At 57.3% G+C, this 57,551-nt stretch carries 55 protein-coding genes (2 of these 55 only partly in view); 42 read left to right on the forward strand and 13 right to left on the reverse strand.

Translation table 11 applies throughout. The features are described 5' to 3' along the window. The 13 genes from ASF29_RS06720 to ASF29_RS06780 all read left to right on the forward strand — a co-directional run. Nucleotides 1-383 carry the 3' end of a phosphatidate cytidylyltransferase gene (locus ASF29_RS06720; protein WP_062449808.1) on the forward strand. Its footprint begins 451 nt before the window's first position, so only the last 383 of its 834 coding nucleotides appear in the window; the start codon falls outside the window, past its left edge; its stop codon occupies nt 381-383. A gap of 38 nt (nt 384-421) precedes the next feature. Further along, a complete protein-coding gene (gene rseP / locus ASF29_RS06725; RefSeq protein ID WP_062449810.1) occupies nt 422-1,555 on the forward strand; it encodes an RIP metalloprotease RseP in 1,134 nt (377 codons plus the stop codon). A gap of 200 nt (nt 1,556-1,755) precedes the next feature. Continuing rightward, a complete protein-coding gene (gene bamA, locus ASF29_RS06730) occupies nt 1,756-4,086 on the forward strand; it encodes an outer membrane protein assembly factor BamA (protein WP_062449812.1) in 2,331 nt (776 codons plus the stop codon). Nucleotides 4,087-4,135: 49 nt separating this feature from the next. Next, a complete protein-coding gene (gene lpxD, locus ASF29_RS06735; protein WP_062449814.1) occupies nt 4,136-5,200 on the forward strand; it encodes a UDP-3-O-(3-hydroxymyristoyl)glucosamine N-acyltransferase in 1,065 nt (354 codons plus the stop codon). Next, nucleotides 5,193-5,660: a 3-hydroxyacyl-ACP dehydratase FabZ gene (fabZ, locus tag ASF29_RS06740; RefSeq protein WP_045230517.1), complete on the forward strand. Its 468-nt coding sequence runs from the start codon at nt 5,193-5,195 to the stop codon at nt 5,658-5,660. The genes lpxD and fabZ overlap by 8 nt, the downstream gene beginning before the upstream one ends. After that, nucleotides 5,657-6,469: an acyl-ACP--UDP-N-acetylglucosamine O-acyltransferase gene (lpxA, locus tag ASF29_RS06745; protein WP_062449816.1), complete on the forward strand. Its 813-nt coding sequence runs from the start codon at nt 5,657-5,659 to the stop codon at nt 6,467-6,469. The genes fabZ and lpxA overlap by 4 nt, the downstream gene beginning before the upstream one ends. Before the next feature lie 3 nt (nt 6,470-6,472). Beyond that, complete coding sequence (locus ASF29_RS06750; RefSeq protein WP_062449819.1) at nt 6,473-7,339, forward strand: LpxI family protein; 867 nt, start codon at nt 6,473-6,475, stop codon at nt 7,337-7,339. Beyond that, nucleotides 7,336-8,532, forward strand: coding sequence for a lipid-A-disaccharide synthase (gene lpxB, locus ASF29_RS06755; protein ID WP_062449821.1), 1,197 nt, complete (start codon nt 7,336-7,338; stop codon nt 8,530-8,532). Before ASF29_RS06750 ends, lpxB begins: the two co-directional genes overlap by 4 nt. 147 nt (nt 8,533-8,679) lie before the next feature. After that, the gene (locus ASF29_RS06760) at nt 8,680-9,384 is read left to right on the forward strand and encodes a GntR family transcriptional regulator (RefSeq protein ID WP_062449823.1); all 705 of its coding nucleotides are present in this window, start codon (nt 8,680-8,682) and stop codon (nt 9,382-9,384) included. A 10-nt stretch (nt 9,385-9,394) separates the two neighbouring features. After that, the gene (locus ASF29_RS06765) at nt 9,395-10,180 is read left to right on the forward strand and encodes a transporter substrate-binding domain-containing protein (RefSeq protein WP_062449831.1); all 786 of its coding nucleotides are present in this window, start codon (nt 9,395-9,397) and stop codon (nt 10,178-10,180) included. Nucleotides 10,181-10,250: 70 nt separating this feature from the next. Next, complete coding sequence (locus tag ASF29_RS06770) at nt 10,251-10,922, forward strand: amino acid ABC transporter permease (RefSeq protein WP_062449948.1); 672 nt, start codon at nt 10,251-10,253, stop codon at nt 10,920-10,922. Further along, on the forward strand, nt 10,919-11,578 hold the full coding sequence (locus ASF29_RS06775; RefSeq protein ID WP_062449833.1) for an amino acid ABC transporter permease: 660 nt from the start codon (nt 10,919-10,921) through the stop codon (nt 11,576-11,578). The genes ASF29_RS06770 and ASF29_RS06775 overlap by 4 nt, the downstream gene beginning before the upstream one ends. Continuing rightward, nucleotides 11,556-12,287, forward strand: coding sequence for an amino acid ABC transporter ATP-binding protein (locus ASF29_RS06780; protein WP_062449835.1), 732 nt, complete (start codon nt 11,556-11,558; stop codon nt 12,285-12,287). Before ASF29_RS06775 ends, ASF29_RS06780 begins: the two co-directional genes overlap by 23 nt. Nucleotides 12,288-12,296: 9 nt before the next feature. Here the strand turns inward: ASF29_RS06780 and ASF29_RS06785 are convergent, their stop codons facing one another. Next, the gene (locus tag ASF29_RS06785; RefSeq protein WP_062449837.1) at nt 12,297-12,650 is read right to left on the reverse strand and encodes a cupin domain-containing protein; all 354 of its coding nucleotides are present in this window, start codon (nt 12,648-12,650) and stop codon (nt 12,297-12,299) included. Nucleotides 12,651-12,759: 109 nt separating this feature from the next. Continuing rightward, a complete protein-coding gene (gltA, locus tag ASF29_RS06790; RefSeq protein ID WP_062449840.1) occupies nt 12,760-14,049 on the reverse strand; it encodes a citrate synthase in 1,290 nt (429 codons plus the stop codon). Nucleotides 14,050-14,310: 261 nt separating this feature from the next. Between gltA and ASF29_RS06795 the strand changes: the two genes are divergently transcribed. After that, entirely contained in the window at nt 14,311-16,779 is a 2,469-nt protein-coding gene (locus tag ASF29_RS06795) for a ComEC/Rec2 family competence protein (RefSeq protein ID WP_244473502.1), read from the forward strand. 22 nt (nt 16,780-16,801) lie between these two features. On the opposite strand, the gene ASF29_RS06800 is transcribed toward ASF29_RS06795, so the two are convergent. Continuing rightward, complete coding sequence (locus ASF29_RS06800; protein ID WP_062449842.1) at nt 16,802-17,479, reverse strand: glutathione S-transferase family protein; 678 nt, start codon at nt 17,477-17,479, stop codon at nt 16,802-16,804. A gap of 357 nt (nt 17,480-17,836) precedes the next feature. After that, a complete protein-coding gene (gene lexA, locus ASF29_RS06805; protein ID WP_062449950.1) occupies nt 17,837-18,559 on the reverse strand; it encodes a transcriptional repressor LexA in 723 nt (240 codons plus the stop codon). Between the two features lie 261 nt (nt 18,560-18,820). On the opposite strand from lexA, the gene kdsA reads away from it, so the two are divergent. The 11 genes from kdsA (at nt 18,821) to lipA (ending at nt 29,456) form a co-directional block, all read left to right on the forward strand. Next, on the forward strand, nt 18,821-19,669 hold the full coding sequence (gene kdsA, locus ASF29_RS06810) for a 3-deoxy-8-phosphooctulonate synthase (RefSeq protein ID WP_062449844.1): 849 nt from the start codon (nt 18,821-18,823) through the stop codon (nt 19,667-19,669). A gap of 225 nt (nt 19,670-19,894) precedes the next feature. Then, entirely contained in the window at nt 19,895-21,169 is a 1,275-nt protein-coding gene (gene eno / locus ASF29_RS06815) for a phosphopyruvate hydratase (protein WP_062449846.1), read from the forward strand. Between the two features lie 145 nt (nt 21,170-21,314). Continuing rightward, complete coding sequence (locus ASF29_RS06820; protein ID WP_062449849.1) at nt 21,315-21,632, forward strand: septum formation initiator family protein; 318 nt, start codon at nt 21,315-21,317, stop codon at nt 21,630-21,632. A gap of 152 nt (nt 21,633-21,784) precedes the next feature. Next, nucleotides 21,785-22,831: a pyruvate dehydrogenase (acetyl-transferring) E1 component subunit alpha gene (gene pdhA / locus ASF29_RS06825; protein ID WP_062449851.1), complete on the forward strand. Its 1,047-nt coding sequence runs from the start codon at nt 21,785-21,787 to the stop codon at nt 22,829-22,831. A gap of 18 nt (nt 22,832-22,849) precedes the next feature. Further along, the gene (locus ASF29_RS06830; RefSeq protein WP_062449853.1) at nt 22,850-24,274 is read left to right on the forward strand and encodes a pyruvate dehydrogenase complex E1 component subunit beta; all 1,425 of its coding nucleotides are present in this window, start codon (nt 22,850-22,852) and stop codon (nt 24,272-24,274) included. Between the two features lie 15 nt (nt 24,275-24,289). After that, nucleotides 24,290-25,669, forward strand: coding sequence for a pyruvate dehydrogenase complex dihydrolipoamide acetyltransferase (locus tag ASF29_RS06835; protein WP_062449855.1), 1,380 nt, complete (start codon nt 24,290-24,292; stop codon nt 25,667-25,669). A gap of 59 nt (nt 25,670-25,728) precedes the next feature. After that, nucleotides 25,729-26,373 (forward strand): SGNH/GDSL hydrolase family protein, encoded by a 645-nt coding sequence (locus ASF29_RS06840; protein ID WP_062449951.1) that lies wholly within the window; start codon nt 25,729-25,731, stop codon nt 26,371-26,373. 62 nt (nt 26,374-26,435) lie between these two features. Then, nucleotides 26,436-27,881 (forward strand): dihydrolipoyl dehydrogenase, encoded by a 1,446-nt coding sequence (lpdA, locus tag ASF29_RS06845; RefSeq protein WP_062449857.1) that lies wholly within the window; start codon nt 26,436-26,438, stop codon nt 27,879-27,881. Between the two features lie 55 nt (nt 27,882-27,936). Next, on the forward strand, nt 27,937-28,191 hold the full coding sequence (locus ASF29_RS06850; RefSeq protein ID WP_062449859.1) for a GlsB/YeaQ/YmgE family stress response membrane protein: 255 nt from the start codon (nt 27,937-27,939) through the stop codon (nt 28,189-28,191). 15 nt (nt 28,192-28,206) lie between these two features. Beyond that, nucleotides 28,207-28,455, forward strand: coding sequence for a GlsB/YeaQ/YmgE family stress response membrane protein (locus tag ASF29_RS06855; protein WP_042619429.1), 249 nt, complete (start codon nt 28,207-28,209; stop codon nt 28,453-28,455). A gap of 29 nt (nt 28,456-28,484) precedes the next feature. After that, nucleotides 28,485-29,456 carry a lipoyl synthase gene (gene lipA, locus ASF29_RS06860; RefSeq protein ID WP_062449861.1) on the forward strand — a complete coding sequence of 324 codons (972 nt, stop codon included), beginning with the start codon at nt 28,485-28,487 and terminating at the stop codon, nt 29,454-29,456. Between the two features lie 257 nt (nt 29,457-29,713). Here lipA and ASF29_RS06865 read toward each other — a convergent pair whose 3' ends face one another. The 3 genes from ASF29_RS06865 to ASF29_RS06875 form a co-directional block, all read right to left on the reverse strand. After that, nucleotides 29,714-30,646: a DMT family transporter gene (locus ASF29_RS06865; RefSeq protein WP_062449863.1), complete on the reverse strand. Its 933-nt coding sequence runs from the start codon at nt 30,644-30,646 to the stop codon at nt 29,714-29,716. 62 nt (nt 30,647-30,708) lie between these two features. Further along, nucleotides 30,709-31,449: an AraC family transcriptional regulator gene (locus tag ASF29_RS06870; protein WP_062449865.1), complete on the reverse strand. Its 741-nt coding sequence runs from the start codon at nt 31,447-31,449 to the stop codon at nt 30,709-30,711. Between the two features lie 99 nt (nt 31,450-31,548). Then, a complete protein-coding gene (locus ASF29_RS06875) occupies nt 31,549-31,731 on the reverse strand; it encodes a hypothetical protein (protein WP_062449868.1) in 183 nt (60 codons plus the stop codon). Between the two features lie 121 nt (nt 31,732-31,852). Here ASF29_RS06875 and ASF29_RS06880 point away from each other — a divergent pair, with 121 nt between their 5' ends. Continuing rightward, entirely contained in the window at nt 31,853-32,422 is a 570-nt protein-coding gene (locus ASF29_RS06880) for an AAA family ATPase (protein WP_062449870.1), read from the forward strand. 9 nt (nt 32,423-32,431) lie between these two features. Then, on the forward strand, nt 32,432-32,881 hold the full coding sequence (locus ASF29_RS06885; protein ID WP_062449872.1) for a type II toxin-antitoxin system RatA family toxin: 450 nt from the start codon (nt 32,432-32,434) through the stop codon (nt 32,879-32,881). Here ASF29_RS06885 and ASF29_RS06890 read toward each other — a convergent pair. Together ASF29_RS06890 and ASF29_RS06895 are read right to left on the reverse strand one after the other, a co-directional pair. Next, nucleotides 32,869-33,372, reverse strand: coding sequence for a CinA family protein (locus ASF29_RS06890; protein ID WP_062449874.1), 504 nt, complete (start codon nt 33,370-33,372; stop codon nt 32,869-32,871). The two genes, ASF29_RS06885 and ASF29_RS06890, sit on opposite strands and share 13 nt — an antisense overlap. Next, the gene (locus ASF29_RS06895; RefSeq protein WP_062449876.1) at nt 33,369-34,556 is read right to left on the reverse strand and encodes a bifunctional 2-C-methyl-D-erythritol 4-phosphate cytidylyltransferase/2-C-methyl-D-erythritol 2,4-cyclodiphosphate synthase; all 1,188 of its coding nucleotides are present in this window, start codon (nt 34,554-34,556) and stop codon (nt 33,369-33,371) included. The genes ASF29_RS06890 and ASF29_RS06895 overlap by 4 nt, the downstream gene beginning before the upstream one ends. A gap of 242 nt (nt 34,557-34,798) precedes the next feature. Between ASF29_RS06895 and dusB the strand changes: the two genes are divergently transcribed. The 9 genes from dusB (at nt 34,799) to ASF29_RS06940 (ending at nt 46,899) form a co-directional block, all read left to right on the forward strand. Further along, complete coding sequence (gene dusB / locus ASF29_RS06900; RefSeq protein WP_062449877.1) at nt 34,799-35,815, forward strand: tRNA dihydrouridine synthase DusB; 1,017 nt, start codon at nt 34,799-34,801, stop codon at nt 35,813-35,815. Next, nucleotides 35,812-36,960 carry a nitrogen regulation protein NR(II) gene (locus ASF29_RS06905; RefSeq protein ID WP_062449880.1) on the forward strand — a complete coding sequence of 383 codons (1,149 nt, stop codon included), beginning with the start codon at nt 35,812-35,814 and terminating at the stop codon, nt 36,958-36,960. Before dusB ends, ASF29_RS06905 begins: the two co-directional genes overlap by 4 nt. Then, nucleotides 36,957-38,408 carry a nitrogen regulation protein NR(I) gene (gene ntrC / locus ASF29_RS06910; RefSeq protein ID WP_062449882.1) on the forward strand — a complete coding sequence of 484 codons (1,452 nt, stop codon included), beginning with the start codon at nt 36,957-36,959 and terminating at the stop codon, nt 38,406-38,408. The genes ASF29_RS06905 and ntrC overlap by 4 nt, the downstream gene beginning before the upstream one ends. A gap of 147 nt (nt 38,409-38,555) precedes the next feature. After that, nucleotides 38,556-40,826, forward strand: coding sequence for a PAS domain-containing sensor histidine kinase (locus ASF29_RS06915; protein WP_062449884.1), 2,271 nt, complete (start codon nt 38,556-38,558; stop codon nt 40,824-40,826). Then, nucleotides 40,816-42,180: a sigma-54 dependent transcriptional regulator gene (locus tag ASF29_RS06920; protein ID WP_062449886.1), complete on the forward strand. Its 1,365-nt coding sequence runs from the start codon at nt 40,816-40,818 to the stop codon at nt 42,178-42,180. The genes ASF29_RS06915 and ASF29_RS06920 overlap by 11 nt, the downstream gene beginning before the upstream one ends. A gap of 37 nt (nt 42,181-42,217) precedes the next feature. Continuing rightward, complete coding sequence (gene trkA, locus ASF29_RS06925) at nt 42,218-43,594, forward strand: Trk system potassium transporter TrkA (protein WP_062449888.1); 1,377 nt, start codon at nt 42,218-42,220, stop codon at nt 43,592-43,594. A gap of 188 nt (nt 43,595-43,782) precedes the next feature. Next, a complete protein-coding gene (gene hfq / locus ASF29_RS06930; protein WP_003496145.1) occupies nt 43,783-44,025 on the forward strand; it encodes an RNA chaperone Hfq in 243 nt (80 codons plus the stop codon). Nucleotides 44,026-44,215: 190 nt separating this feature from the next. Then, nucleotides 44,216-45,544: a GTPase HflX gene (gene hflX / locus ASF29_RS06935; RefSeq protein WP_062449890.1), complete on the forward strand. Its 1,329-nt coding sequence runs from the start codon at nt 44,216-44,218 to the stop codon at nt 45,542-45,544. Between the two features lie 167 nt (nt 45,545-45,711). Continuing rightward, complete coding sequence (locus ASF29_RS06940) at nt 45,712-46,899, forward strand: GGDEF domain-containing protein (protein ID WP_162237883.1); 1,188 nt, start codon at nt 45,712-45,714, stop codon at nt 46,897-46,899. An 11-nt stretch (nt 46,900-46,910) separates the two neighbouring features. Here ASF29_RS06940 and mazG read toward each other — a convergent pair whose 3' ends face one another. After that, on the reverse strand, nt 46,911-47,744 hold the full coding sequence (gene mazG, locus ASF29_RS06945) for a nucleoside triphosphate pyrophosphohydrolase (protein ID WP_062449894.1): 834 nt from the start codon (nt 47,742-47,744) through the stop codon (nt 46,911-46,913). 24 nt (nt 47,745-47,768) lie between these two features. Beyond that, on the reverse strand, nt 47,769-48,356 hold the full coding sequence (locus ASF29_RS06950; RefSeq protein WP_062449896.1) for a nucleoside deaminase: 588 nt from the start codon (nt 48,354-48,356) through the stop codon (nt 47,769-47,771). 232 nt (nt 48,357-48,588) lie between these two features. Here ASF29_RS06950 and cysG point away from each other — a divergent pair, with 232 nt between their 5' ends. From cysG to ASF29_RS06975, 5 genes are all read left to right on the forward strand, one after another. After that, entirely contained in the window at nt 48,589-50,049 is a 1,461-nt protein-coding gene (cysG, locus tag ASF29_RS06955) for a siroheme synthase CysG (protein WP_062449952.1), read from the forward strand. Beyond that, on the forward strand, nt 50,042-50,356 hold the full coding sequence (locus tag ASF29_RS06960) for a DUF2849 domain-containing protein (protein ID WP_062449898.1): 315 nt from the start codon (nt 50,042-50,044) through the stop codon (nt 50,354-50,356). Before cysG ends, ASF29_RS06960 begins: the two co-directional genes overlap by 8 nt. Before the next feature lie 8 nt (nt 50,357-50,364). Then, nucleotides 50,365-52,035, forward strand: a complete 1,671-nt coding sequence (locus ASF29_RS06965; protein WP_062449899.1) for a nitrite/sulfite reductase — start codon at nt 50,365-50,367, stop codon at nt 52,033-52,035. A gap of 13 nt (nt 52,036-52,048) precedes the next feature. Then, a complete protein-coding gene (locus tag ASF29_RS06970; protein ID WP_062449901.1) occupies nt 52,049-52,555 on the forward strand; it encodes a DUF934 domain-containing protein in 507 nt (168 codons plus the stop codon). 144 nt (nt 52,556-52,699) lie between these two features. Further along, nucleotides 52,700-53,512, forward strand: a complete 813-nt coding sequence (locus ASF29_RS06975; protein ID WP_062449904.1) for a ferredoxin--NADP reductase — start codon at nt 52,700-52,702, stop codon at nt 53,510-53,512. A gap of 52 nt (nt 53,513-53,564) precedes the next feature. Here ASF29_RS06975 and ASF29_RS06980 read toward each other — a convergent pair whose 3' ends face one another. Next, the gene (locus ASF29_RS06980; RefSeq protein ID WP_156462554.1) at nt 53,565-54,833 is read right to left on the reverse strand and encodes an MFS transporter; all 1,269 of its coding nucleotides are present in this window, start codon (nt 54,831-54,833) and stop codon (nt 53,565-53,567) included. Nucleotides 54,834-54,975: 142 nt separating this feature from the next. Here ASF29_RS06980 and ASF29_RS06985 point away from each other — a divergent pair, with 142 nt between their 5' ends. Continuing rightward, on the forward strand, nt 54,976-55,479 hold the full coding sequence (locus tag ASF29_RS06985) for a hypothetical protein (protein ID WP_062449905.1): 504 nt from the start codon (nt 54,976-54,978) through the stop codon (nt 55,477-55,479). Between the two features lie 62 nt (nt 55,480-55,541). On the opposite strand, the gene gcvP is transcribed toward ASF29_RS06985, so the two are convergent. Beyond that, nucleotides 55,542-57,551 carry the 3' portion of an aminomethyl-transferring glycine dehydrogenase gene (gene gcvP, locus ASF29_RS06990; RefSeq protein ID WP_062449906.1) on the reverse strand. 855 nt of this gene lie beyond the right edge of the window, so the window shows 2,010 of its 2,865 coding nt (coding positions 856-2,865); its start codon lies off the right edge, out of view — the gene reads right to left on this strand; it ends in the stop codon at nt 55,542-55,544.

A 57,551-nucleotide genomic window follows, 5' to 3' on the forward strand; every position in this document is an offset into this window, starting at 1 on the left:
GTCGCGCCATCGGTGGACCAAAGCTTGCTCCCGCCATTTCTCCAGGAAAGACATGGTCCGGCGCGGTTGGCGGCACGGTATCTGGCGTTGTGGCCGGTGCGGGTGTGGCGGCGGCCTATCATGGCCGCATCAGCCTTGTGATTCTCGGGCTGGCGCTCGTTCTTTCGATTTTCAGCCAGATCGGCGACCTTTTCGAATCCTTCATCAAGCGCCGTTTCAAGGTCAAGGATTCCAGCAATCTCATCCCCGGCCACGGCGGTTTCATGGACCGGGTTGACGGTCTTGTTTTTGCCTGCTTTACCGTATTCCTCATTGCTGTCGTTCACGCGGCGATAACGGGTGATGTGCCAGGATCGGGCGGCGGAATTCTGCCGGGGTTCTGACCGTTACGGCGGCACGCAATTTCGAAAGGCTGGGTTAGATGGATATGGTGACGGCAACGGTTGGTTTCTTGACCGGGTACATGGTGCCGTTCATTCTCGTTCTTTCCCTGCTCGTCTTTGTTCACGAGATGGGACATTATCTGGTCGGACGCTGGTGTGGGATTCGATCCACAGCTTTTTCGGTCGGTTTCGGACCTGAACTCATCGGTTTTACCGACAAGCACGGTACGCGTTGGAAGATTTCCGCGATCCCGCTTGGCGGCTACGTCAAATTCTTCGGCGACGAGGATGTTTCAAGCAAGCCTGACAGCGATGGCCTTTCCGGTTTGACGCTGGAGGAAAGGGCGCAGACGCTTGCAGGCGCAAAGTTGTGGAAAAGAGCCGCAACGGTTGCTGCCGGCCCGATTGCCAATTTCCTGCTCGCGATTCTCATCTTCGCAGCGCTTTTCACCATTTATGGCCGCATGATTTCCGATCCTATCGTTTCGGAGGTGCGTGAAAACAGTGCCGCCCAGACCGCCGGTGTTCTCCCCGGTGACAGGCTGGTTGCGATCGACGGGGAAAACGTCAAGACGTTCGAGGACGTGCGCCGTTACGTGGCGGTTCGCCCTGCCACGCCGATTACCGTCACGGTCGAGCGCGACGGGCAGCAGCTCAACTTGCCCATGGTGCCGACTCGGACCGAAACGACGGACCAGTTCGGCAACAAGATGGAACTGGGAATCATCGGCATCGTGACCGATCAAACCCGCGGAAACTTCAGGCATGTGACCTATTCGCCGGGCGAGGCGCTGATAGAAGGCGTTCGGGAAACCGGTCACGTGGTGACGGGTACATTTGCCTACATCGGCAATCTTATCACGGGTCGCATGAATGCCGACCAGTTGGGTGGACCCGTTCGCGTGGCCCAGGCTTCTGGGCAGATGGCGTCGCTTGGTTTTGCTGCGGTCATCCAGCTTGCGGCCCTGCTTTCGGTCTCCATCGGCCTGCTGAATTTGATGCCTGTGCCCGTTCTGGACGGGGGGCATCTGGTGTTTTACGCTATCGAGGCGATCCGTGGCAGGCCGTTGGGATCAGGGGCGCAGGAAGTCGCTTTCCGTATTGGTCTTGCCATGATTTTCAGTTTGATGGTATTTGCCACATGGAATGATATCAGCAGCTTGATCGGCTGAAGATGGCTTTTGAGTCTGTTTTTTAAGGGGTTGTTTACCTTGTTTTGAAGCCAAAGTGGCGATTGAGCCACGGTGGCTTGCGAAGTAAACAGAAATTAACGGTCGGGCTTGCTTGTAGAGGAAAAGCAGGTAAAACGACGCAGATGGCCGGAGTCGGGTTCCGCCCGCTGAGGGACAACGGGAAAAGGTAAGAATTGAAAATGAAGGCTGGTTCAAGATTTTTGAACGCGGTGTCGGCGGTTGCGCTGTCTGCTGGTGTTTCTTCGGTCGCAGCTCTGGGAGTGCTTGCTTCCTCCGGCGTTGCAAATGCAGCAGTGATCCAGCGCGTTGATGTGCGTGGTGCCGAACGTGCCGGTGCTGATGCCGTGCGTTCCAATATCACGATCGCCCCGGGCCGGAACTTTTCCAATTCGGATATCGATGAATCGGTGAAGCGTCTCTATGCAACGGGATATTTCTCCAACGTCAGCATGAGCGTATCCGGCAGCACACTGGTCGTGACGGTTCGTGAGAACAATCTCGTCAACCAGGTCGTGTTCAACGGCAACCGCAAGATCAAGGACGACAAGCTTCAGGGCATCGTTCAGACGCAGTCGCTCGGCCCATACGATCCGACGCTGGTAACAGCCGATATCGGTCGCATCAAGGAAGCCTATGCCGCAATCGGCCGTAGTGACGTTCAGGTCACCACGCAGGTCGTCAATGTCGGTCAGGGACGCGTCAACCTTGCTTTCGTCATCAACGAAGGTGAGCGCACCAAGATCGCCCGTATCGATTTCGTCGGCAACAATGCCTATAGCGACGGTCGTCTTGCTGCCGTCCTCAACACCAAGAAATCCAACATGCTGTCGTTCCTGACGCGTAAGGATGTCTATAATGAGGACAAGCTGCGCGCTGACGAAGAAGCGCTGCGCCAGTTCTATTATAACCGTGGTTATGCCGACTTCCGCGTCACCTCTTCAAACGCGGTGCTGGATGAAGCGACGAACGAGTACACGATCACCATCACGGTCGACGAAGGTCAGCGTTATGCCTTCGGCAACGTCGGTGTTGAGTCCACCGTTCCCGGTATCGATGGCTCCGAGCTTCAGGGTCTCGTTGAAACCCGTTCGGGCTCCAACTACAGCGCCAAGGAAGTCCAGCAGAGCATGGAAGCTATTTCCAAGCGTGTCTCTGCAGAAGGCTACCCATTTGCACGTGTGACGCCTCGTGGCGACCGTGACCTGTCTGGCAACACTATCGGTGTGACGTACATCGTCGATCAGGGCGAGCGCGCCTATGTCGAGCGTATCGAAATCCGCGGTAACACACGTACGCGTGACTATGTTATCCGCCGCGAATTCGATATCAGCGAAGGCGATGCTTTCAACCAGACGATTGTCTCCGCTGCAAAGCGCCGTCTCGAAGCGCTTGGCTACTTCTCCAAGGTCAACATCAGCACGTCGCAGGGCAGCGCTCCTGACCGCGTCGTGATCGTTGTGGACGTCGAAGATCAGGCAACCGGCTCCTTCGGTATCGGTGCGGGTTACTCGCAGAACGACGGCGCGCTTCTCGAAGCGTCGATCGAAGAAAAGAACTTCCTCGGTCGCGGCCAGTACATCCGTATTGCTGCTGGTGCCGGTCAGGATGATGCGCGTAGCTACAACCTGTCCTTCACCGAGCCTTATTTCCTCGGCTATCGCCTTGCAGCAGGTTTCGACCTGTTCAAGAGCCAGAGCTCGAGCGAAGATTATTACGATTACGATGAACAGGGCTTCGCGCTTCGCGTAACAGCTCCGATCACCGAAAATCTGGCGACGACGTTCAAGTACACGTACAAGCAGATCAACTATGACGGTAAGGGTGATTGGACCAATCCAGCTAACTTGGCGTCTCCTTATCGTGACTTGATTGCTGGTGGAGATTGGACGCAGTCGATCATCTCGAACACGCTGGCCTATAACAGCCTTGATGACCGCGCCATGCCACGCGAAGGCTGGCAGGGTGCATTGACCAACGAGTTTGCTGGTCTCGGTGGCGACTCGGAATACTACAAAATCTACGCCAAGGCTCGTTACTACCACACGCTGTCTGATGAATATGACATCATCGGATCGCTGACGGGTCAGGCCGGTTATGTTGCTCCGACTGGTGACAACCTGCTCGTGTTTGACCAGTTCAAGATCGGTGGCCGCGTGATCCGTGGTTTCGAGAATGACGGTATCGGTCCACGTATCGATGGCGATGCGATCGGCGGAACAACTTATTTCGCAGCCTCTGCTGAAGTAACGGCACCTATGCCAGGCGTGCCGGAAGACTTCGGTCTGCGCCTTGCCGGCTTCGTGGATGCCGGAACGCTTTACGGAAACAAGGTCAAAGTTTCCGGTGGCGAGCGCGTGGATGATGATAGCTCGATCCGCGCTTCTGCCGGTATCGGTATCATGTGGGCGTCGCCCTTCGGTCCTCTGCGTGTCGACTATGCCGTTCCTTTCATGAAGGAAGACTACGACGAAGTGCAGAATTTCCGGTTTGGCATGTCCAACACTTTCTGATATCGGCAGTCCAGAACTGCGAGTTTGAACGTTCTGGAGTATCCGGTTGATGGACTATAATGCTTTTTTTCCGCCCCATGCTGGCATGCGATTGAAAGATATCGCTGACCGTCTTGGGGCGGAACTGTCTGATGAGACGGCTTCCGATCGTGTGGTGCGATCCATTGCGCCGGTGTACCGCGCAAAATCGGATCAGCTTTGCTACATTCTGTCCCGCAAGAACCGCGACGAATTGCTGACCTGCGAGGCGGCTGCCGTCATCTGTGATGAAGCGCTGAGAAGCCTCGTGCCTGCGCATATTCCGGCATTGATCTCAAAAAATCCGCATACGGTCTTTGCGCAGGCGGGTGCCTTGCTGCATGACTCCGCTATGCGACCTTCTGCGATACTGGATCAAACGTCAGATATTTCTCCTGCAGCGCATATCCATCCCTCCGCCAAGCTGGAGGCAGGCGTCTTGGTGGAGCCTTTGGCCGTCATCGGTGCTAACGTGCATATCGGCAGCGGCACCCGAATCGGACCAGGCGCAATCATCGGCGCAGACGTGCAGATCGGGCGTGATTGTACGATTGCGGGTGGAGCCAGCATTCTTGCCGCTTTGCTGGGTAACGGCGTCATCATCCATAATGGTGCGCGCATCGGGCAGGATGGCTTTGGTTATGCGCCGGGCCCGCGCGGCATGATCAAGATCGTGCAGATCGGCCGGGTCATCATTCAGGACAATGTCGAGATTGGTGCCAACACCACCGTCGATCGGGGCACCATGGATGACACTGTCATCGGTGAGGGTACCAAGATCGATAATCAGGTGCAGATCGGGCACAATGTGCGCATCGGGCGGCACTGTGGCATCGTCAGCAAGGTGGGGATTGCCGGAAGTACACGCATTGGTGACGGCGTCATGATCGGTGGTGCTTGTGGTATCAACGGCCATATCACGATCGGTGACGGCGCGCAGATCGCGGCCATGAGCGGCGTTGTGGCCGACGTGCCCGCGGGCGCGAAATATGGTGGAGTACCGGCGCGGCCTCTCAAGCATTTCCTGCGGGACATGGCAGAGTTGCTGGCACGCGCCGAAGAGCGGGATAAGAAGACAGGAGAGAAGAATGTCTGAAGAGACGAAAACGACGCTTGGCGCAGCCGACATCCTGGAAGTGATGAAGCTGCTGCCGCATCGTTATCCATTTTTGCTGATCGACAAGATCATCGATATCGACGCTGACAATTCGGCAACCGGCATCAAGAACGTCACCGTCAACGAACCGCATTTCACCGGGCACTTCCCGGATCGCCCGATCATGCCGGGCGTTCTGATCGTAGAGGCCATGGCGCAGACGGCGGGCGCGATCTGTGCGCGCAAGCAGGGTGACGGCGGCCATCTCGTCTATTTCATGACCATCGACAATGCGCGCTTCCGCAAGCCGGTCGTGCCGGGCGATCGTCTGGAAATCTACGTCGTCAAGCAGCGCCAGCGCGGCAATGTCTGGAAATTCCATTGCGATGCGAAGGTGGATGGCGTTCTGGTGGCCGAGGCTGATATCGGCGCGATGATGATCCCCGAGGATCAGCAATGAGCAGGATTGCGGCCTCGGCCCAGATTCATCCCATGTCCTTCATCGAAGATGGCGCGGTCATCGGCGAGAATGTCGTCGTCGGCCCTTTCTGCCATGTCGGGCCGAAGGTCACGCTGCATGATGATGTTCAGCTGATCAGTCATGTCGTCGTGCTGGGCAGCACCACCGTTGGCAAGGGCACCAAAATCTGGCCTTCCGCCGTCATTGGTGGCGACTCGCAAAGTGCGCATCACAGTGCCGTCGATACGACCCTGGTCATCGGTGAAAATTGCACCATCCGTGAAGGCGTGACGATGAACACCGGCACCGTCGAACATGGCGGCACCACCATCGTCGGCAACAACAATCTCTTCCTGGCCTATGCCCATGTGGCGCATGATTGCCGTCTGGGTAACAACATCATCCTGTCCAACAATGTCATGCTGGCTGGCCATGTGACCATCGAGGACCGGGCTATTCTGGGCGGCGGTTCTGCCGTGCACCAGTTTACCCGCGTGGGCCGTCAGGCCTTTGTCGGGGGTCTGTCTGCCGTGAGCTACGACGTCATTCCCTATGGCATGCTTAACGGTAATCCGGGAATTCTGAGCGGGCTCAACATCGTCGGCATGACGCGTGCCGGCATAGAGCGCGCTGAAATCCACAAGGTTCGCCGTGCCTACAAGCAAATCTTCGAGAGCGAAGGCAATGTTCGCGCCAATGCGGCCGCTGTGCGCGATGATTATCTGGATTGCCCGCAGGCTTTGGAAATCATCGACTTCATCGCCGCAGCGAACGACCGGGCCATTTCGTCGCCCAACCGCGGAAAGTAGTCCGTGTCGCAGGTCGAGGGGCGACTGGCCATCATCGCTGGCAGCGGTTTTCTCCCTTACTATGTCGCGCAGGCCGCGCAGCAGGCGGGAGAAAAGCCCTTCATCATTCGTCTGCTGAATGAAGCTGATCTGGATTGGTCCGGGTTCGACAACGTCTCCATCAGTGTTGGTGACGTGTCGAGCCTGGGGCGAGCGCTTTCACAACACGCAATAGACCGTGTCGTGCTGTCCGGTGGCGTATCGCGCCGACCGGAGTGGCGGGAAATTCGCCCCAATCTCAAGATGATCGCAAAAATGCCGTCCATCATTCGCACGCTGCTTTCGGGCGGCGACGATACGGTGCTGCAAATGGTGATCGGACTTATCGAAGCGCAAGGCGCGCGGGTCATTGGAGCCCATGAGATCGCTCCGGCTTTGCTGGCAACGACCGGCCCACTCGGAAAACTGACGCCCGGTGAAGAGGACCGCAGGGACATCGCCAAGGGCGCGCAGGCCGCTTTGGCTCTGGGTGCGCTGGATGTCGGGCAGGGCGCGGTTTCCGTGGGTGGCCGGTTGGTAGCGCTGGAGGGCGTGGAGGGCACAGATGGAATGCTTGCAAGGGTTGCCTCTTTGCGCGCGCAGGGCCGTATTTCCAGTCGCCGCAAGGGCGTTCTGGTCAAGCTGTGCAAGCCACAGCAGGATATCCGTGCAGACTTGCCGACCATCGGCCCCTCGACTGTCCACAACGCTGCTGAGGCTGGGCTTGCCGGTATCGCGGTTGAAGCGGGCAGGGCGTTCATTCTGGATCGTGACGCCATGCTGGAAGCCGCGGATGCTGCCGGATTGTTTGTGTGCGGTATAGATACGGGTCTTGCGGGAGAGATGATGTGACAGAAAGCGTGCTGAAGCTGGCGGTGATTGCAGGTGAAGTCTCCGGCGACCTTCTGGGCGCGGACCTCGTTCATGCGTTGAAATCGCACTATGGCGGACGCATCGAACTGGTCGGCGTGGGCGGTGAGGGGCTTGAGGCGCAGGGGCTGACATCGCTGTTCGATTATTCCGAATTGTCGATCATGGGCTTTACGCAGGTTCTGAAAAAACTGCCGCAGTTGGTGGCGCGCATCAAGGAAACGGCAAACGCGATCATCGCTGCGCGGCCGGACGTGCTGCTGATCATCGACAGCCCGGATTTTACCCATCGCGTGGCAAAACGAGTCCGCAAGGTGATGCCGGATTTGCCCGTCGTCAACTACGTCTGCCCCAGCGTCTGGGCCTGGAAGGAAAAGCGCGCTCCGGCGATGGTGGCCTATGTGGATCACGTTCTGGCCTTGCTGCCCTTCGAACCAGAGGCCATGCGGCGTCTGGGAGGTCCACCCACGACCTTCGTCGGCCACCGCCTGAGTGTCGATGAGGATTTGCTGCGCGTGCGATCATTACGCGCCGAGCGTCCCGCACCGCAAGCGGGTGAGCCGAGAACCATTCTTCTTCTTCCCGGTTCAAGGTCCACCGAAACCACGCGCCTTATGGAGCCGCTGAAAGACGCTGCAAGCGCTTTCGTGGAGCGCAACGGTCCCACACGCTTCGTTTTGCCCACTGTTCCACGGCAGGAAGCCCGGATTCGTGAATTGGCCGCCGCGTGGCCGGACGATACGCGACCAGAGATCGGCACGGGTGCGGCATTCAAGTGGCAGGTGTTCGCTGCATCAGATGCCGCTATCGCTGCCTCCGGCACGGTCATCCTCGAACTCGCGCTCGCCAACGTTCCCGTCGTGTCCGTTTACAAGACGGACTGGATTTTCACCATGCTAAGCCGGCGGATAAAGACATGGACGGGTGCCTTGCCCAACCTGATTGCCGACTATGCGGTGGTGCCGGAATATATCAACGAAGTGGTTCGCGCCGGGTCTATGCTCCGCTGGGCAGAACGGCTGTCTTCCGACACGTTGCAACGTCGTGCCATGCTGGAAGGTTTTGCGCTGGTGCAGCAGCGTCTGCGAACTGAGCGCCCACCCGGTGAGGTCGGTGCGGAAATTTTGCTGTCGGTCTATCGCGACAAAAACGGTGCGATTGACCGTAAGGCTTGATGCTGCCAACGCCCAATTTGTGATCGCACACAAAATGATCGCGATTAAAAAACAACCATATTAGCATTTTTCCAGTGCCGCAGCACCGCTGGGCATTGGATTTTTTGCCCTCCTCAGAATGGCACGCAGCTTGCTTACCAATCTTGTATGCAAGATCTACATACATCTCATACTGACCAAAACGCGATAGAATCGGCCATTGTCTCCGCCATTCTGTCAGCGCGCATACGCCCTGGGACGCGCCTGGGTGAAAACCAGCTGGCGGAGATTTACGGCGTGTCGCGCACCAAAATCCGCGAGGCGATGATGCGCCTGGTTACTCGCGGCATCGTTCAGGTCAGCCCACGCCGAGGCTGGTTCGTGGTCGAGCCCTCGGCGGAAGAGGCTGTCCGGGTCTATAAGGCCCGCCGCGTCATAGAATGCGGTTTGCTGCGCACCATGACCATGCTTCCAGCCGCAGGTCGGCAGATACTCCTCGATCATCTTGAAGAGGAGAAGCAGGCGATGGCAGTTGCCGACCGGCAGCGGCTGACATGCCTGATGGGCGACTTCCATATTCGCATCGCCGAGATTGCCGGAAACGACATCATCATCGATCTGCTGCGCGATCTCACCGCCCGCACGATTTTGATCTCCATGCTCTACCAGTCGGATTTCCACGCCGCGCAATCGCATGAAGGGCATTGCCGCATCTTCGAAGCGATGGATGCGGGTGACTTCCTGAAAGCGTCTGAACTTGCCGTCACGCATCTGGACGAGGTCGAGACCGGCCTTGACCTGACGCGGCAGCAAGATCGCCATTTCGAGCTTCGTAATTCCCTTTCCCTCCCTCCACTCCACGCAACTCTCTAGGAGATTTCAGATGTTCAACAGACGTGCATTTTTCGCCGCTATCGCCATTGCCGCAAGCGCCAGCTTCGCCGCGCCTGTCTTTGCAGATGCCTTGAGCGACATTTCCTCTCGCGGCACAATCCGTGTTGCCGTGCCGCAGGACTTTCCGCCCTTCGGCAGCGTAGGCACCGATATGGCTCCGCGTGGATATGACATCGACGTGGCCAATCTGATTGCCGAAAAGCTGGGCGTGAAGGCAGAACTGGTACCCGTCACCAGCGCCAACCGCGTTCCCTACCTCCAGACCAACAAGGTCGATCTGGTCATTTCCAGCCTTGGCAAGAATGCGGATCGTGAAAAGGTCATCGACTTCTCGGTTGCCTATGCGCCTTTCTTCAACGGCGTTTTCGCGCCTGAAAGCGTCAAGATCGAAAAGGCCGAAGACCTTTCCGGCAAGACCATCGGCGTCACGCGTGGTGCGGTGGAAGATCTGGAACTGACGAAGATCGCCCCTGCGGATGCCACCATCAAGCGCTACGAAGACAATAACGGCACCATTTCCGCATTCCTTTCCGGTCAGGTCCAGACGGTCGCAACCGGCAATGTGGTTGCCGCTGCCATTCTGGAAAAGAACCCGCCGAAGCGCCCGGAACTGAAGTTTCTCATCAAGAACTCCCCATGCTTCATCGGTCTTAACAAGGACCAGCCAGCGCTTCTGGAAAAGGTCAATGCCATCATTACCGCTGCAAAGGCGGATGGCAGCCTGAACGCCATTGCGCAGAAGTGGCTGAAGACCGACCTGCCGAAGGATATTTGAGACCGTTTAGAATTCGCGCCTTGTGGTGATGCGGGGCGCGGTTCCTTATATTTTTTCGAAAGGAACCGTCGTGAATTACACTTTCGAATTCGGGTGGCTTCTCGAATATTATCCTGTGATCGTGAAGGGGGTACTGATTACCCTTCAGCTGATTGCCATCGGTGGTGTGCTCGGAATTGCACTCGGCATTTTCTGCGCATGGGTGCGTGCACTCGGGCCGACTTGGCTGCGCCCACCCATCGCGCTTTATGTGGAGCTGATCCGTAATACGCCGTTTCTGATCCAGCTGTTCTTCATCTTCTTCGGCCTTCCATCGCTGGGTTTGCAACTGACGGAGCTGACGGCGGCCAATATCGCCATGGTCGTCAACCTGGGCGCCTATAGCTGCGAAATTATCCGCGCGGGCATTCAGGCAACGCCGAAGGGGCAATTCGAGGCAGGGGCCAGTCTTGCCATGACGCGGTTTGAAACGTTCCGCCATGTGGTGCTGGTGCCATCGCTGCAACGAATCTGGCCTGCTCTGTCGTCACAGGTGGTTATCGTCATGCTTGGCTCTTCCGTGGTGTCGCAGATTGCGGCGGAGGATTTGACCTTCGCGGCCAACTTCATTCAGTCCCGCACATTTCGCGCCTTTGAAGCCTATATGGTATCGACCGTGATCTATCTTGCGCTGGCCATTCTGCTGCGACAGATATTGCTTGTCATCGGCGGCTTCATTTTTCCAAGAAGGAGCGCCCGATGATCGAGTTTTCCACCTGGGATATTCTGCGCAACCTGCTGCTGGCTGCGCGCTGGACGGTGCTGCTATCGCTCGTTTCCTTTATCGGCGGTGCAATGGTTGGCCTTCTGCTGCTGTTCATGCGAATTTCGAAAAAGAAGTCGCTGCGGGTTTTCGCCGAATATTATGTCGAGCTGTTTCAGGGCACACCGCTGCTGATGCAGCTGTTCATCGCCTTCTTCGGGCTTGGGCTGCTGGGTATCGATGTGCCAGCATGGCTCGCCGCCGGTATAACGCTCATTCTCTGGGCCGCGGCCTTCCTCACCGAGATATGGCGCGGCTGTGTGGAGGCCGTGTCCAAGGGGCAATGGGAGGCATCTGCGAGCCTCGGTATGGGGCGGTTGCAGCAGATGCGATACGTCATTCTGCCACAGGCGCTGCGCGTCGCCATTCCACCAACCGTTGGCTTTGCCGTTCAGGTCATCAAGGGAACGGCTGTCACGTCGATCATCGGCTTCGTGGAGTTGTCCAAAGCTGGCACTGTTGTCACCAACGCTACCTTCCAGCCCTTCACCGTCTATGGCCTCGTTGCCCTCATTTATTTCGCGCTGTGCTGGCCGCTATCGAAGAGCAGCCAGATTCTCGAAAGGAAGCTTAATGTCGCTCATCGAAATCACTGAAGTCCGCAAGAGCTACGGCACGAACGAGGTGCTGAAAGGCATCAACCTCGATATCGAGCCGGGTGAAGTCATCGCGATCATCGGCAAGAGCGGTTCGGGAAAATCGACCCTGCTGCGCTGCGTCAACGGCCTCGAGACAATCTCATCAGGCGCGATCTCGGTCGCCGGTGCACAGTTTCTGGATGACGAGCTTCATCTTAAAGCCTTGCGTCTGAAAGTCGGGATGATCTTTCAGCAGTTCAATCTGTTCCCGCATCTCACCGTCGGCGGCAACGTCATGCTGTCGCAGACGGTGGTGAAGAAGACGCCGAAGGCAGAAGCGGAAGCACTGGCGCGCAAGATGCTGGAACGCGTGGGTCTGGCGCATAAATTCGATGCTTACCCCGACGAACTCTCCGGCGGCCAGCAGCAGCGCGTGGCCATTGCCCGTGCGCTTGCCATGCAGCCGACAGCGCTTCTATGCGACGAAATCACCTCGGCTCTCGACCCGGAACTCGTGGCCGAAGTGCTGGCCGTCGTCCGCGAACTGGCGGCGGAAGGCATGACACTCGTCATGGTCACCCACGAAATGAAATTCGCCCGAGACGTTTGCTCCCGCGTGGTCTTCATGCACGAGGGCAAAGTCCACGAAATCGGCCCTCCGGAAGAGGTGTTTTCAGCGCCGAAGACCGCGGAATTGAAGCAGTTTCTGGGTGTGACTGCGCATTGAATGGTGGGATCAGTCCAGATTGTCCTGGATGAAAACATCGGTGACGTGGATATCCGTCGTTTCCAACGGACCGGGTCCGAGATTGATATATTTATGAGGAATGTTGGCGGGTCCGAACAGGACCTGCCCGGCAGAGGCGCGGATTTCCTCATCTCCAATTGTAAACAGCGCATTGCCCTTTCGCATGATGAAGATTTCATCATAGGGATGTTTGTGCAGTCCTGTGCCTTTGCCCACCTCGTTCACTGTATAGAACATAACGGAGGCATTCGTTCCGAAAGTGCGTCCTTCAAACTCTCCCTGCCAGAAATCCTCACCATCACTCCAGTCTGACCGGTTCAGCACGGCTATCGGCTTTTTCATCATTTCCTCCCAACTAGCGTCTGCCAAAGGATGGCAAGGCAGCAGATTGCAATCAATAAAAAAAGCCGGGCGTTGACCCGGCTTTTCCATTCGTTCGTTGCTTGCAAGCTTAACGCTTGGAAACTGGTGTGTAGTCGCGCTTTGCTTCGCCAGTGTAGAGCTGGCGTGGGCGGCCGATGCGCTGCTGTGGGTCTTCGATCATTTCGTTCCACTGTGCGATCCAGCCGACGGTGCGGGCGAGAGCGAAGAGAACGGTAAACATGGTCGTGGGGAAGCCGAGCGCCTTCAGCGTGATGCCGGAGTAGAAGTCGACGTTCGGATAGAGCTTCTTTTCGACGAAATATGGGTCGGAAAGGGCGATCTTTTCCAGCTCGAGCGCGACCTGCATGATCGGATCATCCTGGTTGCCGGTGGCTTCCAGCACTTCGTACATCGTCTTCTGCATGATCTTGGCGCGCGGATCGTAGTTCTTGTAGACGCGGTGGCCAAAGCCCATCAGGCGGAACGGATCGTTCTTGTCCTTGGCGCGGGCGATGTATTCCGGAATACGGTCAACCGAGCCGATTTCGTTGAGCATGTTGAGCGCGGCTTCGTTCGCGCCACCGTGGGCAGGGCCCCAGAGGCAGGCAATACCGGCTGCGATACAGGCGAACGGATTTGCACCGGACGAACCGGCCAGACGAACGGTCGATGTCGATGCGTTCTGCTCATGGTCGGCGTGAAGGATGAAGATGCGGTCCATGGCGCGCGCCAGGACAGGATCGACCTTGTAGTCCTCGCAAGGCACGGCAAAGCACATGTTGAGGAAGTTGGATGCGTAATCCAGGTCGTTCTTCGGATAAACGAAGGGCTGGCCGATGTGGTACTTATAGGCCATCGCCGCAATCGTCGGCATCTTGGCGATCATGCGCAGCGAAGCGACCATGCGCTGGTGCGGATCGGTGATGTCGGTCGAGTCGTGATAGAATGCCGAGAGGGCACCAACCGTGCCGCACATGACGGCCATGGGGTGCGCGTCGCGACGGAAGCCGGTGAAGAAGCGGCTCATCTGCTCATGCACCATGGTGTGGCGCGTGACGCGGGTGTCGAAATCCTTCTTCTGTGCGGTCGTCGGCAGTTCGCCGTAAAGCAGCAGGTAGCAGGTCTCGAGGAAATCGCCCTGTTCAGCCAGTTGCTCGATAGGATAGCCACGGTGCAGAAGAACGCCTTCGTCACCATCGATGTAAGTGATCTTGGATTCGCAAGAGGCGGTCGAGGTGAAGCCGGGGTCGTAGGTGAAGCTGCCGGTATGCTTATACAGCGTTCCGATATCTACGACCTTTGGTCCGATCGTGCCTTCTCGTACAGGGAGTTCGACCTTGTTATCGCCGAGTGTCACTGTAGCGCTAGTTTCCGTCATACCATACCTCCGAAATATGCAGGCGATGCGCGGTGACGCATCAGCCCCGGTTAAGCGTCAGCGATTTAGCTATATGATCCGAGGCATAATGCCAAGCTATCCAGACGGCAAATTGTGCATTGCGGCACGTCAATATCTCGAAATGGAGCATTTCTACGGCATGGTGTTTCATTCTAGGTCAATGCTTCCTTAACTCAGCAGGAGGTTGCAATCTTTGTTTTGTGGTTGCAAACTCAATCGATGCGGCAAGGGGCGCCGGATTTGAACACACAGGACGAAAAACAGCATTTCCGCGGCGCGGAGGCGAGCTTTGCCGCGCAGGCAGAACTCGACGAATTGCTGTTGCCGCTTCATGTCTCGCGCGGCGTCATCGCTGTGGAACGTCTGGAGATGCGGACCGCCAGTACGTGGTATTCTCGCTCCAGACTTTGGGTGGTGGGCCGTATTCAAGAGGAGATCGCGTATCGGCAGGATTTCCTGTTCGTGCCCGTTTTCATTGCCGCGGGCGTGGCACTCTGGTTCGGCCTGCCGGTGACACCATCACGCTGGTTTCTTCTTGCACTTGTTCTCGGCGTCGCATCTCTGGCCGTAGGTTTCCGCCACCGACCGGGTTTGACGACCGCGATATTGAAGGCCGCGGCCTTGCTGGGTCTGGGTATGCTTCTGGCCGACTGGGAGGCACGGCGCGCTGGCACCATTATTCTCGATACGCCCGTGACCACCACTATTGTCGGAACGGTTGAGCGTCGGGAACTCGATGCGCTGGGCAACTGGCGATATCTCGTCGCTTTGTCATCAACTTCGGAGCCGAAGATTGCGCGCGCGCCCCAGACGGTGTCCCTCGTGTCGCGCAGCAGTCACGATGCCATTCCCATAGGCGGTGCGATTACCGGCAAGGCACGGCTTTCTCCGCCGTCAGGGCCAGCTCTGCCCGGGCTGAACGACTTTGCTTTTGCCGCCTATTTTAACGGTATCGGTGCCACGGGGTATTTTTACGGGCCGCCCAAAGCAATGCCATCGAAGGTGGAGGAGGGGAATGCTGGCTTCTGGCTTGAGCAGGCCGATAGCTGGCTTTACACGTTGCGAAGCGGTATCGCGCAGCGCATCCGCCATATCATCGGCGGCGACGCGGGTGCTTTCGCCGCCTCCATTGTCACTGATGAGAGACGTGCTATCTCCGGTGAAACGATGGAGGCGCTTCGCGTTTCCGGTCTTGCCCATATCGTTGCCATATCCGGTTTGAATATGGCACTCGCTGCAGGAATTTTCTTCATTGGCATGCGCAGTGCCTTTAGCCTCTTTCCGGGTTTTTCGCAGCGCCGGCCTGTCAAAAAGATTTCAGCCTTCGCCGCTCTCCTGATGACGCTGTGCTACTATTTGATTTCGGGTTTTGCGGTGTCGGCAGAAAGAGCATGGTTGATGATGTCGATCATGCTGATTGCCGTTCTGGTCGACAAACCCTCGATAAGCCTGCGGAATGTCGCTTTGTCCGCTCTTGTCATCATCGTGCTGTCTCCGCATGAAGTTATGGGCCCTAGTTTCCAGATGTCTTTCGCAGCGACACTGGCGCTGGTTTCCAGCTATTCGTTCTGGAGCAGATGGCGCGGCGAACGGGAAAGGTTCGTCATGGCCAGGCCGCCTCTTTGGCTATCCCTCGCGTCGAAGGCGGGGACGCTGGTGGCTGGCGTTATCGTGACGTCACTGATCGGTGGCATCTCGACTGCAATCTACTCCATCGAGCATTTTCATCGCATCACGACCTACGGGCTGGCAGCCAATCTGGCAGCGATGCCGGTGATGTCGCTGGTCGTCATGCCCTTTGCTCTGATCGGAATGCTGCTGATGCCGTTCGGTCTGGACGCACCGTTTCTTAAAATCATGGGCTACGGCATGGCCGTTGTCATCGACATTGCCAAAACCGTATCGAGCTGGGGTGGAGATGAGACGATCGGACGCCAGAATGGCTGGTTTCTGGCCATTTCGACAAGTGGGTTTCTGCTGATCGCGCTGCTGCGCACACGCTTGGCGCTGATTGGCTTGCCCTTCATAGCGGCAGGGTTCGCAATGCTTGTCATCGAGCAAGGCCGCAGCAGACCGGACCTGCTGATTTATGAAGACGGCTCGCTCGTGGCGCTTTTGACCAAAGATGCCGTGGCGACAACCAAACAGCGAGCATCGGGATTCGTTTATGAGCAATGGGCACGGGCTGTGCCTCTGCCAGACCTGCACATCCCGGCAAATATGTTGGCAACCACAAGATCGTCCGACGAAAAGGAGGCGGATGGAAAACGCCCGAGGCTGAGCGATCAAGATAAAATACGCGCGGCTGAGGAGATGCAAGCGGCCTTCACCAAAGCTGATGTCTTCACCTGCCGAAAAGACAGCTGGTGCGCGGCCAGATCGCAAGAGGGTGCCACCATCGCTGTCATTTTCGATAGCACTCTCACGGCGATGGCCTGTGATGTGGCCAAGATCGTCGTGACGACGCGCCGAGCGCCGTTCAGCGAATGTCATTCCGGAGCGATACTTTTCAGTCAGGACGTCTTGCGCCGGACCGGCTCCTTGGAATTATGGCTTGGGGATGATGCAAGGCCTGTCATTCATGCCAATGCTGCAATGGAGGGCTCCCACCGCGCCTGGACAATGCACCGTGCGTATGAATGGCGCAGTGACCGCTACGAGACAACCTTGCCCTTACCTATCGAGCGCATTCTATCGCCCAACCGGTGAAAGCCATGGAATTCTTGAGAGATCATATTGCGCGCAAGTCTTCAACCCATTCACCCGAGGCGCGGATCTCGACTTCATGGCCTTCGTCACGCCAGGTTTCCCGCAGCGCAGCGTCTTTCCATTCCTGCATCGCGGGCAGAGACAGAAGGTGGTTTTTATAGCTTTCGGACGCCGCAGAAAGCATTGTGCCGTAGGTTTGAAAACGGAAGGCGACAGGGCAGAAAAAGGCGTCGACTGCTGTGAACTTCTGGCCCGCCAGAAACGGTCCGTTGAATTTCGACAGGCCTTCCTGCCAAAGCGCATCGATCCGCTCTATGTCGCGTTTGAGAGCTGCTCCGAGATCGAAAGGCTGGATGCGCAGACCGACGCTCATTGGATGGCTGTTTCTCAGCGCCGAAAAACCAGAATGCATTTCTGCAGCGGCAGAGCGAGACCAGGCACGCGCGGTTCGATCTTGTGCCCAGATGCCATCATGCGTTTCAGCAAGATATTCTGCAATGGCAAGCGAATCCCAAATTGTCAGCCCATCATCAACGAGGCAGGGTACCCGGCCTGTCGGCGAAAATGCCGCAAAACCTGCTGTCGTCTCGCCCATGGGTACCAATTTTTCGGCAAAGGGAATGCCAAGCGTGCGCATCAGAACCCATGCGCGCAAAGACCAGGACGAATAGTTCTTGTTGGTAATGTAGAGCTGATACATGCGACCATCCTCACCAGTTGCTATCCTGATTAGCGCGGAAAAATGCGTCGATAAAGCCGTCCAGAATGATACCAACCCTCAAATTATTTGATGGTTACGTCTGTCATCGCTTGCGAATGATCTCAGGGCCTTATTCGTCATAAAATTGGATGAAGGATTACGAGGTGTTTTTAACAGAGGAGCTAAAAAATCCTTGAACTCACGAAGCTTGATGTCGATAATTATCCGGCTAATTAAAATCTCGAAAAGTTCAAGAAAACGGGGCATATTTGCCCCATCTTGTGCGCCGCTTGCTCATGTGAAGGTTTTTTAGAAGTCATCAAAGCCGCACAGCAGGCTGCGCGGACTTCAAAGCAGTCAATGGTATCTGCGGATCAACCCAACCAGTTTGCCCTGGATTTTTACTCTGTCAGGTCCAAAAATCCGGGTCTCGTAAGCAGGGTTCGCAGCTTCGAGGGCAATGGACGCGCCTTTGCGGCGGAAACGCTTCAACGTTGCTTCTTCGTCGTCCACCAGTGCGACGATGATATCACCGGGGTTGGCGGTGCTCGTGTCGCGAATGATGACCGTGTCGCCGTCGAAAATGCCGGCTTCGATCATCGAATCGCCTCTGACCTCAAGCGCATAGTGCTCGCCAGAGCCCAGCATGTCCATTGGTACGACAACATCATGTGTGTTGTTCTGGATTGCTGAAATCGGGACACCTGCAGCGATTCGTCCCATCACGGGGACGCTGACGGAATCGGAGCCACGATCATTCGAAGCGGGCGGCGGTGGCGGCGTTTCAACCGCCTTTGGCTTGCCAAGACTGCCTTCGATCACGCTTGGCGAAAAGCCGCGCTGAGGCTTTGCCTGTGGTGTGTAGGATTCGGGCAGTTTGATAACCTCGAGCGCGCGCGCCCTGTTCGGTAGCCGGCGAATGAAACCGCGTTCCTCCAATGCTGTGATCAGCCTGTGGATACCGGATTTGGAGGCTAGATCGAGCGCATCCTTCATTTCATCGAAGGACGGCGGCACGCCGGACTCTTTCATTCGCTCATGAATGAAGAGAAGCAGTTCCTGCTGTTTGCGCGTGAGCATGGAATAAACACCCTTGAAGCTTCTAGGCTTTGATTCGTGAAACAAATACAGAACGAACACTATATGTTCCACATGTGTTCTGCAATCCCAAAGTGTTACCCCGGATCATTTAAGGTATCATTGATGCACTGTTCGCCTCGGTCGATTGCTTCGTCTGGTGACTTCGCGTGGGCTTGCTGCTAAGTGCGATGCCATCAAAAGATCAAGGGCTGGTTTGGCGCAGGTGGCGCCAGGGCGCTCCGTTATTTGTGAGGAATCAGGATGAGCGTGACGAATAAGCTGAAGGTTGTTGCCGGGGAAGGTGTGCGCGCAGTTTCCTTCTCCAATACGGAACGTTTCTCGCTGATTGCCGGGCCGTGCCAGATGGAGAGCCGCGACCATGCCTTCATGATTGCCGAGACCATGGTGGAGCTGTGCGGCAGGCTGGGTATCGGTCTTGTCTACAAGTCGTCCTTTGATAAGGCCAACCGCACGTCCCTGTCGGGCCAACGCGGTATCGGGATCGATAAGGCGCTGGAGGTTTTTGCTGAGCTCAAGGAGCAGTTCGGCTTTCCAGTGCTGACGGATATTCACACGGAAGAGCAGTGCGCAATCGTGTCACCGGTTGTCGACATCCTTCAAATCCCGGCGTTTCTCAGCAGGCAAACGGACCTTCTGGTGGCGGCGGCCAAGACCGGTCGGGTCGTCAATGTGAAGAAGGGTCAGTTCCTGGCGCCTTGGGACATGAAGAATGTTCTGGCCAAGCTGAACGATAGTGGCAACCCGAACGTGCTGCTGTGCGAGCGCGGCGCGTCCTTCGGTTATAACACGCTCGTGTCTGACATGCGCTCACTGCCCATCATGGCATCGCTCGGCGCGCCGGTTGTCTTCGACGCGACTCACTCCGTGCAGCAGCCAGGCGGGCAGGGTGGTTCGAGCGGTGGCCAGCGGGAATTCGTGGAAACGCTGTCCCGTGCGGCGATTGCGGTGGGTGTTGCCGGTCTTTTCGTAGAGACGCACGAGGACCCCGATAACGCACCGTCCGATGGGCCGAACATGGTGCACCTCAAGGATATGCCGAAGCTTCTGGAAAAACTGCTGGCGTTTGATGATATCGCGAAGGCTGCGTGACCGCTTTTGGCCTCAATCGATTTTTATGAAAAGACGGCGTCCAGAGATGGGCGCCGTCATTGTAATTTCTTGCGCGTCGTCTACAGCGACGGAGGAAGTTCACATCGAGTCGCTATTCCGTCGCCCTGTTTATCGCGCCGCTCATCCGAAAAGCGCTTCACAGTTTTCGGGATGCACTCTAAGACAGGCAACTGAAAATCCTGTTCCAGTCCCAAGGGAGAGATCATGACAGCCATTACCGATATCATCGCACGCGAAATCCTCGACAGCCGTGGCAACCCCACCGTTGAAGTCGATGTCTATCTGGAAGACGGTTCTTTCGGTCGTGCGGCAGTTCCATCGGGCGCATCGACAGGCGCGCATGAAGCCGTAGAACTGCGTGATGGTGGCAAGCGCTATCTCGGTAAGGGCGTGGAAAAGGCCGTTGAAGCCGTCAATACGGAAATCTTCGATGCGCTGGGCGGTTTCGATGCCGAAAGCCAGATCCATATCGACCAGACGCTGATCGCGCTCGATGGCACGCCGAACAAGTCGCGCCTCGGCGCCAACGCCATTCTCGGCGTGTCGCTCGCTGTTGCCAAGGCCGCTGCTGAGACGACCGGCCTGCCGCTTTACCGCTACGTTGGCGGCCCGAACGCCCATCTGCTGCCCGTACCGATGATGAACATCATCAATGGCGGCGCACATGCCGACAACCCGATCGACTTCCAGGAATTCATGATCATGCCGGTTGGCGCGGAAAGCATCCGTGACGCCGTGCGCATCGGTGCGGAAATCTTCCACGTTCTGAAGAAAGAACTGGCAGCACAGGGCCACAACACCAATGTCGGCGACGAAGGCGGTTTTGCTCCGGGCCTGAAGAGCGCGCCGGAAGCACTCGACTTCATCATGCGTTCCGTCGAAAAGGCCGGTTACAAGCCGGGCGACGATATTGCACTCGCTCTCGACTGCGCATCCACCGAGTTCTTCAAGAACGGCAAATACGAGATGGAAGGCGAAGGCCGCACGCTGGAGCCGGAAGCCATGGCTGACTACCTTGCCGAACTGGCGGGCAAGTACCCTATCATCTCCATCGAAGACGGTATGGCCGAAGACGATTGGGACGGCTGGAAGTACCTGACGGACAAGATCGGCTCCAAGGTTCAGCTCGTTGGCGACGACCTTTTCGTCACCAACTCCGCACGCCTTCGCGATGGTATCAAGATGGGCGTTGCCAACTCGATTCTCGTCAAGGTCAACCAGATCGGCTCGCTGACGGAAACGCTGGATGCCGTCGAGACAGCGCACAAGGCGCGCTACACCGCCGTCATGTCGCACCGCTCCGGTGAAACCGAAGATTCCACGATTGCCGATCTGGCAGTTGCGACCAACTGCGGACAGATCAAGACCGGTTCGCTTTCGCGCTCCGACCGTCTGGCCAAGTACAACCAGTTGATCCGTATCGAAGAAATGCTCGGCCCACAGGCCGCTTATGCAGGTCGTTCCATCCTGCGCGGATAAGAATTGCTTGAAAGTCCAAGAAAAAGGCTCGCTTCGGCGGGCCTTTTTTGTGTGCTGCGGTGGGTGAGGGAATTAAGGTCAACGGATGGTTAAACAAATGCGGTTATGGTGGTTCCAGTAACGCGTTTGAAGGCTGTTTCAGAGTATGTGGACCAAGCATCACAAGAAAAGACGTTTTGGCCGTCTGGTCGTTCCGGCCATCACGGTCGCCTTTCTTTCCTATTTCGGTTATCATTCCATCCACGGCGATTTCGGGCTTCAGGCCACGGAGCGTCTGGAGCGCCAGCGTATTGCCAGAACAGCTGAGCTTGCGAAGCTGACGAAGACCCGCGTTGCGCTGGAGCGTCAGGTCGAATTGATGAGCGATGGATCGCTCGAGCGTGACATGATCGATGAGATATCGCGCTACCAGCTGAATATGTCCCGTCCGGACGAAATCGTCATCATGAACGCATATTTCTGATTAACTGAATTCCGGTTAATCGACTTTTTTAATTTATTCACAGCCACTTAGGCTGAATATGAGCCATGCGTTTATGGCATTGCTGCTTTCCCTTTTCTTGCATATGGTGCGCCCCAATCCAACCATTCTAATGGCAACTCAGGGAGGGATGAATGGCGCCGCGAAAAACCGCGACCGTATCCGGCCGCAAGACCACGGCAAAGACAGCCACCAAGGAATTCACCGGCAAGAACACGCCGGACTTTGGTAAAGACCAGGAGCTGCACGCCTATCGTGAAATGCTGCTCATCCGTCGTTTCGAAGAAAAGGCCGGCCAGCTTTACGGCATGGGCTTCATCGGCGGTTTCTGTCACCTCTACATTGGGCAGGAAGCTGTCGTCGTCGGCATGAACATGTCGCAGAAGGAAGGCGATCAGGTCATCACCGCTTACCGTGACCACGGCCACATGCTGGCTGCTGGCATGAGCGCGCGTGGTGTCATGGCCGAGTTGACCGGACGTAGCGGCGGCTTGTCTAAGGGCAAGGGCGGCTCCATGCACATGTTCTCCAAGGAAAAGCATTTCTACGGCGGACACGGTATCGTTGGCGCACAGGTTTCTCTGGGAACCGGTCTTGCCTTCGCCAACAAGTATCGTGGCAATGACAGCGTTTCCGTCGCCTATTTCGGTGATGGCGCGGCCAACCAGGGTCAGGTCTACGAGAGCTTCAACATGGCGGCTCTCTGGAAACTGCCGATCATCTATATCGTTGAAAACAACCATTATGCGATGGGCACGTCTACCGCCCGCGCAACGGCACAGTCCAACTACTCGCTGCGCGGTTCCGGTTTCGGCATCCCCGGCGTTCAGGTGGATGGCATGGATGTGCGCTCCGTCAAGGCGGCTGCCGACGAAGCGCTGGAGCATTGCCGTTCCGGCAAGGGCCCGATCATTCTGGAAATGCTGACCTACCGTTACCGCGGTCACTCCATGTCTGACCCGGCGAAGTACCGTTCCAAGGACGAAGTGCAGAAGATGCGCGCGGAACATGACCCAATCGAGCAGGTCAAGGCACGCTTGATCGAAAATGGTTGGTCGACTGAGGAAGAACTCAAGGCAATCGACAAGGATGTCCGTGACATCGTGGCCGATAGCGCCGAGTTCGCCCAGAACGATCCGGAGCCGGATGTATCCGAGCTCTACACCGACATTCTGCTCTGATTTGGGAAGGGAGATACCATGCCTATAGAAATTCTCATGCCCGCCCTTTCCCCAACCATGGAGGAAGGCACGCTTTCCAAATGGCTGAAGAAAGAGGGTGACAAGGTTACCTCCGGCGACGTGATCGCGGAAATCGAAACGGACAAGGCAACGATGGAAGTCGAAGCCGTGGATGAAGGCACCATCGGCAAGCTGCTGATCGAGGCCGGCACCGAAAACGTCAAGGTCAACACGGCCATCGCCGTGCTGCTTCAGGAAGGCGAAAGCGCCGACGACATCTCGTCCGCTTCCGCCAAAAAGGAAGAGCCGAAGGCGGATGCTGCCAATTCCGGTTCCGAAGCTGCTGGCGGCAAGACCCGCGAAGCCAGCGAAGAGCCTTCTGCTGCCAAGGAAGCCGCAAAGGTTCCGGCAGCACCGAAGATCGAAGTTGCTGCCGACCCTGATATTCCAGAAGGCACGGAATTCGTAACGCAGACCGTGCGCGAAGCACTTCGCGATGCGATGGCAGAGGAAATGCGCTCCGACGAAAACGTCTTCGTCATGGGCGAAGAAGTGGCCGAATATCAGGGCGCCTACAAGATCACTCAAGGGTTGCTGCAGGAATTCGGTGCCAAGCGCGTGATCGATACGCCGATCACCGAACACGGCTTTGCCGGTATCGGCGTTGGTGCAGCGATGACGGGTCTTCGCCCGATTGTTGAATTCATGACATTCAACTTCGCCATGCAGGCCATTGACCAGATCGTCAACTCTGCTGCCAAGACGCTTTACATGTCTGGTGGTCAGATGGGTGCGCCGATGGTGTTCCGTGGTCCGTCGGGCGCTGCTGCCCGCGTGGCTGCGCAGCACTCGCAGTGCTATGCCGCATGGTACAGCCATATTCCGGGCCTCAAGGTGATCATGCCGTACACGGCTGCTGACGCCAAGGGTCTGCTCAAGGCTGCTATCCGCGATCCGAACCCGATTGTCTTCCTTGAGAACGAAATTCTCTACGGCCAGAGCTTCGAAGTGCCGAAGCTGGATGATTTCGTGCTGCCAATCGGCAAGGCACGCATTCACCGCAAGGGTAAGGATGCGACCATCGTGTCCTTCGGTATCGGCATGACCTATGCGGTCAAGGCTGTTGCGGAACTCGAAAAGCTCGGCATCGACGTCGAACTGATCGACCTGCGCACCATCCGTCCGATGGACCTTCCGACGGTCATCGAATCCGTCAAGAAGACGGGTCGTCTGGTCACGGTGGAAGAAGGCTTCCCGCAGTCATCGGTCGGTGACTTCATTTCCAACAGCGTTCAGCGCGCCGCATTCGATTATCTCGATGCGCCGATCCTGACGATTGCTGGCAAGGACGTACCGATGCCTTATGCTGCGAACCTCGAAAAGCTGGCTCTGCCGAACGTCGATGAAGTCGTTCAGGCCGTCAAAACCGTCTGCTACAAATAAGGGGAGGGCGTTTCGATGCCTATCAACATTACAATGCCTGCCCTTTCCCCCACCATGGAAGAGGGAAATCTCACCAAGTGGCTGGTCAAGGAAGGCGACAAGGTTGGTCCTGGCGACGTGATTGCCGAGATCGAGACCGACAAGGCGACCATGGAAGTGGAAGCCGTGGATGAGGGCGTCGTCGCCAAGCTGGTCGTTCCAGCCGGTTCCGAAGCCGTCAAGGTCAATGCCGTGATCGCGATCCTTGCTGCCGAAGGCGAAGATGTGGCTGACGCTGCCAAGGGCGGTGACGCTGCACCTGAAACGGCTGAAGCACCAAAGCAGGAAGCCGCAAAGGCTGAAGCACCGAAGGAAGAAAAGACGGAAGCTGCTCCTGCCAAGGCTGAAAAGCCTGTTGCAGATCAGGGTCCGGCACCTTCCACGCCAGCACCTGTGTCGAAATCCGGCGAGCGCATCTTCGCGTCTCCGCTGGCCCGTCGTCTTGCAAAGGATGCCGGTCTTGATCTGTCTGCTGTGTCCGGCTCCGGCCCGCATGGTCGTATCGTGAAGACCGACGTCGAGAAGGCAGCTTCTTCCGGCGGTGCCAAGGCTGCTCCGGCGGCTGTTCCATCCGCTGGCGCTGCTGCTGCGGCTCCTGCCAAGGGTCCCTCGGACGAAAACATCCTCAAGCTGTTTGCGGAAGGCTCCTACGAGCTTCTGCCGCATGACGGCATGCGCAAGACGATTGCCTCGCGCTTGACGGAGTCGACGCAGACCGTACCGTCCTACACGGTCTCGATGGAATGTGAACTCGATGCGATGCTGAAGCTGCGCGCGGAGATCAATGCGTCCGCGCCGGTGAAGAAGACGGAGAAGGGCGAGGTTCCGGCCTTCAAGCTTTCCGTCAACGACTTCATCATCAAGGCGATGGCGCTTGCGCTGCGTGACGTTCCGATGGCGAATGCTTCGTGGACATCGACGGCCCGCGTGTTGCACAAGCACGCCGATGTCGGCGTTGCCGTGTCGATCCCCGATGGCCTGATCACGCCAATCGTGCGCAATGCAGAGACGAAGACGCTGTCTGCGATCTCCAACGAGGTCAAGGATCTCGCCAAGCGTGCGCGTGACAAGAAGCTGAAGCCGGAAGAATACCAGGGCGGCACCACATCGGTGTCCAACCTCGGCATGTTCGGCGTCTCGTCCTTCACCTCGATCGTCAACCTGCCGCAGGCATCCATCGTGTCGATCGGCGCTGGCGTCGAAAAGCCGGTGGTTCGTGGCGGCAAGATTGAAGTGGGTACGGTCATGACCGCAACCTTCGCCTTCGACCACCGCGTCATCGACGGCGCGCTCGGTGCAGAACTCGCATCTGCCTTCAAGCGCTACATCGAAAACCCGATGGGCATGCTGGTGTAAAAAACGCTGAGCCGGAAACCGGATGACGGTTTTCGGCTCGCTTCATTGAGGAGTTGGACGTGACGAAAACCGTTCTTTGCTATGGCGACAGTCTGACATGGGGTTTCGACGCCGAAAATCTCGGGCGTCATGCCTTCGAGGACCGCTGGCCGAGCGTTTTGCAAAAGGCGCTGGGAACGGATGTCAATGTCATTGCTGAGGGGCTGAACGGCAGAACCACGGCTTATGACGATCATCTGGCGGATTGCGACCGCAATGGTGCGCGCATCCTGCCGACATTGCTGCACAGTCACGCCCCGCTCGATCTCGTCATCATCATGCTGGGCACGAATGATCTGAAACGCGGTATCGGCAGCGGCAATGCTGTTGGTGCGGTGAAGGGCGTGGAGCGGCTCATCAATCTGGTGCGCAGCCACGTCTGGTCCTTCGATGACGAGCAGCCGGAAATCCTGATCGTGTCTGCGCCGCATATCTGCGAAACGGGCAATGAGATGTTTGCGGCCATGTTTGTCGGTGCGGTCGAACAATCTGAGATGATGGGTTCGCTCTATCGCGATCTGGCGGATGAGAAGGGCTGCGGCTTTTTCGATGCCGCCTCCGTTGCGGTCACGACACCCGTCGATGGCGTCCATCTGGATGCTGAAAATACACGTGCCATCGGTCGCGGCCTCGAGCCCGTCGTTCGCATGATGCTTGGACTTTGAAGATAATCGATTGACGGAGCGGCGCAAGCGTCGCCGTCAAAAAGGTAAAGGCAGGAAATAGAATGGCTCAATCCTACGACGTCATCGTCATTGGCTCCGGTCCGGGCGGCTATATCGCCGCGATCCGCGCTGCGCAGCTCGGGCTGAAGGTCGCTTGCGTCGAGCGCGAACATCTCGCCGGCATCTGCTCGAACTGGGGATGTATTCCGACCAAGGCACTTCTGCGAACAGCTGACGTGATGCACACGGCGACCCACGCCAAGGATTACGGTCTGACGCTGGAAGGCTCAATCAAGCCGGATGTGAAGGCCATCGTTGCGCGTTCGCGTGGCATTGCCGCTCGCATGAACAATGGCGTTGGCTTCCTGTTCAAGAAGAACAAGGTCGATATCATCTGGGGTGAAGCCAAGATCACCAAGCCGGGCGAAATCGTAGTCGGCAAGTCCACCAAGCCAGTCGTGCAGCCGCAAGGCCCCGTGCCGAAGAACACGCTGGGCGAGGGCACCTACACGGCCAAGCACATCATCGTTGCGACAGGCGCACGCCCACGCGCGCTACCCGGCATCGAGCCGGATGGCAAGCTGATCTGGACCTATTTCGAGGCCATGAAGCCGGAAGAGTTGCCGAAATCGCTGCTGGTCATGGGTTCGGGTGCCATCGGCATCGAATTCGCCAGCTTCTATCGTACGATGGGCGTTGACGTGACCGTGGTCGAAATCATGAGCCAGGTCATGCCGGTCGAAGACGCGGAAATTTCCGCCTTCGCCAGGAAGCAGTTCGAAAAGCAGGGCATCAAGATTCATCTGGAAGCCAAGGTTGCCAAGGTCGAAAAGGGTGCCAACTCAGTCACCGCCACCATCGAAAAGAAGGACGGCTCGTCCGAGAAGATCACGGCGGATCGCATGATCTCCGCCGTTGGCGTTCAGGCCAATATCGAGAATATCGGTCTTGAGGCCGCCGGCGTGAAGACCGACCGCGGCTTCATCTTCATCGACGGTTACGGCAAGACCAACGTGCCGGGCATCTATGCTATTGGTGACGTTGCAGGTGGTCCACTGCTTGCACACAAGGCTGAGCACGAGGCTGTCGTCTGCGTCGAGAAGATCGCCGGTCTTCCGAATGTTCATGCGACGGACAAAAGCAAGATACCTGGCTGCACCTACTGCAATCCGCAGGTGGCTTCTGTCGGCCTGACGGAAGCCAAGGCCAAGGAACAGGGTCGCGAAATCCGCGTCGGCCGATTCTCTTTCGCCGCCAACGGCAAGGCCGTGGCGCTGGGTGAAGATCAGGGCATGGTCAAGACCATTTTCGACAAGAAGACCGGCGAGTTGATCGGCGCGCATATGGTGGGTGCGGAAGTAACCGAGCTCATTCAGGGCTTCGTCGTTGCCATGAACCTGGAGACGACCGAAGAAGAGCTGATGCACACGATCTTCCCGCACCCGACACTGTCGGAATCGATGAAGGAAAGTGTGCTGGACGCCTATGGGCGTGCGCTCAACGCTTGATAAATACCCCGGTCACTCCCTATCTCTAAGGGAGTGACTGAAAAGGAGAGCGATCATGTCGATTGCCACGGAAGCCTGGGTTGTTTTTCTGCTGATCGGCCTCGTTGCCGGTTTTCTTGCAAGCCTCGTTGTTGGCGGTGGCGGCTTGATCGGGTGCCTGTTGAGCGGCGTGATCGGCGCATTTGTTGGCGGTTATCTGTTCAATGCCCTCGGCATTTCGCTCGGTATTGAAAACGCGCTGGTGGTGCAGATCATTCACGCGACGGTTGGCGCCATTATCGTGACGCTGATTGCAAGATTGATCGCCTGACGGAGGGCAAGACGAATGGAAAGTGTAGGCTGGATAGCGGCAATCATCATCGGCGGTTTGGCCGGGTGGCTTGCAGGCAAGCTCATGGATATGCGCTTCGGCATCTTCATGAACATCGTGCTGGGCATTGTCGGCTCGGTCGTGGCGGTTGCCGTGCTGCGCACATTCGACGTGTTCGTGCAGGACAGCAGGCTCGGATATTTCGTCACATCTTTCTTGGGCGCAAGCCTTCTGTTATTCCTCGCCAAGCTCGTCAGGCGTTAAACCGTTCAAAGCGGTAGAAGCAGGTTACTATGGTCACTATTCTCGACAGGACAGCACTGGACGAAAAGCGCATCCGCCACCCGGAAAAGGCGCATCGTCCAGACACCGAAGTCATGCGCAAGCCCGAATGGATCCGCGTGAAAGCGCCGACCTCCAAGGGCTATCACGAGACGCGCGAACTGGTGCGCTCCCACAAGCTGGTGACGGTGTGTGAAGAGGCTGGCTGTCCGAATATCGGCGAATGCTGGGACAAGAAGCACGCCACATTCATGATCATGGGTGAAATCTGCACCCGCGCCTGCGCCTTCTGCAACGTCTCCACCGGCAAGCCGAACGCGCTCGATATGCTCGAGCCGGAGAATGTTGCGAAAGCCGTCAAGCAGATGGGCCTCTCCCACGTCGTCATCACCTCTGTGGACCGTGACGATCTGGCCGACGGTGGTGCGGAGCATTTCGAAAAGGTGATCTGGGCCATCCGCGCCGCATCGCCAAACACGACCATCGAAATCCTGACGCCAGACTTCCTGAAGAAGCCCGGCGCGCTGGAACGTGTCGTGGCCGCCAAGCCCGACGTGTTCAACCACAATATGGAAACCGTGCCCGGCAACTATCTCACCGTCCGCCCCGGCGCTCGCTATTTTCACTCCGTACGTCTGTTGCAGCGCGTGAAGGAACTGGACCCAACCATGTTCACCAAATCGGGCATCATGGTCGGCCTGGGTGAAGAGCGCAACGAAGTGCTGCAATTGATGGACGACCTGCGCACCGCAGACGTGGACTTCCTGACCATCGGACAGTACCTCCAGCCGACCCGCAAGCACCACAAGGTCGAAGCCTATGTGACGCCGGAAGAGTTCAAGTCCTATGAGACGATTGCCTACACCAAGGGTTTCCTCATGGTCTCTTCCAGTCCGCTGACGCGTTCTTCGCACCATGCGGGTGATGATTTTGAACGGCTGCGTGCGAACCGGGAGAAGAAGCTGCTAGCTGCGGCTGAATAAGGGAACAGTTGCTCGAAGGTAGTTATTCTAACAGCCTTTCGAGAATTTTGGGATATTGGTTACAACGCAGCAACCCTCATCCTGAGGTGCCCCGAAGGGGCCTCGAAGGACGAGGGTTGCGGGCGGCAAGGTTGAGTTCTTGGCTTGGATGCTTCGAGGCTTTGGCCTGCGGCCAAAGCCTCGAAGCATGAGGGGGAGTATGCCGAGGGCTTCCAGCAGGAGTTGATTGCAGGCAACTTACTAGCCTACGGCCCCACTCACCCATGCACCTTCGCGGGCCGATGGGCCTGCATGCACAGCAACACACTCACCACAACAGCCACAATCGCCGCGCTCTCGATCAGCGTTGGCCCACGCTGTTCCCAGATAAATCCGTAGAGCAACGCAAACAGCGTTTCGAACAGGATCATCTGCCCGACCATGGTCAGCGGTAGAAGTCGGCTCATGCGGTTCCACAGAGCGTTGCCGAGGATGGAGGCGGAGATGCCGAGGCCGATGGCAACGCTGGTGAATTGCAGCCAATCGGAGCCGCTGTGAACATCTGCGTTGAAGCCGAAGGCGGGGATGGCGAGGAGGAGGGCGAGCGCGCCGGTAACGACGCCCGTCATCAGGTTCCACTCGTCGGCGCTGACATCATGCAGACGCGTCAGCCAGCGGGCATTGCCAACGGCAAAGGCGGTCCAGGAGGCCAGCGCGCCCAGAGCGCAGGCAAGGCCGACGATGCGCGTCAGATCGAACCCGCCTTGCCCCTGCGACAGGGACTGCCAGGAAACACCGAAAATGCCGATGGCCCCGAAGAGAAGTGACGGCCACAGCCGTTTCAGCGAGACAGCACCATGGTCGCGGCTGCCGATGATGGTGACTGCCACGGGCAGAAAGCCGATGATGATGGAGGTGAAAGCAACGCCGCTGAGCTGCACCGCCGTCGAGATCAGGACGTAATAGACGATATTGCCGATGACGCTGAGCCAGCCAAGCGCGATCCATTCCGCTTTGCCGAAGCGCGATGCGACTCGCCGGATCTTCGGGCCGATCAGGATCAGCGCAAACACGCCGTAAGTCAGGTATCGCGCCGTCGAAAGCTGCAAAGGTGTAAAGCCGTCAGGGATCAGCTTCGGTGCCAAAAAAATCCCGCCCCAAAGCGCGCCCGCCAGCATGCCGTAAAATACGCCCAGTCCCGTCTTGTTCATGTCATGTCCATTCGTTGCCCGGCGCTATCTGCCACGGTGGCGATGGGCTGTCTTGACATAAACTACTGCGGCCGCTCCGAAAATTCGCGGCGATAGGCGGCGGGCGTCGTGCCTTTGGCGCGTTTCATGGCGCGGGTGAGGGCGGTCTGGTCGGAAAAACCAGCACGGTCGGCAATCTCGGCAATCGGCAGAGATGAGCCCGCGAGAAGTGAGCAAATCTTTTCCATGCGGATATCGGAGAGCCACAGATGCGGCGTCTCATCGAACTGCTCGCGGAAAATGGCGTGCAAGCGGCTGACGCTGATATCAGCGTGCTCGGCCATGCGCTGGAGGCTCCACGGCATGAACGGGTCGATTTCGACGAGCGTCTTGAGCTCGGAAAGTCTGGATGTCACATCAGGCGTTTCGCCTGCGAGGCTTGCAACGAGGATCGGCGTCCATGCTTCAGCGGCTTTGGCTCCCACTTCGCCGCTCTGCATCACCCTGTGCATATAACGCGTGAGCCTCATCGTTCTCGGGTTGAGGTCGATAAAGGGTCTTGATGAAAATTTGTCGAGAATATCAGCGCCCACCGTCTGCTCGTCCAGATCAACGACCAGCGAGCGGTTGACCACGTTGCTGGTCTGGGTGTGCGACGTATTCTTGTGAACCAGCACGCCCCTGGAAGGCGATAATCGTTCCTGTAGCCCGCAGACATCGATTTCCAGCTGTCCGGCAACGGGCAGAACGATCTGCACAAAGGCGTGGCGTTCATCCGGGGTCTCGTCGCGGTAGGAGCGCAGATCGACAGACACGGTTTGCATGCGATCTTCCTCCCGTTCCCCAAAACGAAATATGGCCGCGACGCGGCCACTCACTGTTTCGATGATCTCATGTCATGCGGAAAACCGCCAGCCTGCATCTCAGACTTCGGCTTCCTGCTTGACGGTTGATTCGCCACGCTTGCGTTTGCGCAGAACCGGCTTGTTTTCCCGCGCCTCGCACTTGGCGACATCGATGAGGTAGGCCAGCATCGGCATGCTGTTCATGGATGCCAGCTGTTTTGCGGATTCCAGAAGGTTGATGATATTGGCAAAATCGTCCATCGTATCACTCGGTTGTTTGGTTGCATCCCAAGGCTGCAATCGCTGTTGTTGTTAAATAACGCCGAGCCCGGTCGGGTTGCAATAGTCAATTTCTGCAAACTGCTATGCAAGGGTGGACAGGATGGTTGCCGTCAACAGCATCGAAGAAGCCGCTACGCTGGTGTCGAAGGCATCCCGAATCATGGTCGTCGGCTCTTCGGGCGGGGGCAAGACAACGCTTTCTCAAGGCATCGCCTCACATAGGGGAGTGGAATATTTCTCCATCGACCGCGATGTGAGATGGATTTCGGGCTGGACACAGCGAGAGCGCGGCGAGCAGTTGCGCATCCTGAAAGATATCGTGCGCCGTGACCGCTGGCTGCTGGATGGCTCCGGTCCTTCCACATTCGATATTCGGCTGCCGCGAACCGATATCGTCATCTGGATGCGACTGCCCCGCATCACTTGTCTGGTGGGCGTTGCCAAGCGTGTGGCCAGACACTACGGCACCGTGCGACCCTATATGGCCGAGGGTTGCCGCGAACCGATACCCGACAGGGAATTCCTCAGCTGCATCTGGAACTTCGAGAAACGTCACGCACCGGTCTTTCTGCGCAATTTCGAACTTTACGGGCCTGATGTGCCGATATTTCAGGTGAAATCCAGAGCGCAGGCGCGTCAGCTTCTTGATCTTGTTCGCGCCGCGCATTAACTCGGGCCTATGCCGCAATTTGAAACCCGCCGCCTCGTCAAACACTCTCCCGAACGGATGTATAATCTCGTTGCCGATGTGGAGAAGTATCCCCAATTTCTGCCGCTTTGCGATGGGCTGACCGTCCGTTCCAGAAAAGAGCGCGACACCAAGACGCTTCTAGTGGCGGATATGACGGTGGGTTACAAGGCGTTTCGCGAGACCTTCACCACGCAGGTTCTGCTCAAGCCCGATGAAAACGCCATCGACGTGAAATATCTGGATGGCCCGTTCAAATATCTCGACAATCGCTGGCGTTTCGAGCCCACTGACGATGGTGGATGCTCGGTTTATTTCTTCATCGACTACGAATTCAAGAGCCGCATTCTGGGTGCGGTGATGGGCTCCATGTTCGACCGTGCTTTCCGTATGTTTGCTGAAGCCTTCGAGGCGCGTGCGGACAAGATTTACGTGGATTGAGACAGTTCGAGCAGCATCTCCAGCGCGGTCTTGACCGTCCCCAGCCGTACCTGATCGCGTCCGATATCACCGTAACGCATCTCTCTGTGAAGGATGCCGCCATCCCGTCGCTTTGCAGCCAGATTCACGAGGCCAACGGGCTTTGCCGCCGAGCCACCACCCGGACCGGCAATGCCCGTGACAGCCACGGAAAACTCTGCGCGGGAGCGATAAAGCGCGCCATGCGCCATCTGCAGTGCCGTTTCCTTCGAAACCGCGCCGAATGCTTCCAGTGTGTCGGAGGCAACGCCCAGCATGTCCATCTTGGCATCGTTCGTATAGGTCACGAATCCGCGGTCGACGACGGCAGAAGAACCGGCAATGTCCGTCAGCGCACCGGCAATCAGCCCGCCCGTACAGCTTTCCGCCGTGGAAATCATATGTCGCCAAGCGGTGAAATCCCGCACGATTTGTTGAGCCAAAACCTCTATCTCACCGGGAAACGGGCTCATGCTGGCCTCTGCCGGTAAACGACCGTGGCCGTTGCAATCGCCGCAATGCCTTCGCGCCGCCCGACGAATCCGATTGTTTCGTTGGTGGTTGCCTTGACGGAGCAGCGGTCGAGAGAGATGTCGAGCATATCAGCCAGATTCTCGCGCATCGCCTGCCGATGCGGGCCGACACGCGGCGCTTCGGCAATGAGGGAGACGTCGGCATTCATGATCGTTCCGCCATTGTCGCGAACGAGCCTGGCCGCATGTTCCAGAAAGATGCGTGAGGCAGCACCCTTCCATTGCGGATCGGACGGCGGAAAATGATCGCCGATATCGCCCGCACCGCACGTCGCCAGCAGCGCATCGGTCAGGGCATGAAGCGCAACATCTGCATCCGAATGGCCCATGAGCTTCTGGTCATGCGGAATGAAGATGCCGCAGAGCGTCACGCCATCGCCATCGCCCAACTGGTGCACGTCATATCCATTGCCGGTGCGTACATCCGGCAAGGCGGCGGAAAGCTTTTCGTCGGCCATGGCAATATCTCGCTTCAAGGTCAGTTTTACGTTGTCGACAAGCCCATCTACCAGCTTTACGGGGATGCCAGCCCACTCGGCAATAGAGGCATCGTCGGTGAAATCGAGGCGACCGGAGGCCGCAGCGGCGCGGTGCGCAGCCAGAATGGAGGGGTAATCGAAAGATTGCGGAGTCTGCGCCGAGTAGAGCGCGTCTCGCGAAACCGTTTCGCCAACGAAGCCGTCCGTGCCGCGCTTGAGCGTATCCGCGACGGGGACGGCGGGCAGCACGGCTTTCTCGCCCTGTAAAAGTGCTTCTTTTATCCGCTGAAGCAGTTCGCCATCGATAAAAGGCCTGACGGCGTCGTGGATCATGACATGCGTCACATCATCCCGCGACAGGGCTTCGAGACCTGCGAGAACAGATTGCTGCCGTGTCGCACCGCCATTGACACTGACAATCCGGTCGCCCGCATTCAACCTGAGACGGATGGGCTCGAACAGAGCCACATCGTCGGCGTGGATGACTATGACGATCCTGGACGCGTCATTCCAGTCCAGAAAACGCTGAAGCGTATGTTCGATCACCGCTCTGCCGCCGATCGGGCGGTATTGCTTCGGTCCCTCGTGTGGGGAACCGGCGCGCTCTCCACGCCCGGCGGCAACGATGACTATTCCGATTTTCATGGCTCATTCCTGCATTGAACCTATGCGGTTTGCGCATCTCTTCAAAGGTTTACAGAGTTGCTGTACCGTTTTAGAACCCGGTTTGCCAGCTTCGATGCATGGTTTCGAGTTTGCCATACCTGCCGCTTTTCTAGTCTTGGATGCGCAGAAGGCAAAAATTCATCAAAACGCACAGATATGAATGCGAAAACGCTTGGCAATCTCGCAAACTCTGTCTAAAAATAATGCATATTTAAAAATGCATGAAAGATCACCAATTGTCTGTTCCTGTCTTGTCGGATTCATTCAGCATCGGAGGCGTCACCATCCGTAACCGGGCGGTGCTTGCACCCATGTCGGGGGTGACGGACCTGCCTTTTCGGCGTCTGGCATGGCGGTACGGCGCTGGTCTTGTCGTGACCGAAATGGTCGCCAGCCGTGAGCTGGTGGCCAATCGCGGCGAATCATGGGCTCGCCTAAAGAATGCGGGCATGGTTCCGCATATGGTGCAGCTTGCCGGTCGCGAGGCGCACTGGATGGCCGAGGCGGCGAAGATTGCTGCGGACAATGGTGCGGGGATCATCGACATCAATATGGGATGTCCGGCCAAAAAAGTGACGGGCGGCTATTCCGGCTCGGCGCTGATGCGGGACCCTGATCACGCGCTCGGTCTTATCGAGGCTACGGTGAAAGCCGTGAATGTCCCCGTCACCTTGAAGATGCGGCTTGGCTGGGACGAGATGTCTATCAACGCGCCCGAAATTGCGGCGCGGGCACAGGCCGCAGGTGTGCAGCTGATTACCATTCACGGTCGCACGCGCATGCAGTTCTATGAAGGCCGTGCCGATTGGGATGCGATCAAGGCGGTCCGCGAGGTCATTTCAGTACCGCTGATTGCCAATGGCGATGTGGAAACGTCTGACGACGCTGCTGAAATCCTGCGGCGTTCCGGCGCAGATGCCGTGATGGTCGGTCGTGGCGCGCAGGGGCAGCCATGGCTGCCTGCGGTGCTTGCGGGCCACGCGGCACCCGAGCGTGAGCAGATCGCGGATATTGCAGTGGAGCATTATCAGCTGATGCTGGAATTTTACGGTATCGAGGCCGGATTGCGCCACGCGCGCAAGCATCTGGGCTGGTATCTGGAGCGATTTGCGCCGGGCATGAAAACAGATGACAAGGCAAATATCATGACATCCAGAAACGAGGCGCAGGTGGTGGCTTTGCTGCGCGCCGCCCTCCAGCAAGGTGCTGACGAATCAGCCGCGAGGAAAGCCGCATGAGCGCCGAAAACGCAACGCCGGGCGGCACCAACACGCTGGCCATGGCCGTGCTCAACGCGGTCCAGAACCCTGTCATTCTGGTGGATGGCGAAGGCTTTGTGGCCTTTGCCAACTGGGAAGCCGAGGCGTTTTTCGGGGCAAGTGCGACGCATCTGGCCCGCTACCGCATTTCCACCTTCATTCCTTTCGGAAGCCCGCTGCTGGCCTTGATCGATCAGGTCCGGGAGCGCCGTGCGCCGGTTAATGAATACCGCGTCGATCTATCGTCGCCGCGTCTGGGTCAGGATAAGCTTGTCGATCTCTATGTCGCGCCTGTGGTCAGCGAGCCGGGCTCTGTCGTGGTGGTGTTTCAGGAACGCTCCATGGCCGACAAGATCGATCGCCAGCTGACGCATCGCGCCGCCGCCCGTTCCGTCACCGGCCTTGCCTCCATGCTGGCGCATGAGATCAAGAACCCGCTCTCGGGCATTCGCGGTGCAGCGCAGCTTCTGGAAACCTCGGTTCCCGATGAAGACCGCGCATTGACGCGGCTGATCTGCGATGAGACCGACCGCATCGTCTCGCTGGTGGACCGGATGGAGATTTTTTCCGACGAGCGCCCGGTGGACCGTATGCCGATCAACATTCACTCTGTGCTGGATCACGTAAAGGCGGTGGCGAAAGCTGGCTTTGCGCGCAACGTCAAGATCAGCGAAAACTACGATCCGTCCTTGCCGCCGGTCTATGCCAACCGCGACCAGCTGGTGCAGGTGTTTCTCAATCTGGTGAAAAACGCCGCCGAGGCGGTCAGCAACCAGCAGGATGGCGAAATCATTTTGACGACGGCGTACCGTCCCGGCATTCGTCTGTCCGTAGCGGGCACGCGTGAGCGTATTTCACTGCCACTGGAATTCTGCGTGGTCGACAACGGTCCCGGCGTTCCCGGAGACCTTCTGCCGCATCTGTTCGATCCATTCATTACCACCAAAACCAATGGTTCCGGCCTTGGCCTTGCCCTTGTTGCGAAACTGATCGGTGCCCATGGCGGCATCGTTGAGTGTGACAGCCAGAACCACCGCACGACTTTCCGTGTTTTGATGCCCGTTTCGCCTGAAGTGGCAGTAGACGACAGCATTTTGCCGAACCCGACAGGACTTAATCGATGACAGCAACGATTCTCGTGGCCGACGATGATGCGGCGATCCGTACCGTCCTCAATCAGGCTCTCAGCCGTGCCGGCTACGACGTGCGGATAACGTCCAATGCCGCGACGCTGTGGCGGTGGGTGTCTGCAGGTGAGGGCGATTTGGTCGTGACCGACGTGGTCATGCCGGATGAAAACGCGTTCGACCTTCTGCCGCGCATCAAGAAGGCGCGGCCCGACTTGCCGGTGCTGGTCATGAGCGCGCAGAACACCTTCATGACGGCCATCAAGGCCTCCGAAAAAGGTGCCTATGACTATCTACCCAAGCCCTTCGACCTGACTGAACTGATCGCCATCATCGGACGTGCTCTGTCCGAGCCCAAGCGCAAACCGGCCAAGCTTGACGATGACATGCAGGATGGCATGCCGCTGGTTGGTCGTTCCGCTGCCATGCAGGAAATATACCGCGTGCTGGCGCGTCTGATGCAGACCGATCTGACGCTGATGATAACAGGCGAGTCCGGTACGGGTAAGGAACTGGTCGCCCGCGCGCTTCATGATTACGGCAAACGCCGCAACGGCCCATTCGTCGCCATCAATATGGCTGCCATTCCGCGTGATCTGATCGAATCCGAACTCTTCGGCCATGAAAAGGGGGCTTTCACCGGCGCGCAGAACCGCTCTACCGGTCGGTTCGAGCAGGCCGAAGGCGGGACGCTGTTTCTCGATGAAATCGGCGATATGCCGATGGATGCTCAGACGCGTCTTTTGCGCGTGCTTCAGCAGGGCGAATACACCACCGTCGGTGGCCGCACGCCGATCCGCACGGATGTTCGCATCGTTGCCGCCACAAATAAGGACCTGAAGACCTCGATCAATCAGGGTCTGTTCCGCGAAGACCTTTATTACCGCCTTAACGTCGTGCCGTTGCGTCTGCCACCGCTTCGCGACCGTGCGGAAGACATTCCGGATCTCGTGCGCCACTTCATTCAGACCGGCGAAAAAGAGGGTCTTGAGGGCAAGCGTTTCGAGACGGAGGCGCTGGAACTGATGAAAGCCTATGCGTGGCCGGGCAACGTGCGTGAGCTGGAAAACCTCATTCGCCGCCTGATGGCGCTTTATCCACAGGAAGTCATTACCCGCGAAATCATCGAGCAGGAGCTTCAATCCGACGTTCCCGATAGCCCGATTGATCGCACGGCAACTCGCAGTGGCTCGCTGACCATTTCGCAGGCCGTAGAGGAAAACATGCGTGATTACTTCTCCGGTTTCGGAGAAAACCTGCCGCCTGCGGGGCTTTACGATCGCGTTCTGCGCGAAATGGAGTATCCGCTTATCCTGGCGGCGCTTACGGCAACGCGTGGAAACCAGATCAAGGCTGCCGATCTTCTCGGTCTCAACCGAAATACGCTGCGTAAAAAGATCCGCGAACTGGGCGTCTCTGTTTATCGCAGCTCCAGAACGGCCTGATATGGTTGACAAGTGAACGGCGTCGTTGCATTTTCGCCACAATGTGTTGCTTGAAAATCACGGGGGCGCGGGATTTCAATTGCCGAATCTATCCCCGTATTTTTTCTAGTTTGTGGTGCCGTATCGCGCGGCACGGGAAAATGATCGATGCGCAAGCCTGTCACCGATAGGGTTTCCGACCGTCCATCGGCGGATATAGTCATTGCCGACAGGCGCATGTCGTTTGCGTTTCCGGGGCTTGTTCTGGCTGGTGTCGCACTGGTCTGCGCCACACTTACCCTGTTCGTTCTCCTAGGCCTGACACCCATTGCGCCGACCACCAACGTGGTCATCGCCTCCGTCATCATCAATTCGCTGTTCATTATCGGGCTGATGTATCTGATCGGTCGGGAAATCAACCGGCTGATGAAGGCCCGCAGGCGGGGCAGGGCTGCGGCACGGCTACACGTGCGCATTGTGGCTCTGTTTTCCATCGTCGCTATTACGCCTGCGGTGCTCGTTGCGATCTTTGCGAGTATTACACTGAATGTTGGGCTTGATCGCTGGTTCGCCATCCGCACGCAGGCCATCGTGGATTCCTCCAGCAATATCGCGCAGGCCTATATGCTGGAAAATGCCGGTTACCTTCAGGGCCAGACGCTGTCTATGGCGACCGATCTGGATCGCAACCGTGCGCTGTTCTATCTCGACAGGACGGGTTTCAAGGAGTTGATGACCCGGCAGGCGAAGGGGCGCGGTTTTCTTGGTGCGTTTCTCGTTCAGGAAGATGGTGATGCGGTCGTTCAAGCGGACATCGAGACCGAAAAGCCTCTGCCAGCTATCCCGCAGGACGCGCTTGAAAAGGCGGCAGCCGGTCAACCGACACTCATTCCGCCCGGCGTAACGAACCTCGTGGGCGCGATCATCAAGCTGGAAGGCATCGGCGGAACCTTCCTCTACACGGTGCGTGCTGTCGACCCAAAGGTCATGTCGGCCATGCGGCAGATGGAAGAAAACCGCGCCGAGTATAAGGCCATGGAGGCCGGGCGTGCGCCGCTGCAAATTGCCTTTGCCATTCTTTATCTCGGCTTTGCGCTGATCGTGCTTCTGGCCGCCATCTGGACCGCGATTGCCGTCGCCGACCGGATCGTACGCCCCATCCGTCTTCTCATCAGTGCTGCCGACAGCGTGGCGATGGGCAACATGCATGTGCTGGTGCCCGTCCGTGCTGTGGATGGCGATGTGGGCCGGTTGGCGCGCACCTTCAACAAGATGATCTCCGAAATCCGCAGCCAGCAGGAAGAAATCATCGAGGCCAAAGACGATATCGATAATCGTCGCCGCTTTATCGAGGCGGTTCTGTCCGGCGTTACGGCGGCCGTGATCGGTGTCGACGAGCATCGTAACATCACCATCGCCAACCCCTCCGCAGAGGAGTTTCTGGCGGTATCCTCCGATAGTCTGGTGGGTCTGCCGCTCGTGGAAGTCGCGCCGGAGATCGAGCATGTCGTGACCGAGGCTGCTGCCGCTGCGCGCATGGATTTTCGCCATCAGATCAATATCGTGCGGCGCGGCAAGGAGCGGACGCTCAACGTGCAGGTGACGCGGGAGGATGCGCGCGACGGCCATGAGTCTTACGTCATCACGCTGGATGACATCACCGATCTGCTGATCGCCCAACGCTCGACTGCATGGTCTGAAGTTGCCCGGCGTATTGCCCACGAAATCAAGAACCCGCTGACGCCGATCCAGTTGTCGGCGGAACGCATCAAGCGACGTTTTGGCAAGCAGATCAACGACGATGCGGATCGGGCCGTTTTTGACCAGTGTACCGACACGATCGTGCGGCAGGTGGGCGATATCGGCCGCATGGTGGATGAGTTCTCCGCCTTTGCGCGTATGCCGAAGCCGACCAAGGAAATGTCGGATTTGCGCACCGTTCTCAAGGACGCCACATTCCTGCGGGAAATGGGCGCAGCGCATATACAATTTGCGACGGAGCTTGGAGACGAGCCGCTTGAAGGCATGTTCGATGCGCGCATGCTGGGGCAGGCTTTCGGTAACCTCATCAAGAATGCGACCGAAGCCATCGAGTCCGTTGCGACAGGTGACACCCCCCGCCAGGGCAAGATCGTCGTGCGGGCAGCCTATGACAAGCAGCACAACCGCTTCATAGCTGACGTCATCGATAACGGTCGCGGACTGCCGGTGGAAAATCGTCACCGGATTCTCGAACCCTATATGACGATGCGGGAAAAGGGCACGGGCCTTGGCCTCGCCATCGTCAAGAAGATCATTGAAGAACACGGCGGTCATCTGGAGTTGCACGATGCGCCCGCCGATTTCGATCAGGGCCACGGTGCCATGATCAGAGTGCTGCTGCCGCGTATCGAAGTGGCGGGCAGTGAAATTGACAAGGAAGTTGCATATGGCGTCTGATATTCTGGTCGTAGACGACGAGGCCGACATTCGCGAAATCGTCGCTGGCATTCTGTCTGACGAAGGCCACGAAACCCGCATGGCTTTCGACAGCGACAGCGCGCTTGCGGCCATTTCCGAGCGCGTTCCCCGGCTGATTTTCCTCGATATCTGGATGCAGGGCAGCAAGCTGGATGGTTTGGCGCTGCTGGACGAAATCAAAAGCCGTCACCCGGACCTGCCGGTGGTGATGATATCAGGCCATGGCAATATCGAAACAGCGGTCAACGCCATCAAGCGCGGCGCTTTCGACTTCATCGAAAAGCCGTTCAAGGCCGACCGTCTTATCCTCATTGCCGAGCGGGCGCTTGAAAACTCCAAGCTAAAGCGTGAGGTGTCCGAGCTAAAAAAGCGTACGGGCGACGCCGTTGAGCTGATTGGCGCGTCGCTTGCCGTATCGCAGTTGCGTCAGACGATTGATCGCGTATCGCCCACCAACAGCCGCATCATGATTCTCGGCCCCTCCGGTTCCGGCAAGGAGCTGGTGGCGCGGATGATCCACAAGAAGTCGTCGCGCGCGACCGGCCCTTTCGTGGCGCTGAATGCCGCAACGATCACGCCTGATCGCATGGAAATCGCGCTGTTCGGTACGGAAGGTCTGCCCGGCCAGCCGCGCAAGGTCGGCGCGCTGGAAGAAGCCCATCGCGGCGTTCTTTATCTCGATGAAGTCGGCGAGATGCCGCGCGAAACGCAAAACAAGATTCTGCGCGTTCTCGTGGATCAGCAGTTCGAGCGCGTCGGCGGTGGCAAACGGGTGAAGGTCGATGTCCGTATCATCTCGTCAACGGCCCACAATCTCGAAGGCCTGATTGCCGACGGGCTGTTTCGCGAAGACCTCTATCACCGCCTTGCGGTGGTGCCGGTCAAGGTTCCGGCCTTGTCGGAGCGTCGCGAGGATATCCCGTTTCTAGTGGATATGTTCATGCGCCAGATTTCCGAGCAGGCGGGCATCCGCCCGCGTAAGATCGGTGACGACGCAATGGCTGTTCTGCAGACGCACGATTGGCCCGGCAATATCCGCCAGCTTCGCAACAATATCGAACGGCTGATGATTCTGGCGCGGCCCGAAGGCGGCGATACAGCGATCTCGGCGGATATGTTGCCTGCCGATATCGGCGATATGCTGCCGAAGATCGCGGCGCAGGGTGATCAGCACATCATGACGCTGCCATTGCGTGAGGCGCGTGAGATGTTCGAACGGGATTATCTCGTGGCCCAGATCAACCGCTTCGGCGGCAATATTTCCCGCACGGCGGAATTTGTCGGCATGGAACGGTCGGCCCTGCATCGCAAATTGAAGTCGCTCGGCGTATAACGATCCAACATTACCGTCTGGTCCGTAGAGAGAGCGTATGAAAGTCATCATTTGCGGCGCAGGCCAGGTGGGTTACGGCATTGCGGAGCAATTGTCGCGTGAGGATAACGAGGTTTCCGTTATCGACACCTCGGCAGCGCTGATTGCGGCTATTACCGAAACACTGGATGTGCGCGGCTATGTCGGCCACGGCGCTCATCCTGACATGCTGGCCAAGGCTGGCGCCGATCAGGCCGATATGATCATTGCCGTGACCCTTTACGATGAGATCAACATCGTCGCCTGCGAAGTGGCGCATGCGCTGTTCAGTGTGCCGACCAAGGTCGCCCGCATCCGCGACCAGAGCTATCTCCAGCCGGAATATGGTGACCTCTTCAGCCGCGAGAACATGTCCATCGACGTGACGATTTCGCCGGAAATCGAAGTCGGCAAGATGGTGCTACGTCGAATAGCGTTTCCTGGCGCAACGGATGTCGTGCGTTTCGCCGACGACAACGTCTTTATGCTGGCCATCGAGTGCATGGAGGATTGTCCTGTCGTCAACACGCCATTGCAGCAGTTGAGCCATCTATTCCCGGATTTGGTCGCGACCGTGGTTGGCGTCTATCGCAACGGCCATTTGAAGGCCGTCGATTCCTCACAGCAACTGCGCACGGGTGACTTGGCCTACGTCATATGCCAGCATCAGCATGCACGACGAACACTTGGCCTTTTTGGTCATGAAGAGAAAGAGGCCGGGCGCATCGTTATCGCCGGCGGCGGCAATATCGGCCAGTATGTGGCGCGATCCATCGAAGAGCTTCAGCCCAAGACGCGTGTGAAGATCATCGAGGCCGATCGCGACAGAGCCATCGCGGCCTCTGAAAAGCTCAACTCCACGATTGTCCTCAACGGCTCCGTGCTGGATCAGAAGATTTTGCATCAGGCCGACATTCAGGATGCTGACCTGATCGTAACGCTGACCAATAACGATCAGACCAATATTCTTGGCGCAGTCATGGCAAAGCAGCTCGGGTGCAAGTCGAACCTGGCGCTTCTGAACGGTCCATCGTTTCACGATGTTGCAAAATCGCTTGCCCTCGATGCCTATATCAACCCGCGTGCGGTGACCATTTCACGCGTTTTGCAACATGTGCGAAAGGGTCGCATTCGATCTGTCTATGCGGTTCAAAGAGGGAATGGTGAAATCATCGAGGCCGAAGCTCTTGATACATCGCCATTGGTGGGGCAGGCGCTTCGGGATGTCGATCTGCCGGACGGTGTGCGAATCGGTGTCATCTATCGGGACAAGAAAGTTTTGCGTCCCGATGGGAACACCAAAATCAAGGCGAAAGACCGCGTCATCCTCTTCGCGTCTTCGGACGCGGTTCGCGAGGTAGAACAGCTATTCCGTGTATCTATCCAATATTTCTAAAACATTGGGTTTGAAACAAAAAAAGCCTATCCCAGTAAATCGGGGTGAGTTTTTCCACATTGCGGAACAGATCGTGATTTGATACCAGAGTTGCTGATCGGCTGACTGGGGACGAGGTTCATCCGATCCTATTATTGATTGTTTATTTCCCGGTCTCCCATCCGGGCAAAAAAGAAAGAATCGGCGCCATGGCGGAACGTTCTCAAAACCTGCAAGATCTTTTCCTTAACACCGTTCGCAAACAGAAGATTTCGTTGACGATTTTCTTGATCAACGGCGTAAAGCTGACGGGCGTTGTTACATCATTCGACAATTTCTGCGTTCTTCTGCGTCGTGACGGACATTCGCAGCTTGTTTACAAGCACGCGATCTCCACCATCATGCCGGGCCAGCCAATGCAGATGTTCGAATCGGAAGAGGGCGCTGCTTAACGGCGCTGGACGACACGTCGTCATTTCCATTCTTGACCGGAACAACGGAACCTTAACGGGTGACCGTTGTTTTCCGTGATGCGCTCTGCATGAAGCAGCGGCAAAGCTTTTTAAAAAGGACGGGCTCATTTCTACACGCGACACATCCAACGAATCCATCATCCCAGAGCAGGAAAAGCATCGGGATGATATGCGCGCTGTGGTCATCATCCCGGTTCTCAAGCAAGGACGGCAGCCAAAGGAAGCACCGGCGACCACGGCTCCGCGGTCCATGGAAGCCAAGCTGGAGGAAGCCAAAGGGCTGGCCCTTGCAATCGATCTTCACATTTCCGAAGGTCTGATCGTGCCAGTCAATCAGCCACGTCCAGCTACGCTGTTCGGTAGCGGCAAGATCGAAGAGATCGGGCAGCTTCTAGAAGAAACGAATTCCGGTCTCGTGATCATCGATCATCCGCTGACGCCCGTTCAACAGCGAAATCTTGAAAAACAGTGGAATTCCAAGGTCATAGACCGCACCGGTCTTATTCTTGAAATTTTTGGTCGCCGCGCTTCCACCAAGGAAGGGACACTGCAGGTCGATCTTGCTCACCTGAATTATCAGAAGGGACGTCTCGTTCGCAGCTGGACCCACCTGGAGCGTCAGCGCGGTGGTGCGGGCTTCATGGGTGGTCCAGGTGAAACGCAGATCGAAGCCGACCGCCGTTTGCTTCAGGAGCGCATTGTTCGTCTGGAACGCGAGCTGGAGCAAGTCGTGCGGACACGCCAGCTGCATCGCGCCAAGCGCCGCAAGGTGCCTCACCCTATTGTTGCGCTCGTCGGTTATACGAATGCCGGGAAGTCCACGCTGTTCAATCGCATCACCGGCGCAGGCGTTCTGGCTGAAGACATGCTCTTTGCAACGCTGGATCCCACGCTCCGCCGCATGAAGCTGCCGCATGGCCGCACCGTCATCCTTTCGGATACGGTTGGTTTCATCTCCGATCTGCCCACTCATCTGGTCGCGGCTTTTCGCGCAACGCTTGAAGAGGTGCTCGAAGCAGACCTGATCCTTCACGTCCGCGACATGTCGGACCCGGACAACGGTGCGCAATCGGCTGACGTTCTGCGCATTCTCAACGATCTCGGGATAGACGAGAAAGTCGCCGACGAACGGATCATCGAGGTCTGGAACAAGGTCGACAGGCTGGAGCCCGAGCAGCACGACGCGATCATGCACAAGGCAGAGGGGCGCAACAGTGTCCGTGCCGTCTCTGCCATTACTGGCGAAGGCGTCGACAGCCTGATGGAGGAGATTTCCCACCGGCTTTCTGGTGTTCTGATGGAAACAAGCATTGTGTTGGGCGTCGATCAACTGCCGATGCTGTCGTGGGTTTACAACAATGCGATTGTTGATTCCCGCGAAGACAATGAAGACGGCTCCGTTACACTGGACGTCCGCCTGTCCGAAGCGCAGTCGCTGGAGCTTGAGCGCCGTTTGGGAAAGACACAAAAGGCCGATGTCGAAGACTGGGAACGCTGACCGCGATCCCAACTGACCTATGTCGGGAAAATGCTAATCATTTTCTAACTTAAAACCATTTACGCATAACCGTTATGCGATAAATGCAACCAATAGTCCCCTGTTTGTTAGGGTTTCGTAACGGGCTGTATGTGATAGTGTCGTTCAATTCATACGAGCTTGAAACGATGTTGCAACCCTTAGATTTGTCCACGGTGCTGTTGCTGCACAAGATGTCATTTTTTGTGGCTGCCTTGTGCTTTCTCTACGTGCGGTCTCAGTCGCGAGAGAGTGTCGGCCTCGGTTTTCTTGCAATTGGCTTCTTCCTAGTGGGGGTGACGTCGGCTCTCGTCAGCATGAGCAAGGTTTTCGTAGACTATCAGAACACTCTCGCCCTGATGGGAAATTTCGCCGGCCTCGTCGGCTACTCGATTTTCTGGATCGGTGTTTGCAGGATCAGCACGCAACAGCGCAGACGCCGTGAGTGGCTGATTCTGGTCTTGCCGGTGGTTTCCACCGGCATGCTGCTCGTGACCGGCTTGTGCGAAAACTCGGTTGCCAGAACCACCGTTTTTCAATCCGTTGCAGCCGTATTGCTGCTGGCGTCGGCATCGACCATTTTCAAAGACCGCCTTATCGAGCCGTTGCCGGTTCGAAAGCCGCTGGCCGCCACCATGGCGTTCACCGCATTCCTGAGTGCGCTGGTCGTTGGTGGCGTGTTGTTTCCTGATGTGACATTCGTCGCGCCACGCAATGCCTTCTTCGTGTCGATCGTCTGTCATTTCGCAATCGCTGTTTTCGTTCTCGGACTGGTCACCGGTCGTGCGGAAGAGGGGCTGCGAAGGCTGGCAGATCTGGATGTTTTGACAGGCGTTCCCAATAGGCGATCATTCTCCTCACGGCTGCCTGCATTAATGCGTCAAGGCGATGTCATCGTCATGATCGACATCGATCATTTCAAGCGCATCAATGACGGATTCGGACATCTGGCAGGTGACGAGGTCTTGATCCGGGTGGCGCAGGAATTGTCTGCGCGCATTCGTCCCAATGATAGTTTTGCGCGTTTTGGCGGCGAAGAATTCATCCTGTTTCTGCCCGCGACGGGGGAGAGCGATGCATTTACGCTGGTGGATAGCGTTCGGCAGCTCGTCGGCTCGATCAAGCATATTATCGACGATCAAAAAGTTGCGGCCACGCTAAGCATGGGGCTTGCCGTGTGCGAAGAGAAGAACTGCACGCCGCATGCGCTCATCAAGATGGCGGATACGGCGCTTTATGCCTCGAAAGCGTCCGGGCGTGACCGGTTGACGGTCTATCGCGCAAAGGACTTCGAGAAGGATTCCAGCCTGTCGGACCACGTTCGCAATGCGGGTTGAGTGTGAGGTCTCTAGGAAAGAGACCTTTCGATAGCCTTTGCCGACTGCCATAAATCCTCCATCCGCTCCAATGTTGCGGCTTCCAGCGTTTCTCCGTTGTCGGCAAGCGACGTTTCGATATGGCGGAAGCGGCGGCGGAATTTGGTGTTGGTGCCGCGAAGGGCGTTTTCGGGATCTGTCCTGACGTGACGACCGATATTGACGAGTGCAAAAATAAGATCACCCAACTCTTCGGATACCTTCTCCGGTTTCCCCTCCGCCAAGGCCTCTCGAAGCTCGCGCACTTCTTCCTCGATCTTGTCGAGAATGGGTTGGGGGGCAGACCAGTCGAAGCCCACGCGGGCAGCCTGTTCCTGTAGTTTCAATGCTTCGGTCAGGGCAGGTTGAGTGCGTTGGACGCCACCCAGAAAACCTGCCTTCGCATCATCACCAAGCCCGCGCTTTGCTCGCCGCTCGGCACGGTCGCGCTTTTCCTGCGCCTTGATGGCATCCCATTGCAGCTTCACCGATTCCGCCGTGTCAGCGGGCGATAGTGCAAAGACATGAGGATGGCGGCGGATCATCTTGGATGTGACGGCGTGGACGACATCGCCGAAAGAGAAGGCACCCATCTCCTCGGCAATACGGGAGTGAAACACCACTTGCAGCAACAGGTCGCCCAACTCGTCGCAGAGATCGTCCATATCGTTGCGTTCGATGGCATCTGCCACCTCATAAGCCTCTTCAACCGTATAGGGCTTGATGGTTTCGAACGTCTGGACGATGTCCCAGGGGCATCCGGTTTCCGGCTGTCGCAAGGCTTCCATGATCTCGATGAGACGGGAAATATCCTTCGAGGCTTCCATTGTATGGTCTTTCTGCGGCTGATCTCAGTTCAGGGGGATATTGTTGTCGGCCTTGGAGGACTGGTAATTGCGCGACAGGTCGTCATAGGTCGCCTTGATACGCGCGGTCTGCTCCTTCAATCGTGCTTTGAGGGATGGTTCGGCGTTTTCCACGAGATCGGCGATGAAATAGGAATTCCAGAACGCGTTACTGCGTCTGTATCCGCCGGGCTCAAGACCGAAAACTTCTTTCAGAATTTTGAGGTCGTGGGGAATGGCGAAGGAATCGCGCGAATCCTCATGGCTGAAAAACGAGTAGAAATTATCGAAACCGGCCCATGTGATTGCGGACATGCACATGGTGCAGGGTTCATGGGTGGACAGGAAGATCAGATCCTTGGTGTTTAACGTTTCGCCCAGCTCGTAGAATCGCTTTAGCGTATGGACTTCCCCATGCCAGAGCGGATTTTCCAACTCGTTGTTGGTTTCTGCGATGACAAGCGAAAGGTCGGACTTGCGCAAGATGGCAGCGCCGAAGACCTTGTTGCCCAACGCAACTCCCCTTGCTGTGAGGGGAAGAATATCCTTCTCGATGACATCGAGCAGGCGCGACGCTATAGTATCTTCTGTCAAGGTATTTTCCTGTTCGATGAATGCTCAGTCTTTGAACATTCTGCTGCGAAAATTGCCGAAAAAATGCACAGATTTGGTAGAAATTGTGTGGATTTACAACAACGTGCCGTTTTTGACAGGCCGGTTGCTTTTCCTCCAAATCAGTGCTTGCCGAGCAATAAAAATCTACTGCAATATAGCAAGCGAATTTCTGTACCTTCAATACCGCTGATGGATCGGACATATTATGGGCATGCCTCAAAACGCTACAGATACGGTCGACCATCGGCTTACGACTTTCCCTGCTTTTTTCAAAGTGGAGAAGCGACCTGTCGCCGTGTTTGGAAATGGCGACGAAGCTTTCGCCAAGGTCCGTCTGCTGCTCAACACCAGCGCTGACATCCAGGCTTTTGCAGACGCGCCGCAAGATGACTACGCAGCGCTGCTTGCAAGCGGGCAGGTGACGCATCATTCTCTTCCCTTCTCGCCAGAACGTCTTGATGGCGCGGTGCTGGTTTTTGCAGCAACGGGCGAAGAGGCGCTGGACAGAGAGATCGTTGATGCCGCGCGTGCAAGATCGATTCCAGCCAATGCGGTCGACCAACCTGGCTATTGTGATTTCTACACGCCGGGCCTCGTGTCTCGTGCGCCCGTTGCCGTCGCGATCTGCACAGAGGGTGCCGGACCGGTGTTGGGTCAGATGATCAGGGCACGCATCGATCAGATGCTGGCCCCTTCGCTTGGCCGGCTGGCGCGGCTGGCCGTTGATTATCGCGATGCGGCCGAGCAAGCCGTTCCAAAGGGTGCGTTGCGCCGAAATTTCTGGCGTCGGTTCTTCTCCGGCGGCGTCGCGGATGCGGTCGCATTGAACGATATCGAATCTGCCCGTCTTGCTGCCCAGCAGTTGCTGGCGTCCCCGGAACGTCCTGAAGGCTACGTCTGGCTTGTTGGTGCCGGCCCGGGTGCGGAAGATTTATTGACGCTGCGGGCGCAGCGCGTGCTGATGCAGGCCGATGTCATCGTCTACGACGCGTTGGTGCCCCAGGAAATCGTCAATATGGGACGTCGCGATGCAGAGCGTCTTTCCGTTGGCAAGCGCAAAGGCTGTCACTCAAAATCACAGGCTGACATCAACAAGCTGCTGGTGGCGCTGGGTGAAGAGGGTAAGCGCGTCGTTCGCCTGAAATCCGGCGATCCGCTCGTCTATGGCCGTGCCGCAGAGGAAATGGCTGCCTTGCGAGAGGCCGGTATCGGCTATGAAATCGTTCCCGGCATCACGTCCGCTTTTGCCGCCGCTGCGGATTTCGAATTGCCGCTGACGTTGCGGGGCATCGCGTCCTCACTCATCTTCACGACCGGCCACGATCTCGCAGGCGATATTCTGCCGGACTGGGCCCGTCTGGCCGTATCGGGTGCGACGATTGCGGTCTATATGGGCCGTTCCGTCGCCGCATCAGTGGCAACACGTCTCATGAATGCCGGGCTCAACGCTGATACCACCGTTGCTGTCATCGAGAATGCCAGCCGGTCATATCGCCGCCTCATGCATGGTACATTGAGAGATTTGCCGCAACTCGAACATCGTGATGAGTTGACCGGTCCGGTCATGGTCATCATCGGTGACGCAGTTGCTGGTGCCAATTTTGAAAGATCGGAAGCGCTGGCTCTTGCCGGTACGTCGTCCGATCTGAAGCAGGAGTATGCAAATGGTTGACAAGGTTCTGACAGCCAACCGTCTGGATGATGGCATCGCCGTCTGGCTCGATGCAAACGGCGCGTGGAACGAAGACCTCCAGTCGGCACTGGTTGCCCGTCATCCCGAAGCAGAAGCCTCGCTCGAAGAGATCGGCAAACGCGATTTCTCCGCCAACAAGGTGGTGGATGTGAATATCGTCGATGTCACCGAGGAAAATGGCCGCCTGTGGCCTACACGCCTGCGCGAACGGATCCGTGCCGCGGGACCAACCATTCACTATGCCGAGGGCTTTGCGCCAGCGGACGCAGCCTTTATCGCAGTCTGAGGAATACCATGTATCGCTACGATGAGTTCGACCACGCTTTTGTTCATGGTCGCGTGGAGCAATTTCGCGATCAGGTTCAACGACGCCTTTCGGGCGAGCTGGCCGAAGACGCGTTCAAACCCTTGCGGCTGATGAACGGCGTCTATTTGCAATTGCACGCTTACATGTTGCGGGTCGCCATTCCCTATGGGACGCTGAACGCAAAGCAGATGCGGATGCTGGCGCATATCGCGCGCAAATATGACCGCGGCTATGGTCACTTCACGACGCGTCAGAACATTCAGTACAACTGGCCTCGCCTTGCCGATACGCCGGATATTCTTGCGGAGCTTTCCAGCGTCGAGATGCATGCGTTGCAGACCTCGGGCAACTGCATTCGCAACGTTACCGCGGATCATTTCGCGGGAGCCGCTGCAGATGAGGTGGCCGATCCGCGTCCTTACGCGGAAATTCTGCGGCAGTGGTCATCCGTTCATCCTGAATTTTCTTTCCTGCCACGCAAGTTCAAAATTGCGGTGACGGGTGCCGAGCGCGACCGCGCGGCCATTCAGGTGCATGATATTGGTCTGCATTTGAAAAAGAACGAAAAGGGTGAGATCGGCTTTGCGGTCTATGTCGGCGGCGGGCAGGGCAGAACCCCGATGATTGCCAAAAAGATCAACGACTTCCTGCCGGAAGCGGATCTTCTCTCCTACACGACGGCCATCATGCGTGTGTATAACCTTCATGGTCGTCGGGACAACAAGTATAAGGCGCGTATCAAGATCCTCGTCCACGAAACGGGAGCTGAGGAACTGACGCGTCAGATCGAGGCGGAATTCGCAGAGCTGAAAAACAGCGAGCTGAAGCTGCCCGACAACGACATCGCGGCGATTACCGCCTACTTTGCACTGCCCGATTTGAAGCAGCGTCCGGAAGGTTGGGAAAGCGTCGCGCGCTGGAAGAAGGCCGATCCTGAGTTCGCCCGCTGGGTCGATCAGAACGTCCAGCCGCACAAACATCCAGACCACGGCATGGTGACGGTCTCACTGAAGCCTATCGGTGGGATTCCAGGCGACGCATCCGATGCGCAGATGGATATCGTTGCCGATATCGCAGAAGAATACGCGTTCGATGAAATCCGCATCAGCCACGAGCAGAATATCATTCTGCCACATGTGGCCCTTGCAGATCTGGAGCCTGTTTATCGTGCGCTTCAGGGCGCAGGTCTTGCCACCGCCAATGCCGGGTTGATTACCGACATCATCGCCTGTCCCGGGCTGGACTATTGCGCGCTGGCCAATGCGCGATCCATTCCGCTCTCGCAGGAAATTTCCAATCGGTTCGGCTCTGCCGAGCGACAGGCGGAAATAGGTGAGCTGAAGATCAAGATTTCCGGCTGTATCAACGCTTGTGGCCACCACCATGTCGGCCATATCGGTTTGCTGGGTGTGGAGAAGAAGGGTGCCGAGCTCTACCAGATCACATTGGGTGGCTCCGGCGACGAGAATTCGTCCATCGGCGAAATCATCGGTCGCGGTTTCGAACCGGAAAAGGTCACGGATGCGGTAGAGACTATAGTCGATACTTATCTTGGACTGCGTCTTTCCAAGGACGAGACATTCCTGGAAGCCTACAGACGCGTCGGGCAGCAGCCTTTCAAGGAAGCGCTCTACCCGGCAGCCGCCGCAGCCGCTTGAGGAACACCACATCATGACAAAAATCTGGAACGAGAGCGGATTCGTCGAAAACGATCCATGGGTGATAGAGACCGAGGAGTTGAAGGCGGTTGAGGGACAGCAGGTGCTTCTGCCGCTCGACGCATTCATCGCGCGTGCTGAGGAGAGCAATGAGGTTGGCCTCGGCGTTCTCATTACGCCAGCGGACGATGTGGAGAAGCTTCATCCCTTCATCGACCGTGTTGCACTTGTTGCCGTCAGCTTCCCGGCTTTTAGCGACGGTCGCGGGTTCAGCCACGCTTCGTTGTTGCGCTCCCGTCTCAATTACGCTGGCGAGCTGCGGGCTGTGGGAGATGTCCTGATCGATCAGGTACCCCTCATGTTGCGCACTGGCTTCACCAGTTTCGCCGTCAGAAACGAAACAGCGATCCGCCGCTTGTCCGAGAACCGGCTTCCGGCCATCGACGTGTACTATCAACCGACGGCGAAAGCGGCAAAGAGCGGCGAAAGCTACAGTTGGCGTCGTCGTCCAGCGATATAAGACTTTGCGTGGAAATATGAGTTTAAGATACATATTTCCACACGCATGGCTCCAATGACATTCCCATACCTTCAAAAGGCCGGGGAAATGGTATATTGCCGCTTCTGAAAATGTCGCGCAATAAATGAGATGGACGGATAGAGAATGAACGCTCCAGCCAAGACGGAAGAATTCGCGGTGAAAATCCCTGACGGCGTTTATGCCGAGACGGTTTTGTCTGTCGAGCATTACACCGACCATCTTTTTCGCTTCCGCATGACGCGACCAGCTGGCTTTCGCTTCCGGTCAGGCGAATTCGCGATGATTGGTCTGATGGTCGGCGACAAGCCAATTTACCGTGCCTATTCCATCGCTAGCCCGGCTTGGGACGAAGAACTGGAATTCTTCTCCATCAAAGTGCCGGATGGTCCGCTGACATCTCATCTCCAGGCCATCAAGCCCGGTGACACGGTGCTGATGCGCAAGAAGCCGACAGGCACGCTCGTTCTTGATGCACTGACGCCCGGCAAGCGACTCTATATGTTCTCGACCGGAACTGGTATCGCGCCGTTCGCAAGCCTCATCCGTGACCCGGATACGTATGAGAAGTTCGAGGAAGTCATCCTTACCCATACTTGCCGCGATGTTGCCGAGTTGAAGTACGGCTTCGACCTGGTCGATGAAATTCGCAATCACGAGTTTCTGAACGAAATCGTGGGCGACAAGCTGAAGCATTACGCCACCGTGACCCGTCAGGACTATCCTTTCATGGGTCGCATTACCGACCTGATTGAGAATGGCAAGATGTTTGCGGATCTTGGTGTTCCAGCCCTCGATCCAGTGGTTGATCGTGGCATGATCTGCGGGTCTTCGGCCATGTTGAAAGACACGAAGCTGTTGCTTGAGAAAGCTGGTCTGACCGAAGGTGCAAACAACAAGCCAGCGGAGTTCGTCATCGAACGCGCCTTCGTCGGTTGAGCGGAAATCGCTTGGAAAAATCAATCGGGGGCCATTGGCCCCCTTTTTCATTTCAGGATTTATTTGCCTGCTGATGCGGCGCGATGTCATTTCGAAACATCAGAAACAGAACAATAGCGATGGCTGCGATGCCGCCGCCCACAAGGTGGGAAAGCGCATAGCCGCCTTCCGTCGTCAACCAGCCCGCTACGCCATTGCTGAGTGATGCACCAATGCCCTGGATCGTCATCACACCCGCAAGGCCCACATTGAAACGGCCAGTTCCTTTCAAGATACGCTCGACCGCGACAGGTGTGGCAATGCCGAGCAGACCGGCGCCTATGCCATCCAGCAACTGCACCGGGTAGACCACCCAGAATTCGTTGAAGGACGCTGCCAGAACGCCGCGTATGGGTAGAGCGATCAGCGCGATGATGAAGACAGTTGACAGCCCGAAGCGGCGGATGAGCCAGGGCGCAAGTGCTGCGACGAAGATCATCGCAAACTGTGCAACGCCGGTAATGATGGCAGTGGTGCGAAACGGCGTGTTGAGTTCGATGGCGAAATTCTGCGCTATCAGACGACCCATGGGGGCGTTTCCAAAGTGGAAGATCAGGAGGATGATGGACAGAAAGATCAGGCCGCGCTCTTTAAACAGAACCTTCAGACCCGACGGTCCGGGCTCTCCCTTGTCCTCACCCAGACCGCGGGCAACCTTGTGATCGATCTTGTCTGGATCGATTGCGAGAGTAGCGGCAAGCGCGCCCAGTGCCGTAACGATCATAAGACCGATTACGCCTGATATTCCGAAGGCGGTGACCGCGAAGTAAGTGGCGAAGAGCGAGACGAAATTTCCGCCGTGGTTCCAGAATTCGTTGCGCGATATCTGGTGGGAGAACATTTTTTCACCAACGAGGCCCAGGGTCAGGCCAGCCAGCGCAGGTGCGATCACCGCACCCACGACCGCAGTCATGATCTGACCGGTCCAGACGACAACTTCGTTGGTAAAGAGCAGCGTAATCAGTGCTCCGACCGTAACGACGACAACAGGGACTGCGATCAACAGCCGCTTCCATGTCGAGCCATCCACCAGTGCGCCACACAATGGCGTCGCGGCAAGGCCGATCAATCCTCCGACAGTCGCAATAAGACCCAACTGCATCGCCGACCAACCATTGGTCGCCAGGAACGCATCCAGAAATGGTCCCAAGCCATCACGCGCATCCGCGAGAAAGAAGTTGAGAACCGCAAGGGCAAAAAGAGAGCGGTCGGATATACCTGCGCGCGGTGATCGGCCCATGGCACGATCGTTGTCACTGATGGGCGTTGCTAGCGTAGTCATGACGACCGCTCCGGGGTGTGAGGCGAAACTGGCGACAAACGCGCCCGGTCGCATAAGGTTGCTTATGCCTCATAACAAACGGAACAACGGAACAATCGGCATCGCAAGACGTTCGGGTTTCACACAAAAAGGGAACATGCGGATGACTTGCAGACTGACCTCCATCCTAGCACTTGTAGCGTCTCTCATGGCTTCGCAGGCCCTGGCGGACGAAAGCCAGTTCCTGTCTTCACTATCAGGAAGCTGGAAGGGCAGCGGCACGGTGACGACGCGTATCGGCTCGCGCCCGGTAAACGTCAATTGCACGTTTCAGTCAAACGCCAGCGGGCCTTCGCTCAAAATGAACGGCACATGCCGTGGCTTCGTTGTCGTGAGACGCGCGATTTCTGCCGATCTTACCGCCAATGGCAATCGTTACAGGGGCAACTACGTCGGCCCATCCGGCAGACCCTCTGCGCTGAGCGGAAGCCGTAGCGGCAATTCCATCAACCTCACCATACGCTGGACCAGAGACATCAATGGCGACCGCACGGCCGCGATGACAATCACCAAGCTAGGATCGAACGGTTTGCGCTTGCGCACCACGGATAGAGACGGTGCAGGTGGAAAGACTGTGGTAACGAGCGATATTCGCCTTACTCGATGAACTCAAGGATGTGGCCGTGTTAGAGAAAAGGCCCGGAGTGATCCGGGCCTTTGTTATTCGGGCTATTCCGCCGCTTCCGCATACTCGCTCATCGGCGGGCAGGTGCAGATGAGGTTGCGGTCGCCATAGACGTTGTCGACACGGTTGACCGGCGACCAGTATTTGTCCACGCGGAATGCACCGGGTGGATAGCAGGCCTGTTCGCGGGAGTAGGGACGGTCCCACTCGCCGACGAGATCTTCCACCGTGTGAGGTGCGTTCTTCAGCGGATTGTTGGCCTTGTCGGAACGGCCTTCCTCGATGTCGCGGGCTTCCTGACGGATGGCCAGCATGGCGTCGCAGAAGCGGTCGAGTTCGGCCTTGGGCTCGGATTCCGTTGGCTCGATCATCAGCGTACCGGCAACCGGCCAGCTCATGGTCGGGGCGTGGAAGCCGCAGTCGATCAGGCGCTTTGCCACATCGTCCACCGTCACGCCGCAACTTTCGTTGAGCGGGCGGGTGTCGATGATGCACTCATGCGCCACACGTCCGGCCTCGGACTTGTAGAGCACGTCGTAAGCGCCCTTCAGCCGTGCTGCGATGTAGTTGGCGTTGAGGATCGCGACCTTGGTTGCCTGCGTCAGCCCTTCGCCGCCCATCATCAGGCAATAGCTCCAGGAAATCGGCAAGATCGATGGCGAGCCGAAAGGTGCAGCAGACACCGCACCGGTGCGTCCATCGCTGGCCGGGTGACCGGGCAGGTAAGGAGCCAGATGCGCCTTGACGCCGATTGGGCCCATGCCCGGACCGCCGCCGCCATGCGGAATGCAGAAGGTCTTGTGCAGGTTGAGGTGCGACACGTCGGAGCCGATGTCGCCCGGACGGGAAAGACCGACCATGGCATTCATGTTGGCGCCGTCGAGATAGACCTGACCGCCGTGTTCGTGGGTGATCTCGCAAATCTCGCGAACGGTTTCCTCAAATACGCCGTGGGTTGACGGGTAGGTGATCATGCAGCACGAGAGGTTGTCTGCGTATTGCTTTGCTTTTTCACGGAAATCTTCGATATCGATATCGCCGTTTTCTCTCACCTTCACCGGTATCACGCGCATGCCGACCATCTGTGCTGAGGCAGGGTTGGTGCCGTGCGCAGAGGTTGGAATGAGGCAGACGTCGCGATGGGCATCGCCGCGTGCGAGGTGATAGTTACGGATGGTCAAGAGGCCCGCATATTCGCCCTGCGCACCGGAATTCGGCTGCATGGAGAAGGCGTCGTAGCCGGTAACCTGGCAAAGCTTGGCGGAGAGATCGTCGATCATCTCCTTGTAGCCCAGCGCCTGATCTGCTGGCACGAAGGGGTGAATGTCGGAGAATTCCGGCCATGTGATCGGCAGCATTTCCGCTGTCGCATTCAGCTTCATGGTGCACGAACCGAGCGGGATCATGGAGCGGTCGAGCGCCAGATCGCGGTCCGAAAGACGACGGATGTAACGGGTCATCTCGCTTTCGGCGCGGTTCATGTGGAATATCGGATGTGTCATGTATTGCGTTGTGCGCAATAGGTTTTTGGGCAATCGATAGTCCGGCTCGAAGTCCGAAATCGAGAAGTTGCCACCGAAGGCGCGCCAGACCGATTCCAGCGTTGCCGGGCGGGTGCGCTCGTCAAGGCTCATGCCGATCTTGGTGGAGCCGACCTTGCGCAGGTTGACGCCTTCGGCAACGGCTGCGCGCAGGATCAGCGCCTGCATATGGCCGACATCGACAGTGATCGTGTCGAAGAAGGTTTCGGGCTCGATGACGAAGCCGAGCTTCTCCAGACCCTTGGCCATCAGCACGGCCTTCTGGTGGGTCTGCTGGGCAATGGCCTTGATGCCCTGCGGGCCGTGGAAGACGCCATACATGGAGGCCATGACGGCCAGCAGCACCTGTGCGGTGCAGATGTTGGACGTGGCCTTTTCGCGACGGATATGCTGCTCGCGCGTCTGGAGCGACAGGCGGTAGGCGCGGTTGCCACGTGCGTCGACCGATACGCCGACAAGACGGCCGGGCATGGAGCGCTTGATCGCATCCTTGACGGCCATGAAGGCAGCGTG

Origin of the sequence: Rhizobium sp. Leaf262 (assembly GCF_001422245.1) — a bacterium.
Taxonomy (GTDB): Bacteria; Pseudomonadota; Alphaproteobacteria; order Rhizobiales; family Rhizobiaceae; genus Agrobacterium.

Bases quoted from the DNA above. Each gene is read 5' to 3' on its own strand.
- rseP (WP_062449810.1), top strand. From the start codon at position 422: ATGGATATGGTGACGGCAACGGTTGGTTTCTTGACCGGGTACATGGTG.
- bamA (WP_062449812.1), top strand. From the start codon at position 1,756: ATGAAGGCTGGTTCAAGATTTTTGAACGCGGTGTCGGCGGTTGCGCTG.
- lpxD (WP_062449814.1), top strand. From the start codon at position 4,136: ATGGACTATAATGCTTTTTTTCCGCCCCATGCTGGCATGCGATTGAAA.
- fabZ (WP_045230517.1), top strand. From the start codon at position 5,193: ATGTCTGAAGAGACGAAAACGACGCTTGGCGCAGCCGACATCCTGGAA.
- lpxA (WP_062449816.1), top strand. From the start codon at position 5,657: ATGAGCAGGATTGCGGCCTCGGCCCAGATTCATCCCATGTCCTTCATC.
- ASF29_RS06760 (WP_062449823.1), top strand. From the start codon at position 8,680: ATGCAAGATCTACATACATCTCATACTGACCAAAACGCGATAGAATCG.
- ASF29_RS06765 (WP_062449831.1), top strand. From the start codon at position 9,395: ATGTTCAACAGACGTGCATTTTTCGCCGCTATCGCCATTGCCGCAAGC.
- ASF29_RS06775 (WP_062449833.1), top strand. From the start codon at position 10,919: ATGATCGAGTTTTCCACCTGGGATATTCTGCGCAACCTGCTGCTGGCT.
- ASF29_RS06780 (WP_062449835.1), top strand. From the start codon at position 11,556: ATGTCGCTCATCGAAATCACTGAAGTCCGCAAGAGCTACGGCACGAAC.
- ASF29_RS06785 (WP_062449837.1), bottom strand. From the start codon at position 12,650: ATGAAAAAGCCGATAGCCGTGCTGAACCGGTCAGACTGGAGTGATGGT.
- gltA (WP_062449840.1), bottom strand. From the start codon at position 14,049: ATGACGGAAACTAGCGCTACAGTGACACTCGGCGATAACAAGGTCGAA.
- ASF29_RS06800 (WP_062449842.1), bottom strand. From the start codon at position 17,479: ATGTATCAGCTCTACATTACCAACAAGAACTATTCGTCCTGGTCTTTG.
- lexA (WP_062449950.1), bottom strand. From the start codon at position 18,559: ATGCTCACGCGCAAACAGCAGGAACTGCTTCTCTTCATTCATGAGCGA.
- kdsA (WP_062449844.1), top strand. From the start codon at position 18,821: ATGAGCGTGACGAATAAGCTGAAGGTTGTTGCCGGGGAAGGTGTGCGC.
- eno (WP_062449846.1), top strand. From the start codon at position 19,895: ATGACAGCCATTACCGATATCATCGCACGCGAAATCCTCGACAGCCGT.
- ASF29_RS06820 (WP_062449849.1), top strand. From the start codon at position 21,315: ATGTGGACCAAGCATCACAAGAAAAGACGTTTTGGCCGTCTGGTCGTT.
- pdhA (WP_062449851.1), top strand. From the start codon at position 21,785: ATGGCGCCGCGAAAAACCGCGACCGTATCCGGCCGCAAGACCACGGCA.
- ASF29_RS06830 (WP_062449853.1), top strand. From the start codon at position 22,850: ATGCCTATAGAAATTCTCATGCCCGCCCTTTCCCCAACCATGGAGGAA.
- ASF29_RS06835 (WP_062449855.1), top strand. From the start codon at position 24,290: ATGCCTATCAACATTACAATGCCTGCCCTTTCCCCCACCATGGAAGAG.
- lpdA (WP_062449857.1), top strand. From the start codon at position 26,436: ATGGCTCAATCCTACGACGTCATCGTCATTGGCTCCGGTCCGGGCGGC.
- ASF29_RS06850 (WP_062449859.1), top strand. From the start codon at position 27,937: ATGTCGATTGCCACGGAAGCCTGGGTTGTTTTTCTGCTGATCGGCCTC.
- ASF29_RS06855 (WP_042619429.1), top strand. From the start codon at position 28,207: ATGGAAAGTGTAGGCTGGATAGCGGCAATCATCATCGGCGGTTTGGCC.
- lipA (WP_062449861.1), top strand. From the start codon at position 28,485: ATGGTCACTATTCTCGACAGGACAGCACTGGACGAAAAGCGCATCCGC.
- ASF29_RS06865 (WP_062449863.1), bottom strand. From the start codon at position 30,646: ATGAACAAGACGGGACTGGGCGTATTTTACGGCATGCTGGCGGGCGCG.
- ASF29_RS06870 (WP_062449865.1), bottom strand. From the start codon at position 31,449: ATGCAAACCGTGTCTGTCGATCTGCGCTCCTACCGCGACGAGACCCCG.
- ASF29_RS06875 (WP_062449868.1), bottom strand. From the start codon at position 31,731: ATGGACGATTTTGCCAATATCATCAACCTTCTGGAATCCGCAAAACAG.
- ASF29_RS06880 (WP_062449870.1), top strand. From the start codon at position 31,853: ATGGTTGCCGTCAACAGCATCGAAGAAGCCGCTACGCTGGTGTCGAAG.
- ASF29_RS06885 (WP_062449872.1), top strand. From the start codon at position 32,432: ATGCCGCAATTTGAAACCCGCCGCCTCGTCAAACACTCTCCCGAACGG.
- ASF29_RS06890 (WP_062449874.1), bottom strand. From the start codon at position 33,372: ATGAGCCCGTTTCCCGGTGAGATAGAGGTTTTGGCTCAACAAATCGTG.
- ASF29_RS06895 (WP_062449876.1), bottom strand. From the start codon at position 34,556: ATGAAAATCGGAATAGTCATCGTTGCCGCCGGGCGTGGAGAGCGCGCC.
- dusB (WP_062449877.1), top strand. From the start codon at position 34,799: ATGAAAGATCACCAATTGTCTGTTCCTGTCTTGTCGGATTCATTCAGC.
- ASF29_RS06905 (WP_062449880.1), top strand. From the start codon at position 35,812: ATGAGCGCCGAAAACGCAACGCCGGGCGGCACCAACACGCTGGCCATG.
- ntrC (WP_062449882.1), top strand. From the start codon at position 36,957: ATGACAGCAACGATTCTCGTGGCCGACGATGATGCGGCGATCCGTACC.
- ASF29_RS06915 (WP_062449884.1), top strand. From the start codon at position 38,556: ATGCGCAAGCCTGTCACCGATAGGGTTTCCGACCGTCCATCGGCGGAT.
- ASF29_RS06920 (WP_062449886.1), top strand. From the start codon at position 40,816: ATGGCGTCTGATATTCTGGTCGTAGACGACGAGGCCGACATTCGCGAA.
- trkA (WP_062449888.1), top strand. From the start codon at position 42,218: ATGAAAGTCATCATTTGCGGCGCAGGCCAGGTGGGTTACGGCATTGCG.
- hfq (WP_003496145.1), top strand. From the start codon at position 43,783: ATGGCGGAACGTTCTCAAAACCTGCAAGATCTTTTCCTTAACACCGTT.
- hflX (WP_062449890.1), top strand. From the start codon at position 44,216: ATGCGCGCTGTGGTCATCATCCCGGTTCTCAAGCAAGGACGGCAGCCA.
- ASF29_RS06940 (WP_162237883.1), top strand. From the start codon at position 45,712: ATGTTGCAACCCTTAGATTTGTCCACGGTGCTGTTGCTGCACAAGATG.
- mazG (WP_062449894.1), bottom strand. From the start codon at position 47,744: ATGGAAGCCTCGAAGGATATTTCCCGTCTCATCGAGATCATGGAAGCC.
- cysG (WP_062449952.1), top strand. From the start codon at position 48,589: ATGCCTCAAAACGCTACAGATACGGTCGACCATCGGCTTACGACTTTC.
- ASF29_RS06960 (WP_062449898.1), top strand. From the start codon at position 50,042: ATGGTTGACAAGGTTCTGACAGCCAACCGTCTGGATGATGGCATCGCC.
- ASF29_RS06965 (WP_062449899.1), top strand. From the start codon at position 50,365: ATGTATCGCTACGATGAGTTCGACCACGCTTTTGTTCATGGTCGCGTG.
- ASF29_RS06970 (WP_062449901.1), top strand. From the start codon at position 52,049: ATGACAAAAATCTGGAACGAGAGCGGATTCGTCGAAAACGATCCATGG.
- ASF29_RS06975 (WP_062449904.1), top strand. From the start codon at position 52,700: ATGAACGCTCCAGCCAAGACGGAAGAATTCGCGGTGAAAATCCCTGAC.
- ASF29_RS06980 (WP_156462554.1), bottom strand. From the start codon at position 54,833: ATGACTACGCTAGCAACGCCCATCAGTGACAACGATCGTGCCATGGGC.
- ASF29_RS06985 (WP_062449905.1), top strand. From the start codon at position 54,976: ATGACTTGCAGACTGACCTCCATCCTAGCACTTGTAGCGTCTCTCATG.